Annotated in this window: 50 protein-coding genes and 1 pseudogene (2 of these 51 cut by a window edge); 21 read left to right on the top strand and 30 right to left on the bottom strand. The window is 70.4% G+C overall.

The genetic code is table 11. The features are described from left to right. A protein-coding gene (locus ACT3UF_RS07340; protein ID WP_345076085.1) for an NUDIX hydrolase crosses the window boundary here: on the bottom strand, positions 1-245 show its 5' portion. Its footprint begins 190 nt before the window's first position; 245 of the gene's 435 nt are visible here — the first part of the coding sequence; the start codon lies at positions 243-245; its stop codon lies beyond the left edge, outside the window. Between the two features lie 128 nt (positions 246-373). Here ACT3UF_RS07340 and ACT3UF_RS07335 point away from each other — a divergent pair, with 128 nt between their 5' ends. Further along, positions 374-1,660 (top strand): ISL3 family transposase, encoded by a 1,287-nt coding sequence (locus ACT3UF_RS07335; protein WP_444608143.1) that lies wholly within the window; start codon positions 374-376, stop codon positions 1,658-1,660. Between the two features lie 217 nt (positions 1,661-1,877). Here the strand turns inward: ACT3UF_RS07335 and yicI are convergent, their stop codons facing one another. From yicI to mgtE, 6 genes are all read right to left on the bottom strand, one after another. Further along, the gene (gene yicI, locus ACT3UF_RS07330) at positions 1,878-3,953 is read right to left on the bottom strand and encodes an alpha-xylosidase (RefSeq protein ID WP_444601533.1); all 2,076 of its coding nucleotides are present in this window, start codon (positions 3,951-3,953) and stop codon (positions 1,878-1,880) included. Between the two features lie 42 nt (positions 3,954-3,995). Continuing rightward, entirely contained in the window at positions 3,996-4,934 is a 939-nt protein-coding gene (locus ACT3UF_RS07325; RefSeq protein ID WP_444601532.1) for a carbohydrate ABC transporter permease, read from the bottom strand. A gap of 1 nt (position 4,935) precedes the next feature. Continuing rightward, positions 4,936-5,901 carry a carbohydrate ABC transporter permease gene (locus tag ACT3UF_RS07320; RefSeq protein WP_441444259.1) on the bottom strand — a complete coding sequence of 322 codons (966 nt, stop codon included), beginning with the start codon at positions 5,899-5,901 and terminating at the stop codon, positions 4,936-4,938. Between the two features lie 60 nt (positions 5,902-5,961). Then, the gene (locus ACT3UF_RS07315; protein ID WP_444608217.1) at positions 5,962-7,269 is read right to left on the bottom strand and encodes an ABC transporter substrate-binding protein; all 1,308 of its coding nucleotides are present in this window, start codon (positions 7,267-7,269) and stop codon (positions 5,962-5,964) included. Positions 7,270-7,443: 174 nt separating this feature from the next. Next, entirely contained in the window at positions 7,444-8,469 is a 1,026-nt protein-coding gene (locus ACT3UF_RS07310) for a LacI family DNA-binding transcriptional regulator (RefSeq protein ID WP_444608216.1), read from the bottom strand. A 190-nt stretch (positions 8,470-8,659) separates the two neighbouring features. Beyond that, the gene (mgtE, locus tag ACT3UF_RS07305) at positions 8,660-10,018 is read right to left on the bottom strand and encodes a magnesium transporter (protein ID WP_441444256.1); all 1,359 of its coding nucleotides are present in this window, start codon (positions 10,016-10,018) and stop codon (positions 8,660-8,662) included. A 214-nt stretch (positions 10,019-10,232) separates the two neighbouring features. Between mgtE and ACT3UF_RS07300 the strand changes: the two genes are divergently transcribed. Together ACT3UF_RS07300 and ACT3UF_RS07295 are read left to right on the top strand one after the other, a co-directional pair. Then, positions 10,233-10,886, top strand: a complete 654-nt coding sequence (locus ACT3UF_RS07300; RefSeq protein ID WP_444501936.1) for a bifunctional 4-hydroxy-2-oxoglutarate aldolase/2-dehydro-3-deoxy-phosphogluconate aldolase — start codon at positions 10,233-10,235, stop codon at positions 10,884-10,886. Continuing rightward, the gene (locus tag ACT3UF_RS07295; RefSeq protein WP_444608215.1) at positions 10,883-11,875 is read left to right on the top strand and encodes a sugar kinase; all 993 of its coding nucleotides are present in this window, start codon (positions 10,883-10,885) and stop codon (positions 11,873-11,875) included. Before ACT3UF_RS07300 ends, ACT3UF_RS07295 begins: the two co-directional genes overlap by 4 nt. An 82-nt stretch (positions 11,876-11,957) precedes the next feature. Here ACT3UF_RS07295 and ACT3UF_RS07290 read toward each other — a convergent pair whose 3' ends face one another. After that, entirely contained in the window at positions 11,958-13,040 is a 1,083-nt protein-coding gene (locus ACT3UF_RS07290; protein ID WP_444608214.1) for an alkene reductase, read from the bottom strand. A 261-nt stretch (positions 13,041-13,301) separates the two neighbouring features. Between ACT3UF_RS07290 and ACT3UF_RS07285 the strand changes: the two genes are divergently transcribed. Continuing rightward, on the top strand, positions 13,302-13,748 hold the full coding sequence (locus ACT3UF_RS07285; protein ID WP_444601526.1) for a MarR family winged helix-turn-helix transcriptional regulator: 447 nt from the start codon (positions 13,302-13,304) through the stop codon (positions 13,746-13,748). A gap of 121 nt (positions 13,749-13,869) precedes the next feature. After that, positions 13,870-15,252 carry an MFS transporter gene (locus ACT3UF_RS07280; RefSeq protein WP_444606553.1) on the top strand — a complete coding sequence of 461 codons (1,383 nt, stop codon included), beginning with the start codon at positions 13,870-13,872 and terminating at the stop codon, positions 15,250-15,252. Positions 15,253-15,675: 423 nt separating this feature from the next. Here ACT3UF_RS07280 and manD read toward each other — a convergent pair whose 3' ends face one another. Continuing rightward, a complete protein-coding gene (manD, locus tag ACT3UF_RS07275) occupies positions 15,676-16,923 on the bottom strand; it encodes a D-mannonate dehydratase ManD (RefSeq protein ID WP_444606552.1) in 1,248 nt (415 codons plus the stop codon). A gap of 145 nt (positions 16,924-17,068) precedes the next feature. On the opposite strand from manD, the gene ACT3UF_RS07270 reads away from it, so the two are divergent. Continuing rightward, positions 17,069-17,881 carry an IclR family transcriptional regulator gene (locus ACT3UF_RS07270; RefSeq protein WP_444608213.1) on the top strand — a complete coding sequence of 271 codons (813 nt, stop codon included), beginning with the start codon at positions 17,069-17,071 and terminating at the stop codon, positions 17,879-17,881. A gap of 14 nt (positions 17,882-17,895) precedes the next feature. On the opposite strand, the gene ACT3UF_RS07265 is transcribed toward ACT3UF_RS07270, so the two are convergent. Then, the gene (locus ACT3UF_RS07265) at positions 17,896-18,483 is read right to left on the bottom strand and encodes an SRPBCC domain-containing protein (RefSeq protein ID WP_444608212.1); all 588 of its coding nucleotides are present in this window, start codon (positions 18,481-18,483) and stop codon (positions 17,896-17,898) included. 92 nt (positions 18,484-18,575) lie between these two features. Here ACT3UF_RS07265 and ACT3UF_RS07260 point away from each other — a divergent pair, with 92 nt between their 5' ends. Next, positions 18,576-19,358: a hypothetical protein gene (locus ACT3UF_RS07260; protein WP_442332651.1), complete on the top strand. Its 783-nt coding sequence runs from the start codon at positions 18,576-18,578 to the stop codon at positions 19,356-19,358. A 19-nt stretch (positions 19,359-19,377) separates the two neighbouring features. On the opposite strand, the gene ACT3UF_RS07255 is transcribed toward ACT3UF_RS07260, so the two are convergent. The 9 genes from ACT3UF_RS07255 to ACT3UF_RS07215 all read right to left on the bottom strand — a co-directional run bounded on the left by ACT3UF_RS07255 (position 19,378) and on the right by ACT3UF_RS07215 (position 30,686). Continuing rightward, positions 19,378-20,088, bottom strand: a complete 711-nt coding sequence (locus tag ACT3UF_RS07255; protein WP_442332652.1) for a hypothetical protein — start codon at positions 20,086-20,088, stop codon at positions 19,378-19,380. Positions 20,089-20,208: 120 nt separating this feature from the next. Then, the gene (locus ACT3UF_RS07250) at positions 20,209-21,483 is read right to left on the bottom strand and encodes a Bcr/CflA family efflux MFS transporter (RefSeq protein WP_444608211.1); all 1,275 of its coding nucleotides are present in this window, start codon (positions 21,481-21,483) and stop codon (positions 20,209-20,211) included. Between the two features lie 125 nt (positions 21,484-21,608). After that, positions 21,609-22,439, bottom strand: a complete 831-nt coding sequence (locus tag ACT3UF_RS07245) for a LacI family DNA-binding transcriptional regulator (protein WP_444608210.1) — start codon at positions 22,437-22,439, stop codon at positions 21,609-21,611. 20 nt (positions 22,440-22,459) lie between these two features. After that, positions 22,460-25,090 carry a glycosyl hydrolase 2 galactose-binding domain-containing protein gene (locus tag ACT3UF_RS07240; protein WP_444608209.1) on the bottom strand — a complete coding sequence of 877 codons (2,631 nt, stop codon included), beginning with the start codon at positions 25,088-25,090 and terminating at the stop codon, positions 22,460-22,462. After that, a complete protein-coding gene (locus ACT3UF_RS07235; protein WP_441444243.1) occupies positions 25,087-25,947 on the bottom strand; it encodes an ABC transporter ATP-binding protein in 861 nt (286 codons plus the stop codon). The genes ACT3UF_RS07240 and ACT3UF_RS07235 overlap by 4 nt, the downstream gene beginning before the upstream one ends. Further along, positions 25,944-26,978 (bottom strand): ABC transporter ATP-binding protein, encoded by a 1,035-nt coding sequence (locus tag ACT3UF_RS07230; RefSeq protein ID WP_442332655.1) that lies wholly within the window; start codon positions 26,976-26,978, stop codon positions 25,944-25,946. The genes ACT3UF_RS07235 and ACT3UF_RS07230 overlap by 4 nt, the downstream gene beginning before the upstream one ends. Further along, positions 26,975-27,916, bottom strand: coding sequence for an ABC transporter permease (locus tag ACT3UF_RS07225; RefSeq protein WP_441444241.1), 942 nt, complete (start codon positions 27,914-27,916; stop codon positions 26,975-26,977). The genes ACT3UF_RS07230 and ACT3UF_RS07225 overlap by 4 nt, the downstream gene beginning before the upstream one ends. Positions 27,917-27,925: 9 nt before the next feature. Next, positions 27,926-28,912 carry an ABC transporter permease gene (locus tag ACT3UF_RS07220; RefSeq protein ID WP_441444240.1) on the bottom strand — a complete coding sequence of 329 codons (987 nt, stop codon included), beginning with the start codon at positions 28,910-28,912 and terminating at the stop codon, positions 27,926-27,928. A gap of 82 nt (positions 28,913-28,994) precedes the next feature. Next, the gene (locus ACT3UF_RS07215; protein WP_442332771.1) at positions 28,995-30,686 is read right to left on the bottom strand and encodes an ABC transporter substrate-binding protein; all 1,692 of its coding nucleotides are present in this window, start codon (positions 30,684-30,686) and stop codon (positions 28,995-28,997) included. Between the two features lie 308 nt (positions 30,687-30,994). Between ACT3UF_RS07215 and ACT3UF_RS07210 the strand changes: the two genes are divergently transcribed. After that, on the top strand, positions 30,995-32,197 hold the full coding sequence (locus tag ACT3UF_RS07210; protein WP_441444238.1) for an ROK family protein: 1,203 nt from the start codon (positions 30,995-30,997) through the stop codon (positions 32,195-32,197). A gap of 160 nt (positions 32,198-32,357) precedes the next feature. Here ACT3UF_RS07210 and ACT3UF_RS07205 read toward each other — a convergent pair whose 3' ends face one another. Then, complete coding sequence (locus ACT3UF_RS07205) at positions 32,358-32,975, bottom strand: DinB family protein (protein WP_441444237.1); 618 nt, start codon at positions 32,973-32,975, stop codon at positions 32,358-32,360. A gap of 68 nt (positions 32,976-33,043) precedes the next feature. Further along, a complete protein-coding gene (locus tag ACT3UF_RS07200) occupies positions 33,044-33,619 on the bottom strand; it encodes a mycothiol transferase (RefSeq protein ID WP_441444236.1) in 576 nt (191 codons plus the stop codon). A gap of 148 nt (positions 33,620-33,767) precedes the next feature. Between ACT3UF_RS07200 and ACT3UF_RS07195 the strand changes: the two genes are divergently transcribed. From ACT3UF_RS07195 to ACT3UF_RS07185, 3 genes are all read left to right on the top strand, one after another. Further along, on the top strand, positions 33,768-35,450 hold the full coding sequence (locus tag ACT3UF_RS07195) for an ABC1 kinase family protein (RefSeq protein ID WP_441444235.1): 1,683 nt from the start codon (positions 33,768-33,770) through the stop codon (positions 35,448-35,450). Between the two features lie 48 nt (positions 35,451-35,498). After that, positions 35,499-36,485, top strand: coding sequence for a helix-turn-helix transcriptional regulator (locus ACT3UF_RS07190; protein ID WP_345076056.1), 987 nt, complete (start codon positions 35,499-35,501; stop codon positions 36,483-36,485). Between the two features lie 101 nt (positions 36,486-36,586). Then, positions 36,587-37,372, top strand: a complete 786-nt coding sequence (locus tag ACT3UF_RS07185) for a hypothetical protein (protein WP_444592306.1) — start codon at positions 36,587-36,589, stop codon at positions 37,370-37,372. A gap of 22 nt (positions 37,373-37,394) precedes the next feature. On the opposite strand, the gene ACT3UF_RS07180 is transcribed toward ACT3UF_RS07185, so the two are convergent. The 4 genes from ACT3UF_RS07180 to ACT3UF_RS07165 all read right to left on the bottom strand — a co-directional run bounded on the left by ACT3UF_RS07180 (position 37,395) and on the right by ACT3UF_RS07165 (position 41,315). Next, positions 37,395-38,222, bottom strand: a complete 828-nt coding sequence (locus ACT3UF_RS07180; protein ID WP_444592305.1) for a sulfite exporter TauE/SafE family protein — start codon at positions 38,220-38,222, stop codon at positions 37,395-37,397. Positions 38,223-38,295: 73 nt separating this feature from the next. Then, positions 38,296-39,162, bottom strand: coding sequence for a sugar phosphate isomerase/epimerase family protein (locus tag ACT3UF_RS07175; RefSeq protein ID WP_444592304.1), 867 nt, complete (start codon positions 39,160-39,162; stop codon positions 38,296-38,298). A gap of 129 nt (positions 39,163-39,291) precedes the next feature. Further along, positions 39,292-40,041, bottom strand: coding sequence for a DUF624 domain-containing protein (locus ACT3UF_RS07170; RefSeq protein ID WP_444608208.1), 750 nt, complete (start codon positions 40,039-40,041; stop codon positions 39,292-39,294). Continuing rightward, on the bottom strand, positions 40,038-41,315 hold the full coding sequence (locus ACT3UF_RS07165) for an ROK family transcriptional regulator (RefSeq protein WP_444592302.1): 1,278 nt from the start codon (positions 41,313-41,315) through the stop codon (positions 40,038-40,040). The genes ACT3UF_RS07170 and ACT3UF_RS07165 overlap by 4 nt, the downstream gene beginning before the upstream one ends. Between ACT3UF_RS07165 and ACT3UF_RS07160 the strand changes: the two genes are divergently transcribed. From ACT3UF_RS07160 to ACT3UF_RS07150, 3 genes are all read left to right on the top strand, one after another. Then, a complete protein-coding gene (locus ACT3UF_RS07160) occupies positions 41,290-42,234 on the top strand; it encodes an extracellular solute-binding protein (protein ID WP_444608207.1) in 945 nt (314 codons plus the stop codon). The genes ACT3UF_RS07165 and ACT3UF_RS07160 overlap by 26 nt on opposite strands. Positions 42,235-42,329: 95 nt before the next feature. Further along, the gene (locus ACT3UF_RS07155; RefSeq protein ID WP_444592298.1) at positions 42,330-43,289 is read left to right on the top strand and encodes a Gfo/Idh/MocA family protein; all 960 of its coding nucleotides are present in this window, start codon (positions 42,330-42,332) and stop codon (positions 43,287-43,289) included. A 67-nt stretch (positions 43,290-43,356) separates the two neighbouring features. Continuing rightward, positions 43,357-44,370 carry a Gfo/Idh/MocA family protein gene (locus ACT3UF_RS07150; protein WP_444592297.1) on the top strand — a complete coding sequence of 338 codons (1,014 nt, stop codon included), beginning with the start codon at positions 43,357-43,359 and terminating at the stop codon, positions 44,368-44,370. Positions 44,371-44,539: 169 nt separating this feature from the next. Here the strand turns inward: ACT3UF_RS07150 and ACT3UF_RS07145 are convergent, their stop codons facing one another. After that, positions 44,540-45,232, bottom strand: coding sequence for a DAK2 domain-containing protein (locus ACT3UF_RS07145; protein ID WP_444592296.1), 693 nt, complete (start codon positions 45,230-45,232; stop codon positions 44,540-44,542). 11 nt (positions 45,233-45,243) lie between these two features. After that, complete coding sequence (locus ACT3UF_RS07140) at positions 45,244-46,242, bottom strand: dihydroxyacetone kinase subunit DhaK (protein WP_444601275.1); 999 nt, start codon at positions 46,240-46,242, stop codon at positions 45,244-45,246. A gap of 56 nt (positions 46,243-46,298) precedes the next feature. On the opposite strand from ACT3UF_RS07140, the gene ACT3UF_RS07135 reads away from it, so the two are divergent. Both ACT3UF_RS07135 and ACT3UF_RS07130 read left to right on the top strand, forming a co-directional pair. Beyond that, complete coding sequence (locus ACT3UF_RS07135) at positions 46,299-46,907, top strand: hypothetical protein (RefSeq protein WP_444592294.1); 609 nt, start codon at positions 46,299-46,301, stop codon at positions 46,905-46,907. Positions 46,908-47,080: 173 nt separating this feature from the next. Continuing rightward, a complete protein-coding gene (locus ACT3UF_RS07130) occupies positions 47,081-47,755 on the top strand; it encodes a histidine phosphatase family protein (RefSeq protein ID WP_444601276.1) in 675 nt (224 codons plus the stop codon). A gap of 137 nt (positions 47,756-47,892) precedes the next feature. On the opposite strand, the pseudogene ACT3UF_RS07125 reads toward ACT3UF_RS07130, so the two are convergent. Further along, positions 47,893-48,171: pseudogene (locus ACT3UF_RS07125) on the bottom strand (alcohol dehydrogenase); the annotation flags it as partial. A gap of 12 nt (positions 48,172-48,183) precedes the next feature. Here ACT3UF_RS07125 and ACT3UF_RS07120 point away from each other — a divergent pair. Then, the gene (locus ACT3UF_RS07120; RefSeq protein WP_444608206.1) at positions 48,184-48,609 is read left to right on the top strand and encodes an FCD domain-containing protein; all 426 of its coding nucleotides are present in this window, start codon (positions 48,184-48,186) and stop codon (positions 48,607-48,609) included. Here the strand turns inward: ACT3UF_RS07120 and ACT3UF_RS07115 are convergent. Further along, the gene (locus ACT3UF_RS07115; protein WP_444601278.1) at positions 48,591-50,108 is read right to left on the bottom strand and encodes an MFS transporter; all 1,518 of its coding nucleotides are present in this window, start codon (positions 50,106-50,108) and stop codon (positions 48,591-48,593) included. The two genes, ACT3UF_RS07120 and ACT3UF_RS07115, sit on opposite strands and share 19 nt — an antisense overlap. A gap of 69 nt (positions 50,109-50,177) precedes the next feature. On the opposite strand from ACT3UF_RS07115, the gene ACT3UF_RS07110 reads away from it, so the two are divergent. Further along, positions 50,178-51,107 (top strand): LysR family transcriptional regulator, encoded by a 930-nt coding sequence (locus ACT3UF_RS07110; protein ID WP_444601279.1) that lies wholly within the window; start codon positions 50,178-50,180, stop codon positions 51,105-51,107. A gap of 10 nt (positions 51,108-51,117) precedes the next feature. Here the strand turns inward: ACT3UF_RS07110 and ACT3UF_RS07105 are convergent, their stop codons facing one another. Beyond that, on the bottom strand, positions 51,118-52,128 hold the full coding sequence (locus ACT3UF_RS07105) for an aldo/keto reductase (RefSeq protein ID WP_441444281.1): 1,011 nt from the start codon (positions 52,126-52,128) through the stop codon (positions 51,118-51,120). 384 nt (positions 52,129-52,512) lie between these two features. On the opposite strand from ACT3UF_RS07105, the gene ACT3UF_RS07100 reads away from it, so the two are divergent. The 3 genes from ACT3UF_RS07100 to ACT3UF_RS07090 all read left to right on the top strand — a co-directional run. Further along, the gene (locus ACT3UF_RS07100) at positions 52,513-53,535 is read left to right on the top strand and encodes a LacI family DNA-binding transcriptional regulator (protein WP_441444221.1); all 1,023 of its coding nucleotides are present in this window, start codon (positions 52,513-52,515) and stop codon (positions 53,533-53,535) included. Between the two features lie 110 nt (positions 53,536-53,645). Continuing rightward, on the top strand, positions 53,646-55,196 hold the full coding sequence (locus ACT3UF_RS07095; protein WP_444601280.1) for a sugar ABC transporter ATP-binding protein: 1,551 nt from the start codon (positions 53,646-53,648) through the stop codon (positions 55,194-55,196). A gap of 289 nt (positions 55,197-55,485) precedes the next feature. Beyond that, a protein-coding gene (locus ACT3UF_RS07090; RefSeq protein WP_442332375.1) for an ABC transporter substrate-binding protein crosses the window boundary here: on the top strand, positions 55,486-55,909 show its beginning. The gene runs 593 nt beyond the window's last position; 424 of the gene's 1,017 nt are visible here — the first part of the coding sequence; its start codon is at positions 55,486-55,488; the stop codon falls past the right edge of the window.

Below are 55,909 nucleotides of genomic sequence, written 5' to 3'. Positions count from 1 at the left end.
CGCTCATCACGCATCGGACGGAGGTCATACTCCTGCGACCCGAGAAAGCGAACCCCAGCCGCGTGGAGCCCTGTTTCCTCGGTGAGCTCCCGCCGCACCGCAGCCTCCAACGTCTCGCCACGCTTCACCGAGCCCGCCGGGACCTGCACACCCGTGACTGTCAGAGGCAGCTCATCGTGGGTGAACACGAGGAGCTTCTCCGCTCGGATGACATAACAGACAACCTTCTGTGTAACGCGGCTCATCCGCGCAGATTACAGGCTCTTCGCGGTTGGTGGTGAAGGAGAGCGTCGCGTCGCTGGCGTAGAACGGCCCGTGGTCCTGCTGTGATGGGTGTTGTCTAGACATCCACATTCCAGAGGACCACGAGCCTGTGCACGAGAATACTGGTTCGCAGCGAGATGCTGCGAGCACGATCTTCAACCTGCCCGACTACCACGTCATCGACGCGATCGACCTGCCCGACGGAGGCCGTCGAGTGGTGATCGCCTCGACCGTCCCGCCCGGATGTCCGTCGTGCGGAGTGCTCGCGACCAAGGTCCACTCCCGCCGGTCCCAGCACGTCCGGGACGTCCCCGTGGCCGGGGCGATGGCGGTGGTGTGGGCCAAGCGACGCTGGTTCTGCCTCGAGCCGGCCTGCGCCCGGCGCACGTTCTGGGAAGCCACCGACCAGGTCCCGCACCGCGCGCGCTCAACGACCCGGCTGCGAAACCAGATCGTCTCCGCGGTGATCACCTCTGGCCGGGCAGCCTCGGAAGTCGCCCGGACCCATGGCGTCTCGTGGTGGCTGGTCCAGGCCGCGCTGGCGGCTGCCGCCGTGGTCCTGCCCACCGCCGAGGACGTGTCAGTGACGTGCCTGGGCATCGATGAGCACCGCTACCGGTCGGTGCGCTGGTTCCGCACCGACGACGGTGCCTGGAGACGGTTCGAGCCCTGGATGACGACCCTGGTCGACCTCTCCACCGGGCAGGTCCTCGGTATCGTCGACGGCCGGGACTCCACCGCCGTCGGCGACTGGCTCGCCCAGCGCTCCGAGCTCTGGCGGGAGCGGATCGAGATCGTCGCCATCGATCCCTCGGCCGCGTTCCGCAAAGCACTGCGGACCTACCTGCCCCGCGCTGCGGTCTCGGTCGACAAGTTCCACCTCGTCAAGCTCGGAAACGACATGGTCACCACCGTCCGTCAACGCCTAGCCCGCACCCATCGCGGTCGTCGCGGCCGCAAGGACGACCCGGCCTGGGCCCACCGGATGCTTTTGCTACGCGGCGCTGACACCCTCACTCCACGGGCCTGGGAGCGGTTGGAGACGGTGTTCCGCACCGATGACCCCACCGACGAGCTCTCCGCCGCCTGGGGCATCAAGGAGCAGCTCCGCCGCCTATTGGCGACCGACACCCTGGCTCAGGCCTGGGAGGAACGGATGCGGATGGGCTACTTCGTGCAGATCGCGAATATGCCCGAGGCGACCAAGCTCTACGACACGGTCGTGACCTGGTGGGACGCGATCGAGGTCCTCATCGTCACCGGCGCGACCACCGCTCGAGTCGAGGCCGCGAATACCGGCATCAAGAACATCAAACGCACTGGCCGCGGCTTCCGCAACGCCGAGAACTACCGGATGCGTATCCTGCTGACCAGCGCCGCGAGAACCGTAGCGTGAATACCCGCTACAGCAGGGTCATTCACCATGAACCGCGAAGAGCCAGATTACAGCCGTACCACAGGCAGTCGTTTCCAACTCCGAGCATCGTCTCGGCACTCGTCGTCGGCCTTGATCTTCCGCGAGCGGTCGATTCCGAGCCACAAACTGGGCTGACCTGGCTCGGAATCGACCGGCGTCACCGGCCCGGGCGACGCGGGCGAAGACGTGCCGGGGCTCAGCTGTCGATCGCGGCCACGTCGGCTGCCGCTGCGTCGAGCGCGGCCACGTCGATCTCGACCTCTGCGCCCTCGCGGAGGTACAGCGGCAGGGTCATGAACCCGTGCTGCTGGCGCAGCCAGCGCCCGCCGGTCTCGACGGTGCCGTCGAACACGGAGGTCCAGCGACCCTCGGGCAGGTAGAACTCGACCTCCCCGTCGAGCGAGAACACCGGCGCGACCAGCAGCGAGTCGCCCAGCATGTACTGGGTGTCGATGGCGTGGCAGGTGCGGTCCTCCGGGAATTCGAGCACCATCGGGCGCAGGATCGGGGTGCCCTGCTCATGCGCCTGCAGCGCCATCTGCTGCAGGTAGGGCACCAGCTGCTGCTTCAGCAGTGTGAAGCGCCGGGCCACCTCCACCGCCTCGTCGTCGAAGGCCCACGGCACCCGGTAGGAGCTCGAGCCGTGCAGGCGCGAGTGGGAGGAGAGCAGGCCGAAGGCGAGCCAGCGCTTGAACACCGTCGGATCCGGGGCCCCTTCGAAGCCGCCGATGTCGTGGCTCCAGTAGCCGAAGCCGGACAGCGCCAGGGACAGGCCGCCGCGCAGGGTCTCCCCCATCGAGGGCAGCGAGGAGTCGTTGTCTCCGCCCCAGTGGGCCGGGAACTGCTGGCCACCGGCGGTCGCGGAGCGGGCGAAGACGATCGCCTCGCCCTCGCCCTGGCGCTCCACCAGCAGGTCGAACACGGTGCGGTTGAACAGATGCGTGTAGTAGTTGTGCATCTTCTCCGGGTCGGAGCCGTCGTGCCAGGCGATGTCCCGCACCGGGATCCGCTCCCCGAAGTCGGTCTTGAAGCAGTCCACGCCGATGTCCAGCAGGCCCTCGAGCTTGCTGCGGTACCAGGCGACCGCGTCGGGGTTCGTGAAGTCCACCAGCGCCATCCCGGCCTGCCAGAGGTCCGTCTGCCAGAGGTTCCCGTCGGTGGTGCGCACCAGGTAGCCGTGCTCGAGGCCCTCGTCGAAGAGCACCGACTTCTGGGCGATGTAGGGGTTGATCCACACGCACACCTTCAGCCCCCGCTCGTGAAGCCGACGGATCAGCCCCTCCGGGTCCGGGAAGGTCGCCGGGTCCCACACGAAGTCGGTCCAGGTGAAGCCGCGCATCCAGAAGCAGTCGAAGTGGAACACGGACAGCGGGATGCCTCGCTCCTCCATGCCGTCGATGAACGACATGACCGTGGCCTCGTCGTAGTCGGTGGTGAAGGAGGTGGACAGCCACAGCCCGTAGGACCACTCGGGAACCAGCGGCGGCCGGCCGGTCAGCGCGGTGTAGCGGCGCAGCACGTCCTTGGGGGTGGGCCCGTCGATCACCAGGTAGGTCAGTGACTGGCCCTCGACGGAGAACTGCACCCGGGTGGTCATCTCGGAGGCGACCTCGAAGGAGACCCCGCCGGTGTCCTCGACGAACACGCCATAGCCGCGTGAGGTGAGGTAGAGCGGCACGTTCTTGTACGCCTGCTCGGAGGTGGTGCCGCCGTCCTCGTTCCAGATGTCGACGCTCTGGCCGTTCTTCACGAAGGCGCCGAACCGTTCGCCGAGGCCGTAGACGCTCTCCCCCGGCTCCAGGCTGAGCTGCTCGTGCATGTGGTGCTGTCCGTCGGGCGCGACCACGTGGGCGAGGGAGCGACGCATCGAGCTGGTGAGCGCGCGGCCACCGGAGCTGAAGTCCGCCTGCCACTGATCGCCGACGCCGATGGTCAGGGTGAGGTCGCCCGCGCGGAGCGTGGTCCGCCCGTCGGCCGCGGACTCGACGGTGCCGCGGTAGCTGGGATCCGCAGCGATCTCGAAGCGGGGCAGCGGGGTGGCCACCCCGCGATGGTTCTCCACGCGCACCCGGATCACGCCGTCGGCGACGGCCTCATAGGTGACGGTGAGCTGGGGGTTGTTCAGGGTGTCGCCGCGGCGCCGGACGGGCCGGACGGGAGCGAAGGCGCGGAGGCGTCCGGCCTCGTCGTCGATCTGGAGGTCGTGGACCTGGCTGCCACGCTCGACCGTGTAGCCCTCTCGGTCCATCCAGTATCCGTTGGTGAAGCGCATGGTCAGCGCTCCTTTCTGCTCAGAAATCGGGGTAGTGGGGCGTCATTTGACTGCGCCGGCGGTGACGCCGCGGGTGAGGGTGCGCTGGAAGATGAGGAAGAAGATGAACGTCGGCAGCAGCGACAGCAGCGCACCTGCGTTCAAGGTGGGGACGTCGAGCATGCGGTCACCCTGGAGCGAGGACAGCGCGATCGGGATCGTCTGGTTGTCGTTGCTGGTGAGCATCACCAGCGGGATGAAGAACTCGTTCCAGGTCCAGATGAAGAAGAAGATCATCAGCACGGACATGGTGGGGCGCACCACGGGGTAGACGATCCGCCACAGGATCTGCCAGCGGGTAGCGCCGTCGAGCTGCGCCGCCTCCAGCAGTGCCGGCGGGAAGGTGCCCAGCACGGAGGAGAGCAGATAGGTGCCGAACGCGGATTGGACGACCGTGAAGATGATGATGATCGACCACGGGTTGTCGGTGAGTCCGACCTGCCGCGCCATGTTGAACAGGGGGTAGATCAGCACCTCCTGCGGGAGCATGTTCGCCATCAGGAACAGGGCCACCAGCCAGAGCCGGCCCTTCACCCTGCCCACCCCGATCGCGTAGGCGTTCAGCAGGGACAGCAGCACCGCGAGCACGGCGACCAGGGTCGAGGTCCAGAGCGAGTTCCAGAGCTTGATCGGGAAGTTCACGCGCTCCCAGAACGCGATGATCCCGTCGAGGTAGATCTCCCGCGGCAGCGACAGCGGCCCGCCGGCGGAGTAGTCCGCGGGTGACTTGAAAGCGTTGAGGATCATGAGCACAAAGGGGGCCACCATGAGCAGCCCCACCAGGAGCGCTCCGGCCAGCACCAGCCAGCGGGTCAGGCCCCGCTGGTGGCGGTTGCGCCGACGCCCGACGGACGCGCCACCTGACGAGCCGGGACCCGACGGGGTGGAGTCCGACGGTGTGGAGTCCGACGGGACGGGGCTGCCGGTGATCACTGCGGCCATCTCAGCGGCCCTCCTCTGACTTGCGGGCACTGCGGTTCTGGAGCACCTGGATGCCGCCCGCGACGATGATGATGATGAGCGTCAGCACCGTCGCGATCGCGGCGCCGTAGCCCACCCGCGAAGTGTCGAAGAAGTTCAGGAACGAGTAGTACGAGGGCACCAGCGTGGACCCCTCAGGACCGCCTCGGGTGAGCACGTAGATCGGCGCGAACACCTTCAGGGCGGCGATGGTGCAGGTCAGAACGATCACGAAGGTCTCCGGGGAGATCTGCGGGATGGTGATGGCGCGGAAGCGGGCGAACCAGCCGGCACCGTCGAGCTCGGCCGCCTCGTACAGCTCGGGATCCACCCGCGCCAGGGCGGACATGAAGATCACCGTGGGATAGCCGATCTGGATCCATATCAGCACCAGCATCACGGAGCCGAGGGCGAGGGTGGGACTGCCCAGCCAGTTCGGCGGAGCCTCGATCCCGATCCCCCGCAGCAGCACGTTGACCGCTCCGGTCTGGCTGTTCAGGATCCAGTTCCAGACGATGCCGGCCACCGAGATCGGCAGGATCTGCGGCAGGTAGTAGGTGGCGCGGAGGAACGCGGCGACCCTGCTGTTCCAGTGCTTGGCGACGTAGTCGAACAGCACCGCGGCCAGCAGCAGGCCCAGCAGGGTGGGGACCACCACCATCGCCGCGATCATCGACAGCGAGTTGCGGAACGAGAGCCAGAACGCGTCGTCGGACAGCAGCGCGACGTAGTTGTCCAGACCGATCCAGCGCTTCGGGGACAGCCCGCCCTTCCAGCTGTGCAGGCTGTACCAGATGTTCAGCAGGAACGGCACCAGGATGATGACGCCGAACGAGAGCAGACCGGGGATCAGGTAGGGCCAGTACCCGGCGGCGGCGCTGCGAGGGCGCCGTCTCCGAGGGGGTCGCGCGACGGATGTCGACGACGGTGGGGCGACTGTGGTGGACATGCTTCCTCCCTGGGGAGGGCGGGCCGCTTGCTGCAGCCCGCCCGGGTGACAGTGCTGGTCTCACTCACCGGTGAGGTCGGAGCGACCGGTCGCGTAGACCTCTCCGAGCTCGGCCATCGCCTGCTCCGGAGACTTGGAGCCGTTGATCAGCGACTGCATCGCGCTGACGACCTGGTCGTAGAACCCGGCGACGGGCCAGTCCGGGTAGAACGCGAGGCCATCGGACTCGTTGACGGCCGCGAAGTTCTCGGTCATCTCCCGGGTCTTCTCGTCCTCGATCGCCGAGGTGTCCCCCGCGACCGGCAGGCCGCCCTTCGCCCCGAGCAGGTCCTGGACCTCCTGGGACATGGTGATCTCCATGAACTCGTAGGCGAGGTCCTTGTTCGCGGCATTGGCGGGCACCACCCAGAGGTTCCCCGAGGAGCCGATGGTGAGGTCGGAGCCGGGGAAGAGGAACTGCCCCCACTCGTCGGTCATCTCCGCCACCAGGCGGCCGAACCACCACGAGCCGGAGAACATGATCGGGTAGGTGCCGGAGATGAAGGCGGTGCCCATGTCCTCGGCGGTCAGGCCGGCGGAGTCGCCGGCGAGGTAGCCCTTGGCGACCCAGTCGGCGAAGCGCTGGGCGCCGGCCAGGATCGGATCCGCCGCCCAGTCGACCTCCCCGTCGAAGAGCTGGTAGGCGTCCACGAAGTCACGGTCGGCGTTGGCGAGGGCGAGCTGGTACCAGAGCTGCCCGGCGGGGTACTCCGCGCCGGCGCCGGCCAGCGGGATGATGTCCTTGTCGACGAAGGTCTGCAGGACGTCCTCGAACTCCTCGAGCGTGGTCGGGACGGCGACCCCGGCCTCGTCGAACATCCGCTGGTTGTAGAAGACGTAGACGTACTCGCCGTAGTTGGGCAGGCCGAACCAGTCGCCGGAGCCCATCAGGCCGAACTCGTCGTAGCGGGAGGTGGTCTGCAGGCTCGCGGAGAGCTTCTGATCCCAGCCCTTCTCGGTCGCGATCTCGGTGAACGGCTCGATCAGGCCCTGCGCGGCGAGCTGCCCCGCGGTGGAGTTGCCCTTGTTGAACTCCATCAGATCCGGGACGTCGTCGCCGGTGAGCACGATGGTCGCGTTCTTCTGCAGCTGCTCGAAGGTCTGCTTCTCGACGGTGACGGTGACCTCGGGATGCGCCTCCTCGAAGATCTCCTGGGCCAGCGCCCAGGCCTGCCCCATCGCGGAGTCCTCGTTCTCGTAATGCCAGATCACCAGTGAGGTGCCGTCGCCTGAACCGCCGCCGCTGCCGCCGCAGGCGCTGAGGGCGGGCATGGCGGCGGCGCCGAGTGCGGAGGCGGTGAGGAGGGTGGTGAATTTCCTGCGCTTCATGGTGTCCTACTTCCTTGTGGGAAGGACCCTCGGGTGGGGTCCTGCGGGTGGTGCGGGTGGTGCGAGGTCCTGCGGGTGGTGCGGGTGGTGCGAGGTCCTGTGGGTCCTGCGGGGTCCTGCGGGTGCGGGTCCTGCGGTGATGCCGGTGATGCCGGGTGCTGCGTGGAAGTTCGCTCAGCCGGTGGGCCGTCGGTCCTGGACCGATCCCCCGTCGAACGGCGCACAGGCGACCAGCACCTGCGTGGGCGGGGCGTGGGGTGCCGCGAGCTGGTCGAGCAGGCCGTCGACCGACCGTCGGCCCATCTCCTCTCCCGGTGCCCGCCAGGAGGCCAGGCTCGGGGTGGTCATCGACGCCGTGCGCTTGGAGGAGACGACGGTGACGATGGAGAGGTCTTCGGGCACGTCCAGTCCCATCACCTGCAGCTCGTTGACGAAGCCGACGACGGCGAGATCGTTCATCGCCACCACCGCATCCGGGCGCGGGCCGGCGGTGAACACCTCGCGGGCCAGCTCGCGGCCTGCCTGCGGGCTGGGATCCAGCGCGTACTCGCGGTGTGCGAGGCCCCGCTCCTGGGCGAGGCGGGAGAAGTCCTCATGGGAGCGCACGGCGGGGCCGTAGCCGGAGGCCTCCATCTCGCGGGAGCGGCCGATCAGCATCAGGTCCCGGTGCCCGGAATCGACCAGCGCGTCGAGCGCATGGGCGATGGTGGCCTCGAAGTCGATGTCGATGTAGTGCAGCTGCTCGCTCTCGCGGCTGCGGCCGACGGAGAAGAAGGGGACGTCTGCGTCCTGCAGGCTCTCGATCCGCGGATCGTCGAGCGCCACCTCGACCAGCAGCACCCCGTCGGCGTGCCCCTGACCCACCAGGTCGGAGAGCTCCTGAGGGGCTCGCTGCGAGGCGATCGGCCACACGGTGAGCAGGTAGCCCCGCTCGGCGGCACGGTCGTACGCCCCGCGGACGATCTCGAAGACGGTCTCGCCGGCGGAGACATCGAACTCCGGCAGGTGCAGGGCGAGGATCCGGGTGCGCCGACTGGCGAGGCTGCGGGCGATCGCGTTGGGGCGGTAGCCGAGCTCCCGCATCGCGAGCTCGATGCGCTCACGGGTGGCGGCTGCGACCGGCTTGTCCCCCGAGAGCATGTAGGAGACGGTGCTCAGCGCGACGCCGGCCTCGCGCGCCACATCACTCATCGTCGCCATCTCCGCACCTCCTCGTCCGCTCTTCCGCACCACTAGTCGAAGCGCTTCGACACGATCGAACTCGCCACCTCGTCAGTTCGGGGAGGGGGTCACTCAGGTGCAGTCGAAGCGCTTCGACACCTTCGTGTCAGCCAGTATGCGGTGCCGCGCAGGACGCGTCAAGCGCCCGCTGGCGAGGGGCCCGTCGGCCTCAGAGACCCAGCACGGCCGTCGCGATCGTGAAGTAGATGATCAGGCCGGTGGCATCGCAGAAGGTCGAGATGAAGGGATTGGAGAACACCGCCGGGTCCGCGCCCACCCGCTTCGCGATCAGCGGCATCATCCCGCCCACGATCGCGGCCATGGCGCAGATCGACAGCAGCGTCGTGCCGATCACCGCCCCGATCGCCCAGCCGTAGACGAGGCCCGCGACCAGGAAGCCGAGCGCTCCGAGGACCACGCCGAGCACCGTGCCCACCCGCAGCTCGCGCCACACCACCCGGGGCAGGTCGCGCACGCGCACCTCGCCCACGGCGAGCGCGCGGGTCACCGTGGTCGCGGCCTGGTTTCCGGTGTTGCCGCCGGTGCCGGTCAGCAGTGGGATGAACAGCGCCAGGATCACCACCTGGTCCAGCCGATCCTCGAAGACCTCGAGCACCTGGACGGTGAGGATCGCGGAGATCGCGAGCACCAGCAGCCAGACGATGCGACTGCGCACGACGCGCAGGATCGGCGTGGAGAGGTAGGCGCGCGGCAGCGGTTCGGAGCCGCTGGTGCGGGCGGAATCCTCGGCGTTCTCACGCTCGATGATGTCCACGGCGTCATCGACGGTCACGATCCCGACCAGCCGCCCTTCGCCGTCCACAATGGGCATGGCCAGCAGCTTCGCCGCGAAGAAGCGGCGCGCGGCATCCTCTCGGTCATCGGTCGCGGTCGCGCTGACCGGCACGTGGGCGATATCGCCCACGAGCGCATCGCCGTCGGCCACCAGCAGGCGGCGCAGCCCCACCACGCCCAGCAGCAAGCGGGAATCATCCACCACGGGCAGCAGGTAGATCGTCTCGGCCTGCTCGGCCTGCGCGCGCACATGCTCGAGCGCCTCTCTCACGGTGAGCCCGGGGGCCAGGGTGAGCACCTCGGGCGACATGTATCGACCGATCGCGTGGCGCGGATAGCCGAGGACCGCGGTGGTCATCGCGCGCTCGGCGGCATCCAGGCCGTGCATCAGCCGCTCGGCGACCGAGGCCGGCAGCTCATCGAACAGGGAGGCACGGTCGTCAGGGTCGAGCTCGCCGATGATGTGGGCGACCTGCTGGGTGCGCAGCGCGGAGATCAGCTCGGCCTGGTGATGCGCCGGCAGCGCCTCGAACACCGCCAGGGCGGCGGTCTTGCCGAGCACCCGGAACAGCAGCGCAGCCTCGGTCGCGGGGCGGGTCTCCACGAGGTAGACGAGCTCGCCGATCGGCAGCGTCTGCGCCTCCAGGCCGAGCTGCTCGAGCTGGGCCTCATCCTGCTCCTCGCCGCGCAGCAGGGTCAGGACGGTGTCGATGGTCGCGCTGGCTGGGGTCACAGGGCCATTGTGGCCGACATGGGCGCGAGAGGCGCGCGGGCCGACGGGAAGACGGGCGGGTGGGGCGGCGCAGCGGGACCGCCCGGTCGGTCACCTGTCCGGGCCAGCTACTCTTGCTAGACTGTCACGCATGCCGGAACATACGTTTTGCATTCCAAAACGGTGCACGTCGAGCCATGTCGCCGCGCACCTCGGCACCGCTCAGGAGGCCCCGATGTCCCCCACCCCTCGCCCGCCCCTTCCCGAGCGCACCGCCGCCGCTCGGCTTATCGTCGTGATCCGCGGCGAGCGCGCCGATCAGTACGCCCCCGTGCTGGAGGCCCTCGCCGGCGCCCGGATCCGTTCCGTCGAGCTCACCCTGTCCACCCCCGGCACCCTGGACGAGCTGCCCGCCCTGAGGGAGCGCTTCGGGGACCAGCTCGATATCGGCGTCGGCACCGTCACCGATCCGGCGGATCTGCGCACCGCCGCCGAACGCGGTGCCCACTACATCGTCACCCCGATCACCCGGGCGGACCTGCTCGCAGCGGCTGCGGAGTCCGGGATTCCGATCGTGTCCGGCGGTCTCACTCCGAGCGAGCTGCACGCCGGCTGGTCCGCGGGCGCGGCGGCGGTCAAGGTGTTCCCGGCCTCTGTGGTGGGCCCCGGCTACCTCAAGGACCTGCGCGGACCGTTCCCCGGCATCCGCGTCATCCCCTCCGGCGGAGTGGACCTCGAGGCGGCGGCGGCCTGGCTGCAGGCCGGGGCCGAGGCGGTCTCCGTGGGCGGGCCGCTGCTGGGCGATGCCCTCCGGGGCGGGAGCCTCGAGGAGCTGGCCGAGCGCGCGGCGAGGTTCGTCGGCGTCACCACCCGCGAGGCCGGCGCATGAGTGTCCCGGCCGAGGGCGGTCGTGCGTCGGCCGGGCCCCGCGTGGTGGCCGTCGGCGAGACCATGGCGCTGATGCGCACCTCCACGATCGGCTCGCTCGCCCATCTGCCCTCGGTGGACATCTCGCTGGGCGGTGCGGAATCGAATCTCGCGATCGGGCTGCGCCGGCTGGGCGTGCCCTCCGCGTGGGTGAGCCGGGTGGGCGATGACCCCCTGGGCACGCGCGTGGCCCGAGAGATCCGCGCCGAGGGCGTCGAGGTGCACTGCACGGTCGATCCGGAGCGGCCGACGGGCCTGATGATCAAGTCCCGCCCCAGCGGGACCACCACCCGCGTGGACTACTACCGGGCCGGGTCCGCCGCCTCCGCACTCACCCCGGGCGACCTCCCAGCAGGACTCATCGAGGAGGCCGAGATCCTGCACCTCAGCGGCATCACCCCGCTGCTCTCGGAGACCGCGCACGCCACGAACGTCGCTGCCGTGCAGCGCGCGGTAGCGGCAGGAGTGCAGGTCAGCCTGGACGTGAACTACCGCTCGCGGCTGGGATCGCGGGAGCGCCTCGGCGAGCTGCTGGGCGAGATCCTCGAGCACGTCGATGTCGTGTTCGGCGGGCCGGAGGAGCTCTCGATCCTCGCGCCGGCCGTCATGGAGTCCGACCACCGCGCCCTGCTGCACGCACTGGAGGCCGACGGACGCCAGGTGGTCGTGAAGCTCGGGGCCGACGGTGGCGCCGCCCTCGCGGGCGGCACGATCCACGAGGCGCCCGGACACCGGGTCGACGTGGTCGACACCGTCGGCGCCGGGGACGCCTTCGTGGCCGGCTACCTCAGCGCCCAGCTCGACGGGCTCGACGTGCCCGCGCGGCTGGCCCGCGCGAACGCCTGCGGGGCGCTGGCCTGCACCACTCCTGGGGACTGGGAGGGGGCGCCGCGACTGCGCGACCTCGAGGCCCTGCTCTCCGGCGGCGCGGCGGACCCTGTGAGCCGCTGACCGTATCAGCCGCGGGCAGGGTCAGCTGATGGCAGGGTGAGCCGCTGACCGTTTCAGCCGTCGGCGGGGCGAACTGCTGGCGTCAGACCGTGAGCGCCGCCTCGGCCATCGTGGGGTAGTCGATGTAGCCCACGGAGAGCGCCTCGCCCGTATCGGGATAGAAGGTGGCCTTGTGCTGCGGGTTCAGCGCGGCGCCGGCCGCGATGCGCTCGGCGAGGTCCGGGGTGGCGATGTAGTCGCGGCCGAAGGCGACCGCGTCGGCCGCGCCGGCCTCGAGGAGCCGCTGACCGTCGGCCGCAGTCATTTCGTCATTGGCGATCACGGGACCACCGAAGAGCCCGCGGATCACGCCCACGAGGCTGTCCTCGTCCTCCACCTCGCGGATGAACAGGAAGGCGAGTTTCCTCCTCCCGAGCTCCTCGGCGACGTGGCCGAAGATCGCGCGAGGATCGCTGTCGCCCATGTCGTGCTCCTCGCCGCGGGGGCGCAGATGCACACCCACCCGGCCGGGGCCCCAGACGTCGAGGACCGCGTCGGTGATCTCCAGCAGGAAGCGCGCCCGGTTCCGCACCGAGCCGCCGTACTCGTCGGCGCGCTGGTTGGTGCCGTCCTGGAGGAACTGGTCGATCAGGTAGCCGTTAGCGCCGTGGATCTCCACGCCGTCGAAGCCGGCCCGCTTCGCGTTCTGGGCACCGTGCCGGAAGTCCTCGACGATGCCGGGGATCTCCTCGACGGCCAGCGCGCGCGGCTGCACGTACGGACGCTTGGGCCGCAGTCGTGCCACGCGCCCGGCGGGGGCGACGGCGCTGGGGGCGACGGGCGCCTCCCCGCCGAGCAGCTCGGGATCGGAGATCCGGCCCACGTGCCACAGCTGCAGGACGATCCGCCCGCCCGCGGCATGCACGGCTTCGGTGACCTTCTGCCACCCTGCCACCTGCGCGTCGTTCCAGATACCGGGAGTGCCGTGGTATCCCACGCCCTGAGGGCTGACGGAAGTGGCCTCGCTGATGATCAGCCCGGCGCCTGCCCGCTGGCTGTAGTACTCGGCGTTGAGCTCCGTGGGGACCCGTTCATCGCCGGTGCGGGCGCGGGTGAGCGGAGCCATCACGATCCGGTTGGGGAGCGTGAGCTCCCCGAGCTCGAGCGGTGTCATCAGGTCGGTCATGCGGGATGCTCCTTCACGGCGCGGTGCACAGAGCGGGTGCACAGCGCGGGGCGGCGGGTCTCGTCGTGCTCGTCGGGTCGTGCTCGTCGGGTCGTGCTCGTCGGGGCGTGCTCGTCAGTCTCATCGTGCTCGCCTGCGCCAACGAGCCTCTCCCGGTGTCTATTCCTCAAGGCCGCCGCATTCCGGCCGAACGATCTTCTTGTCACGTCGGCCCGGCCGCCCCGTTGCACTGGTTCGCATTGCTAACTATATTGACGTCTCGTGTCGACCACTTCCCCCACCTCGCTTCCCGGCGAGCTCCCCCAGCACCTCGCCCTCGTCTGCAGCCAGTTCTCCCGGCTCGCGGCGCGACGCTCCGAGGTGGGCGTCGGGACCGTCTCCTGGCGAGTGGTCGCCACGATCGACCGGCACGGCCCGCTGCGCCTGAGCGAGATCGCCGACCGCGAGCGGGTCTCCCGCCCCACGGCGACCACCGTCATCAAGCGCCTCGAGGAGGAAGGGCTCGTACGCCGCGAGCCCGACCCGGCAGATTCCCGCTCCTGGCTGGTCAGCACCACGGAACAGGGCATCCAGCAGCTCGCCGCCTGGCGGTCCCAGCTCGCCGACGGTGTGGGTGCGCTCCTGGAGCCGCTGCCCGACGCCGACCTCGCAACCCTCGAACGTGCCGCCGAGATCCTCGCCGGACTCGTCGACGCCCACGACGGCTGACGCCGAGCCCGACCCTGCGAGGGATCCCGAGCCGGACCCCGAGCCGGATCCGTCGCGGATCCGTCGCCCCGCCTCGTCACCCCCTCGCCGCCGTACTTCCCACCGAAGGAACCCCCAGCGCATGACCGCACATACCCCCGAGCACACCGCCGCTCCCCACGCACCCGCCGTCGCCCCCACTACCGCCCCGGCCACTGCAGCGACTCCCGCCCCGCACGCGGCGCCCACCCAGCCCGCGTTACCAATCCAGACCGCAGTACCCACCCTGCGCGAGGCGTTCCGCCAGCCGAAGTCCGTGTGGGCGATCGCCTTCGCCGCAACCGTGTCGTTCATGGGCATCGGCCTGGTGGACCCGATCCTCCCCGCGATCAGCAGCCAGCTGGACGCGACGCCCTCGCAGGCGATGCTGCTGTTCACCAGCTACCTCTTCATCACCGCGATCGCCATGTTCTTCACCAGCTGGTTCGCCTCGAAGATCGGGGTGAAGCGCACGCTGCTGATCGGACTGGTGCTGGTGGTGCTCTTCGCGGCGCTGGCCGCGGGAGCAGGGAGCGTCTGGGAGATCATCGGCCTGCGTGCCGGCTGGGGCCTCGGGAACGCGCTGTTCATCTCCACGGCGCTGGCCGCGATCGTGGGCGCGACCGCCGGGCCGAGCGCGGGCGCGATCATCCTGTACGAGACGGCGCTCGGCATCGGCATGGCCTTCGGGCCGCTGCTGGGCGGGCTGCTCGGCAACGTCTCCTGGCGCGCCCCCTTCGCGGGCACGGCGGTGCTGATGGGCGTCGGCTTCCTGGCGATCATGGTGCTGCTGCAGAAGGAGGCACGTCCCGCACCGGTCTCGCCGCTGGCCTCCCTCCGGGCACTCTCCCATCCGGCGCTGCGCACCCTCGCGCTCACCGCGATCTTCTACAACTTCGCCTTCTTCACGCTGCTGGCCTACTCCCCGTTCCCGCTCGAGGCGGCGGCTGCCGCGCACGGGATGGAGTTCGGCGCCCTCGGCATCGGCGGGGTGTTCTTCGGCTGGGGGCTGGGCCTGGCGATCACCTCGGTGTTCGTCGCCCCGGTGCTCACCCGGAAGCTGGGACTCATCCCCACGCTGCTGACCACACTCGGCCTGCTCGCGGTGCTGATGCTGGTGATGAGCATCTTCCACACCTCGATGACCGGTCTGATCACGCTGATCGTGATCGGCGGGCTGCTGCTGGGCATCATGAACACGGCGCTCACCGAGACGGTCATGGAGGCCACCGACCTGCCCCGCGGCGTCGCCAGCTCCGCCTACTCGGGCGTGCGCTTCCTCGGCGGTGCGATCGCCCCGGCGATCGCGGGCCCGCTCGCGGCAGCGACCGTGGCCGGCGCCCCCTACCTGCTCGCGGCGGGCGCGCTGGTGATCTCGATGCTCATGCTGGTCCGCGGCCGACGCCACCTGGCCGCAGTCGGCACCCACCACCAGCTCACCGACCTTGAGCAGGCCGAGGCGATCACCGTCGGCGACGAGGGGTGAGACCGAGCCTGCCTCTGTCCCGTGAGGCCGCCCCGACCGTCGATCGACCACTACCGTTGATCCACCCCAGCTGACCGGAACGCCCCAGCTGGCCCGGACACGCCGCGCGTCGACCACCGAGATCACCGTCCCCTGCCAGAAACGACAGCAATCGGTGATCTCGACGCACCCTCACAGCGTGTCGTGGGCGACGGAGCCACGGTTCGAAGCCGACCCCGGACACGCCGTAGCTGACCGGAACACCCCAGCTGATCCTGGACACGCCGCGCGTCGTCCACCGAGATCACCGTTCCCTGCCAGAAACGACAGGAATCGGTGATCTCGACGCATCCTCACAGCGTGTCGTGGGCGACGTAGTCACGGTTCGGACTGGCCAGCGGCCACCGATCACCGTGCACCCCTCACCGGACCGGACCGGACGCCTCACCAGTCGTGGACGGTGCCGTCCCGCAGTCGGTTCACGGGCAGGTAGGCGGGCTGGTAGTCGTGCTTGGCCGCGGCCTCCTCGTCGAGCTCGACGCCGAGGCCCGGGGTGTCGCCCGGGTGGAGCAGGCCATCCTCGAAGCGGTAGCTGGTGCGGAACACCGACAGCGTGCTCTCGGAGTGCGGCATGTACTCCTGGATGCCGAAGTTGTGGATCGCGAGGCCCAGGTGCAGGTTCGCGGCCATCCCCACGGGCGAGACGTCGGTGGGGCCGTGGAAGCCGGAGCGGATGCCGTAGATCGCGGCGAAGCTCATGATCTGGCGCAGTCCGGTGATGCCGCCGGCGTGGGTGGCGGAGGAGCGCACATAGTCGATCAGGCGCTCGGTGATCAGCGTCTGGTAGTCGTAGACGGAGTTGAACACCTCGCCGATCGCGAGCGGGGTCACCGAATGCTGGCGCACCAGGCGCAGCACCGCCTGGTCCTCGCCGGGGGTGCAGTCCTCGAGCCAGAACGGGTCGTAGGGCTCGAGGGACTTCGCGAGCTTCGCCGCCTCGATCGGGGTCATGCGGTGGTGGCCGTCGTGCAGCAGGCGCAGCTCGGGGCCGAACTCGTCGCGCACTCCGGCGAAGACGGTCGGCAGGTGGCGGAGGTAGGCGGCGGTGTCCCAGGACTCCTCCGTCGGCCGCATCGTCGTGCCCCCTGCTCCCGCCGTCGCCCGCCCAGCCGGTTCGTATTCATACTTCCCACCGGGAGCAGCGTCGTGCACGCCGTAGATCTGGTCCAGCCCCGGCACGCCCGCCTGGATCCGCACCGCTCGGAAGCCGTCCTCGACGTAGCCGTGGATCGCCTCGTTGAGCTTCTCGATGGTGGTGCCGGAGGCGTGGGCGTAGGTGAGCAGGCCGCTGCGGGAGGCACCGCCGAGCAGCTTGTACAGCGGCTCCCCCGCCTTCTTCGCGGCGATGTCCCACAGGGCCATGTCGATCGCGGAGACTGCGCTCATCGTCACCGGTCCGCGGCGCCAGTAGGGGCTGCGGTAGAGGTACTGCCAGATCGATTCGATCTGGGATTCGTCGCGGCCGATGAGGGTGGGGGCGACGTGGTCGCGCAGGTAGGAGACCACCGAGAGCTCGCGCCCGTTCAGGGTGCCGTCACCGAGGCCCGTGATGCCGTCGCTGGTGGTGACCTTGACGGTCACGAAGTTCCGGCCAGGGCTGGTGACGTTGACGTCGATGCGATCGATGGCCATGCGGGGCTCCTCCGGGGCGAGGTGGCGACCTGCGAGACCTCGATGCTGTTTTATATGATGGAACGCTTATTCTGTAGTTCGTGACGAGTCTAGGTGTGCCATGCGCACCGAGCAACATCTGCTCAGCCACGGAGAGAGGCACGAGATGACCACTTCTGCATCCGGCGCGGAGCCGACCGAGCCCCACGCTGCCTCCCCCGTCGGCAGCGTGGACAAGGCACTGATCCTGTTGGAGATCCTGGCCGGCGCCGGCCCCGACGGCATGTCGCTGCGCGATATCGCCGAGGCCGGAGGGTTGAACAAGGCTTCGGTGCACCGCCTGCTGCGGGCACTCATGCACCGTGGCTTCGCGGAGCAGTCAGCAAGCGACCAGCGCTACCGGCTGGGCGCCACCCCGCTCGAGCTCGCTCACGCCTACGGTGCCGGCGAGAACCTGCCGACCCTGTTCGCACCGGCGCTCGCGAGCATCTCCCAGCGCTCCCAGGAGCTGGTGCACCTGGGGCAGATGGACGGCACCCGCGTGCTCTACCTCGACAAGGTCGAGCCGGAGCGCACGCTCCGGGTGTGGTCGCGGGTGGGCAGCCGGGCACCGGCGGCTCGCACCGCGATGGGCCGGGCGATGCTCGCGGCCGACGGCGTCCGAGGGGACGCTCTTGCCGCGTACGCCCAGGCCACCGAGGTGGAGGCGGGCGAGACAGGGACCGTGATCAGCCTGCAGCACCTCACCGAGGTGGTGGACCAGACCGCCCGCCGCGGCTGGTCCACCGAGATCGAGGAGAACGAGGTGGGCATCGCCTGCGTGGGCGTGGCTCTGACCCGCACCGGCGGACGCTCGGTCGCGGTGAGCGTCACCGGGCCGCTCGAGCGGATGGGGGCGGCGCGGCGCAATGAGGTCGGCGCGCTGCTGCACGAGGAGCTTTCGCGCCTCGCCCCGGCCGGCTTCGAGCTCGCGCGCTGAGTGACGGACGAACGTCAGCCGGCGAGCGCGGCGTAGTCCTCACCGAGGCTCATGTACTCGCTGTCCCAGACGTCCATGCCAGGGATCGCTCCCCCGGTGACAGCACCGATGAGTCGGTCGAGGTACCACTCCCAGCCGGGCCCCACGTACTGGAGCATCTCGAGCGGCACCTCGTGATGACGCAGCGCGAGGCGGGTGCTGGCGCTGGCGTCATCGACCGCGTCGGCATCGGCGTCGGCGTCGGCGTCGGCGTCGGCATCGGCATCGGCATCGGCATCGGCATCGGCCGAGTCAACCCCAGTGTCCGCGTCGGCGAGCTCGAGGGACAGCCGCCAGGTGCCCTCCATCGAGGCGCTGACCGTCAGCAGTCGGCCCGGCTCGCAGGCGTGGATCGTGTACTCGGAGGCGGACGCCTCCCCGGGCTCGGCGGTCATGGTGACCAGGACGGAGCCGCTCGCCGGGTCGCCGGTGAAGGTCCCGTACCAGGTGGCGAGCAGCTCGGAGCGGTTCAGGTGCTCCCAGATCCGGGCTGCGGGGGCGGCGACGGCGCGGGTGAGCACGAGGTCGGGGCCTGAGGTGTCGAGGGTTCCGGTGATGGGCATCTGCTCTCCTCCGACGGGGACGCGGAGCTGATCCGCGCACTCGCCCAGAGTAATCCGCACGGGGCGGACGCGCCCCGTGGTATTCCTGTGCGATGAGCACTTCCTCGTCCTCGCTGTCCACCCCGGATCGGGCAGTCCGAGCTGCCCTCCGCACCGGACGCCCGCACGAGATCCTCAACCTGCTCGAGCCGCTTCCGGCGACCCTGCGGCGCCGGGCGTGGAATGCAGTGAAGGAATCGGCAGATGCCATCGACGCGGCGCCGATCGGGGAGCGCGATGAGCAGGGGCGCTGGAGCGGGACCCTGCGCACGGGTCACCACGACGCCGCATGCGTCGCCCGGCTGGCGACCCGTACGGCGCAGGCCGCGACGAGGGTGCATCCCGTGGAGCTCCCCATAGCCCGGGACATCATCCCGAGACTGTTCCCCGAGAATCTGCCGGCCTTCGTCGAAGCATGGGCGGAGCGCTTCGAGACGAACCCCAAGGCATGGGACCGGAACCGGGGCATCGAGGCGATGTTCGACTGGGCGCAGAGCGGGCTGATTCCGCCGCTGGTCCAGCGCGGCGCCGTCCTGCTCCTGATCTCCCAGCCGGGCCTCTCGCGCTTCCTCGACGAGCGCCCGCTCCTGATCGACACCACGCTGCCGATGCTGTTCGAGGTGGCGGGGCAGAAGGGCGCCTCGGCCGCGCAGCGGGACGAGACGACGCCCGGGCTCACCCTCGGCGCGCACATCATCCCGCGCCTGATCCGGGAGGGCCGATGGGAGCGGTCGCAGGTGCTGAGCTGGTGCGAGCACGCCCTGGCGATGCCCCGCAGCGAGTACGAGCTGCGGTGGTTCCGTGCGCTGCGGGCTCGCCTCTCCGGCCTCGCCTGAGGTCGTCGTCCCGGGCGACTCAGCCTGCGTCGGAGACGGTCGCCGTCTGCCGCCGCGCCCGCATCATGTCGAGCACGCCACCGACCACGCTGCCGATCACGAGCGCGACCAGCACGGTGATCAGGGTGGCCAGCAGCGGCAGCTGCGGCAGATCGACCCCCGCAAGCTCATACAGCAGCATCCCAAACATCCCGAACACGCTGATCAGCGCGCCGATGATCGCGGCCGCCGCCACCCCGATCTGCAGCGCCCGCACCCTGCCCGCGACGGCGACCAGGAAGCCGACGATCGCCACCAGGGCGACCGCTCCGATCACCACCGAGGAGAGCACCACCAGGGTCGAGGAGCTGATGCCGAGCATCGCGACCACGGTCTCGCCGGGCTCGCCGAGGCCGATCAGCACGCAGGCGACGATCCCGAGGACGATGGCGAGGGTGTTGCCATCCTCATGCACGATGACCAGCACCGCAGCGGCGATCGCGCACAGCAGCCCCAGCGTCAGCCCGATGCCGCTGAGCGTCTGCAACGGCCCCGGCCCGATGAAGAACGCCGCGATGGCGAGCAGCACGCCCAGCAGCAGGCTGACCCCCATCGCGAGCCCCGCCCCGCTCCAGGCCCGACGCGGACCGGCGATGATCCCGGCGGCCAGCGGGAACGCGATCGGGACGGACAGCAGCACGGCCATCAGCGCGGCGGCGACGAGCTCGAGAGGATCCAGGTCGAAGGACATGACCCCATCGTCCCCCTTCAGCGCCGCAATGGAGAAGGAATGCGCGAAACGGGCTCTCAGAGGGAGCCTCAGAGCGAGGCGTCAGCGGGGCGACTCAGCGCGGCGGCCCAGTGCGGCGCCTCAGAGCGGAGCTGCAGCGCGCATGGGTCGGCGTCGACTCTCCGCGAGATGCCAGGCCCACAGGAGCGACCCGACCACCACGTAGCCGAGCGCGACCACTGCCACCACGGTGAGGCTGCCGGTGATCAGCGGGGCGATCACCCCGGAGAGCAGGGCGTTCATGACCAGGGTGAAGAAGGTGCCCAGCGATGCTGCGGCCCCGCGCTGATGCGGGAACAGATCCAGGATCTCCAGCTGGATGGGGGCGAAGAACAGCGAGGCGGTGAAGGACATCAGCATCGGGCCCACCAGCACCGGCAGCAGGCTCACATCGAGCTGCCCGGAAGGATCCGGGAAGACCATCACCAGCACCAGGTTCAGCACGCTGGTCACCACCGTGCCCACGTAGCCGAGGCTGATCAGCCGGGTGCGCTCCATCGCGTCGGCCGCCCTGCCCACCAGGTAGGACCCGGCCATCATGCCGATGATCAGCGGGCCGAACAGCACCCAGAAGTCCTGCTCGCCGAGCCCCAGCAGCCGCACCACGATGATCGGGGCGGCGGCGACGAACACGAAGTGCGCGGCGAACCCGAAGGCGGTCGCGAGCGCGATCCGCACCATCGCTGGGGAACGGCCCACCTCCCACAGGGAGCCGACCACGGAGCCCACCCGCAGCGGGATCCGGGCCTCCTTCGGCAGGGATTCGGGCATCAGCGCGGTCGCCACCATCACCAGCACCCCATAGATGCCCACGCCCACGAACACCCAGCGCCAGTCGCCCAGCAGCAGCAGCCACCCGCCGAGCATCGGGGCGATCACCGGCGAGAGCGCGAAGATCATCATCACCTGCGCCATCAGCCGCTGCGCCTCGGCGCCCGCAAAGAGGTCCCGGATCACCACCCGCGAGACGATCGTGGCGGCGCCGGCGCTCATGCCCTGCAGCACCCGCAGCGCGATGAGCATGCCCATCCCGGAGGCGAAGACCGCGCCGAACATCGCCAGGATGTAGATCGCGAGGCCCACGAGCATCACCTTCTTGCGGCCCAGCGCATCCGAGAGCGGTCCGTGGAAGACGCTCATCACGGCGAAGGAGGCGAGGTAGACGCTGATCAGCTGCTGCAGCACCACGTTGGAGGCGCCGAACTCCTCCCCGATCTGCGTGAACGCGGGGAAGACGGTGTTGATCGTGAAGGGGCCCAGCATGCCCAGGGCGGCGAGGGTGAGGGTGATGCGGGCTCCGGCGGTGCGCCGTCGGGGCGAGATGATCGCGGGGTCGGCCGCCTCGGGGGTGGTCACGTCGAGGAGTCTAGGTGCGAGCGCTTTCGCGAGGGCCGACGGTCCGTGGGCGCGAGGGCCGACGGTCCGCTCTCGCGAGGGCCGACGGTCCGCTCTCGCGAGGGCCGACGGTCCGTGGGCGCGGTCTACGCGCGGGTGCTCACGGTGCCGCGGGGCAGCAGCCGCGGCACCTCGTGCGCCAGGCGCACCGGGGTTCCCGGATCCTCGAGCAGGGTCAGGGCGGCGCGGGCGAGGTCCACGCCGAGCTGGTGCGGGAGGTGTTCGAGCACGGCCAGCGGGGGTTCGTGGGTCTGACAGGCCGGGGAGTCGTCCCAGGCCACGATCGAGAGGTCCTCGGGCACGCGCAGCCCGACCGCGACCGCGCGGTGAGCGCCGGCGATCGCCATCGCGTCGTTGTCGAAGATGATCACGGTGGGTCGCTGCGGGCCGTCCAGCAGCGCCTGGGTCGCGGCGGCGCCGCTGTCAGCCCCGTAGTCCCCTTCGGCGAAGAGCGCGGGCAGTTCCCGGGCCTCCGCGAACTCCCGATAGGCCTCGCGGCGCCAGCGGCTGTGCAGCAGGTGCGACGGGCCGCCGACATGGCCGATGACCCGGTGGCCCCGCCCGTGGAGGTCCTCGAGCAGGCGCTGCATGGTGCCGGCGTTGTCGACGGTCACCGCGGAGACCTCGCCCTGGCGCACATCGCCGATCACCACGAAGGGCAGGCCGAGTGCGCGGGCCTGCTGCGGGCGGTCGTCCCCGTCCAGGAGATCCTTGAGGATCACCAGGTCGACCATGTCGCGCTCGGCCCAGCGCCGCATCGTCTCCAGTTCCTCGGCCGGACTGCCGGTGACGTGGCTGAGGACGGTGTGGCCCTGGGAGACCGCGGTGTCCTCGAGCCCGTGCAGGGCCTGGGTGTAGAACCGTTCCGAGCGTGCGGACCAGACGGACTCGGGGATGGTGATCCCGATGGTGGCCATGGATTCCCTTCCCCGCTTCCTCAGGTGTCGCGGGCACGGGCCCGTGCCACCAGGTCGTTGGCGCTCAGAAGCACATCATCGGCCAGGAAGGCCCTCGGGTCCACCGTGGCGGAGGTGCGCACATGGAAGCGGGTACTCTCCCCGGCCAGCAGGGTCACCAGCTGGCGGTCCACCGTGGCGGCGGGGTCGACCTTGTCCGCCAGCACGCACAGGTCGCGCACGGTCGAAGCGGCCTCCACGAGGATCTCGACCCCGCCCGAGACCGGCTGTGCAGTGGCGGTGACCGCGTCACCGACCAGGGCGGAGTCCCGGTCCTCTGCGAAGGGGTGCACCGTGCGCACGACTTCGCCGTCCCCGTCGGTCCCCGCCAGCTCGACCAGCAGCACCTCGTCGGCAGCGTCCGTGGCGGTCGCGAGCTCTGCAGGCACGGGCAGCGTGGCCGCTGAGCGAGCGGGAACCTGCGCGTCGAGCGTGGCCTCGGCGAGGACAGTGCCGTCGTGGCGCTGTCGGCGCAGGTGCAAGGTTCCGCTCAGGGGCTCGTCGGTGTCGTTGCCGAGGCTGATCGCGGGGCTGGCCTCACGGGGCTGGATGCTCAGCAGCACCGGCTCGTACACCTCGCGCAGCGCGTACCAGAGCAGCTTGCGGCGTCGGTCGCCATCCACCGCGGCCCAGGAGGTCACCGGCCAGCAGTCGTTCAGCTGCCACACGATGGTGCCGGCGCATACCGGCCAGTGGGAGCGGTAGTGGCCGATCCCGCTGATCAGCGCGCGGGCCTGGTTGAGCTGGGTCGCGAAGTGGAAGTCGTCGAAGCCCTCGACCGGTGGCAGGTGCGGGGCCATGCCGCGGCGCAGCTTGTCCTGTCCGCCCACGGCCTTCTGGTGGGAGAGCATCGTCTCGGAATCCTCGTCCAGGGGCCGCTCTGTGATCGCGCGGGCGATCGTCGCGTAGTTCGCCGGGCCCTGGTAGCCGAACTCGGCGGAGAACCGCGGGATGGTGTCCCGGTAGCGGGTGTAGTCGTTGTCCTCCTCGGAGGCCCAGGCCACCCAGTTGTGCACGGTGCCGTGGTCGGGGTTGCGGGGATCTTCGGGCAGTGGCCGCGAATAGGGGCTGGTGGGGGTGTAGCTGCGTGTGGGGTCGAGCTCAGCCAGCAGCGAGGGGAACAGCTCGGTGTAGTAGCCGAGCCCCCAGCCGGCGCCCTCGGGGATGTGCTCCTGCCAGCCCCAGTGGTAGTAGCCCTCGACGTTCTCGTTGCTGCCGTTCCAGTGGACCAGCGCCGGATGCCACGCCAGGCGCACGATGTGCTCGCGGGCTTCGGCCTCGAACTCGCTGCGCAGCGGCTCGAGCTCGGAGTAGGCGGCGCAGGCGGTGGTGAAGTCCTGCCACACCATGATCCCCAGTTCGTCACACAGCTCGTAGAGCAGCTCCGATTCGTAGAGCCCGCCGCCCCAGATCCGCAGGGTGTTCATCCCTGCCTCGAGCGCGTCGGTGACGCTCGCGCGGTAGTCCTGCGCGGTCAGGCGCACCGGGAAGCAGTCGTCGGGGATCCAGTTCGCACCCTTGGCGAGGATCGGGCGGTCGTTGACCACGATCGTGAAGGAGGTGCCGATCTCGTCGGGCTCCTCGAGGACGCCGGCGGTACGGAAGCCGATCCGGTGCTCGCGCGCATCGCGCACCCGGTGCTCGGCGTCCCGCAGCTCGATCGCCACGGTGTACAGGGGCTGGTCGCCGTAACCGCGCGGCCACCACAGCTGCGGGTCCGCGGCCGACAGCCGCAGGTCGAGCTCGTCCTGCGCATCGGAGCGAGAGAGCTCATCGATCTGCTTCCCGGCAGGGTCCAGCAGTCTCGCCGAGACGGTCACCGCGGACTCGTCCAGCAGATCCGCACGCTCGATCAGGACCGTGAGGTCGACGAGCCCGCGCGCGCCAGCACCAGGCTCGACGGTGATCTGCGGGCGCACCTCGGCCAGGCGCGCCCCGGACCATTCCTCGAGGCCGATCGGGCCGGCGATCCCGCTGGTGACCAGCACCGGTCCCCAGTCCCAGCCGAAGTTGCAGGCCATCTTGCGGATCGCGTTGTAGGGCAGGTCGTTGCCGGTCACCGGCATCTTCCCGAGCACCCGCTCGTTCTCGCGGGCGGTGCGCAGCGGGGAGGCGAACCGGATCTCGAGCTGGTTCTCGCCCTCGATCAGCGCGTCGGTGACGTCGAAGCGCCAGGAGCGGTGCTGGTTCTGCACCTCGGCGATGCGCGTGCCGTTCAGGACGACCGTGGCGGCGGTGTCGAGGGAGGCGGCGACCAGGTCCACCCGCTCGGCGCCGGTGGGTGCCCAGTCGAAGCGGGTCGCGTAGGTGACATCGCATTCGCCGGTCCACTGCAGGTCGTGCTCGTGGCGGTCCAGGTACGGATCCTCGATCAGCCCGGCGGCGTGGAGGTCGGTGATCAGGGTGCCGGGCACGGTCGCCGGGACCTGCTGCACGGTGAATGGCGCCGGTCCGTCGGTGATCGTGAGGTTCCAGCCCTCGTGGAGAGGCCGACGACGGGCGGTGCGGGTCTCCCCCAGGCGGGTCTCACCGGTGCGGGTCTCCCCCGGGCTGGTCTCGCCCAGGCGGGTCTCCCCCAAGCTGGTCCCACCGGGGGCAGCAGTGCTGGTCACGGGGTCTCCTTCGCGAGGGCCAGATGGTCGGGCATGGGGACGCCGCGGCGCTGGGCCTCGGCGAGGAAGCGCGGGTTGTTCCCCGGTTCAGGGGCGGCGAGCAGCAGCTGCCGGGTGAACTCCGCTTGAGGGTTCAGGATGACATCGTCGGCCGGGCCGCGCTCGACGACCTCGCCGCGGTACATCACCAGGATCTCGTCGGAGAAGTGCCGGGCGGTGGCCAGGTCATGGGTGATGTAGAGCATCGCGAGGTTCTCCTCGCGCTGCAGCCGCGCCAGCAGGTTCAGCACTCCGAGGCGGATGGACACGTCGAGCATCGAGACCGGCTCGTCGGCGATCAGCACCGTCGGCTCCGGGGCGAGCGCGCGGGCGATCGCCACCCGCTGGCGCTGCCCGCCGGAGAGCTCGTGGGGGCTGCGGTCGATGAAGCTCTCGGCGGGGCTGAGGTTGACCCGCTCGAGCAGCTCGCACACCTTCTGCCGCACGTTCGCGCGGGTGGCCTTGCCGTGCAGCAGCAGGGGTCGCTCGATGTGGTGGCCGATGGTGTGGAAGGGGTTCAGCGAGGCGAAGGGATCCTGGAACACCATCTGCACGTGGTCGCGGTAGTGGGCCAGGCCCTTGCCGCGGGTGCCGATCGGCTGCCCGTCCAGGGTGATGGTGCCCGAGGTGGGCTTCTCGAGCTGGACGAGGATCTTCGCGATGGTGGACTTGCCGGAGCCGGACTGGCCCACCAGCGCCACGGTGCGGCCGGGCTGCAGCTCGAGGTCCACCCCCTTGACGGCCTGGAGGGTGGTGAAGCGGGCCCCGCTGCGCAGCCGGTAGGACTTGTGCAGGTCGGTGACGGTCAGCGTGGTCATGCGGTGGCCTCCTGGTCGGCGTGCTGCTCTCCGCCGAAGCCGGCGCGCACGAAGTCCCCGGCCTCGCCGGTCAGGGAGGGGAAGGAGCCCAGCAGGCGCCGGGTGTAGGGATCCCTGGGCTCGAAGTAGAGGTTCTCGGCGGTGTCGATCTCGACGATCCGTCCCGCCTTCATCACCGCGATCCGGTCGGAGATCTCCAGCAGCATCGGCAGGTCGTGGGTGATGAACACGACCGCGAAGCCGAGCTCCTTGCGCAGCCGCAGCACCTCCTGGAGGATCTCGCGCTGGACCACCACATCCAGTGCGGTGGTGGGCTCGTCCATGATCATCAGCTGCGGGTCCAGCGCGAGCGCCATCGCGATCATCACGCGCTGGCGCATGCCTCCGGAGAGCTCGTGGGGGTAGGCATCGATGCGGCCGCGGTCCACCCCCACCAGCTCCAGCAGCTCCTCGCCGCGGTGGCGGCGCTCGGCCCGTTCCATCTGGGGCCGGTGCGTGATGAGCACATCGGCGAGCTGGGTGCGGATGCTGAGCACGGGGTTCAGGGAGTTCATCGCCCCCTGGAACACCATCGCGACCTTCGACCAGCGGAAGGCGCGCAGCGCGGGCCCCTTCAAGGCCAGCACGTCCACGTCGGAGCCGTTCACGCGGTCATGGAAGGTGACCGAGCCGCTGGTGATGCGGGCGGGCGGGCGATGGAGCTGGTTCAGTCCGTAGGCGAGGGTGGTCTTGCCGCAGCCGGACTCCCCCGCCAGGCCCAGGATCTCTCCGCGGCGCAGGATGAATGAGGCGTCCTTGACAGCATGGACCCCCTCGCCGACCTCGTAGACGATGTTGAGGTCGCGCACGCTCAGCACGGGCTCCTCGAGCACCGGGGAGACGTCGCCGCCGGTGCGCCCCTCCTCGAGCGAGCTGTCCAGGACGGGGTCGCCGATCTCGCCGCGCGCGATCGCGGAGGCGGTCTCGACATTCGGATCCGGTTCGTGGGCGGGGTGGTCCGGGGGGACGGGCCCGGTCATCGGGGTGCTCATACGAGGACCTCCTTCGTCGTGGCCTCGGAGTCGTCGGCGTTCTCGGCCTTGCGGACGCTGCGCGCGGCCTTGGGGGCGGTGCGCAGGCGCGGGTTGATGATGCCGTCGATGGAGAAGTTGATCAGGGACAGCCCGCAGCCCAGCAGCGCGATCATCAGACCCGGCGGGACGAACCACCACCAGCCGCCCAGGGTGAGGGCCTGGCCGTTCTGGGCGTAGAACAGCATCGAGCCCCAGGTCTGGGTGCCCACCACGCCGAGACCGATGAAGCTCAGGCCCGCTTCGCCGAGGATCGCGGTGATCAGGGCGAACACGAAGCCGCTGGACATCACCGGCAGCAGGTTCGGCAGGATCTCCACGGCGATGATGCGGAGGGGCTTCTCCCCGGCGATCTTCGCGGCCTGCACATAGTCACGGGTGCGGATCGAGAGGGTCTGCGAGCGCAGCACTCGGGCCGCGGCGGCCCAGGAGGTGATCGCGAGGATCACGGCGATCAGCAGCAGGCCTCGCTGCTGGACGTAGGAGCCGATCACGATCATCAGCGGCAGGCCCGGCAGGATCAGCACGACATTGGTGAACAGGGAGAACCCCTCGTCGATCCAGCCGCCGAGATAGCCGCCGAGGATCCCGAAGAAGGCGGAGAGGAACAGCGCCAGGACCGCGACGATGATGCCCACCAGCAGGGAGCCGCGGGTGGCCCAGGCGAGCTGTGCCAGCACGTCCTGCCCGGTCTGGGTGGTGCCCAGCAGGTGCTCGGCCGACGGCGGAGACATGCCCACGCTGGAGATGGCCAGCGGATCGGCGACGACGAGCGGGGCGATCAGCCCGAACAGGGTGATCGCGACGACCAGTCCTGCCCCGATCACGAGTGAGGGGGTGGCGTTGCGGCGCAGGGAGGCGCGGAAGCGGGCGCCACGGGAAGCGGGGGTGTCGATCATGGGAGCTCCTCAGCCTCGCGCTCGGGTGCGGGGGTCGATGACGCCGTACAGCAGGTCCACCACGAGGTTCGCCGCGAGCACGGCCACCGTGATGATCAGGAACATTCCCTGCATGAGCGCGTAGTCGTTGTTCTGCACGGCCTGCAGCATGGTGAAGCCGACCCCTGGATAGGAGAAGACGGTCTCGACCACGATCGAGCCGGAGACCACGAAGCCCAGCGAGATCGCGAAGCCGGAGACGCTGGGGAGCATCGCGTTGCGGGCGGCGTACATGAGCATCACGCGGCGCGGAGAGAGTCCCTTCGCCTCGGCGGTGAGGATGTAGTCCTCGCTGAGGGTGGAGACCATCATGTTGCGCATCCCCAGCAGCCAGCCGCCCAGCGAGGACAGCACGATCGTCAGCGCCGGCAGGAACCCGTAGTAGAGGGCGTTGGAGATGAAGGGGTAGTCGAAGGCCGGGCGCACCAGGGTGTAGTCGTAGCCGCCGGAGATCGGGAACATCCCCAGGTTCACCGACAGCACGTAGATGAACAGCAGCGCGAGCCAGAAGTAGGGCACGGCCTGCAGGATCGTGGTGGCGGGGATCAGTGAGTCGAGCCAGGTCCCGCGCTTCCATCCCGCCAGGGTGCCCAGCGCCATCCCCAGGATGAAGGTGAAGGTGGTCGCCAGGCCCACCAGCACCAGGGTCCACGGCAGGGACTGGCCCACCACCTGGGAGACGGGGGTCGGGAAGTAGGTCACCGAGACCCCGAGATCTCCGGAGAGCAGACCGCCGAGGTAGGCGAAGTACTCCTCGAACAGCGATCGGTCCGTATCCGCTCCGAGCATCACCTCGATCGCTCTGCGGGTCTCAGGGGATACCGGTCCGCGCAGCGCGAGCTTCGCGAGGACGGCGTCCACCGGGCTCCCCGGCAGGGCGCGGGGGATGAAGAAGTTGAGGGTCACTGCGGCCCAGAGAGCCACCAGGTAGAACCCGATCTTGCGCAGGAGGTGCACTGCCTCGAGATCCTTTCGTCGCCCGGGCCGCGCCGCCTGGACCGCCGGTGTCCGGGCGGGGTGGGCGGCGCGGGCCGGTGGGTCAGCTGGCGGGGGTGATGGCCTTGAGGACCATGGAGTTGTCCGGCGCCGCCCAGGCCATCGGGTAGGCGAAGAGGTTCTCCTGGGTGGGCCAGCCGGTGACCCTCGAGGAGTTGTACTCCGTCAGGCTCGAGCCGATCATCACCGGGATCGCCGGCATCACTTCGGCCAGCCGCTGCTGGATCAGGAAGTAGTGCCCCTTCTTGACCTCGGGATCGTCGGTCGCCGCAGCGGCATCGAGTGCGGCGTCGACCTCGGGATCCGAGAAGCGGGTGACGTTGTGGTACGGGTTGCCGTTCTCGCCGACGGGGACCGTGTTGTCGGTGGAGAAGTGGTTGCGGTACGGGTAGTACGGGTCCGGGGCGGGACCCTGGCCGACGGAGTCGATGACCAGCTGATAGGTGCCGCGCGCCTTGGCGTCGTTCCACTCGTTGACCGAGACCTGCTGGGGGATCAGCTCGATGCCGATCTCCTTGTACTGCGCGGCGAGCGTGTCCAGCGCGGTGACGAAGTCGGACCAGCCGGTGGGGCAGGAGACCGTCATCGAGACCCGAACGTCGCCCTTGGCGTACACCCCGTCGGAGCCGAGCGCGTAGCCGGCGTCCTCGAGGATCTTCTTGGCCTCGTCGGGCTGGGCGTTCCAGGGAGCGTTCTCGATCGAGGGATCGATGAAGTCGGCGTCGCGCTCAGGCAGGCCGAAGGAGGGCGAGATGTCCGCGCCGAGGTCGAAGAAGGCCAGCTTGGAGAGCTGCTCGCGGTCCATCCCGTAGTAGAGGGCCTTGCGCACGGCGACGTCGGTCTGAGGTCCCTCGCAGCCCAGCTCCGGGTTGGAGGCGGCCATGAGCGCCATCTGGGAGATGCCGGTGTTGGTGAACGAGAGGTCGGGGTTGGCGGCCACGTGCTCTTCGAGGTTCGGGATCGCGGAGGACATGTAGTCGATCTCGCCGGCCAGCCACATGTCGGTCGCGGACTGGTTGCCCGAGATGGCGATCGCGCGGATCCCGCCGATGGCGGGCTTGCCCTCGTCCCAGTGCTTGTCGTTGGCCAGCAGCAGGTAGGACTCGGGGGTGAAGTCATCCAGAGCGAAGGGGCCGGTGCCCACCGGTTCCGGGTTCGCGTAGGTCGCCAGATCATCGACGTCCGCGAAGAGGTGCTCGGGGATGATCCAGGTGCGGGCCAGGGCGTTGGGACCCTCGGTGAAGGACGGCTCGGCGTATGTGATCTCGACAGTGGTGTCGTCGATCGCCTCGGCCGACGGGGCGGTGCCCGCGGCGTTGAGCGCTTCAGTGTCGAGGATCTTGGTGAAGGTGAAGGCGACATCCTTCGCGGTGAAGGGGGTGTCGTCGGCCCAGACCGCGCCGGCGCGGGTGGTCACGGTCAGGACGGTGCCGTCCTCGTTCCAGGCGTAGCTCTCGCCCAGCAGCGGGACGGGCTCCTGATCGATGGGCTCGAGGGGGTTGAAGTAGAACAGCGTCTCGTAGATCAGGCCCTGGATCAGGGAGATCACCGAGGGTGAATGCGGGTTGAAGTTCTCGGCCAGGCCGGTGTTGGCGGTGGTGGTGATGATCGGTCGCTCCTCCGCCCCACCGCCTCCGCCGTTCTCGAGGTTGGAGCTCGTGCTGCACGCCGCGAGTGCGACGGGGGCCGCGCCGAGCGCGGTGAGCTTGTACAGGTCTCGACGACTGAGGTGCATCGTTGCTCTCCTTGTCACGCATCAGTGCGTGCCGGGTCGATCGCTCCGAGGAGATTTCTTCATTACGTTAATGAAGTATCGGTATTGTGGAGACCTCGGTCACGATCCGTCAAGTGGCGGGGGCATCCGGAGCAGGCAACGGAATGATCACGATGCGGTGCGACCCGCCGTCGCCGCCCGGGTGCGAGACTGACGCGAGATTGACGCAAGACCATCTCGAGACCATCTCGAGAACAGCTCGAGAGCAGCACAGGACGAGCTCGGGAGCAGCTCGAGACCATCCCAGGACCGGAAGACAGGAGGCGGTGATGAGCGTGATCGGAGAGCGCAGAGCCTCCACCACCGACGCCGCGATCCTCGAGCTGGTGCGCCGCCGCTCGGAGACCAGCCGGGTGGAGATCTCACGGGAGCTCGGGGTGACCCCGGCGACCGTCACCTATGCCGTCAAGCGTCTGCTCGCGGCGGAGCTGCTGGTGGAGAGCGGTTTCGCTCGGTCCAACGGCGGCAAGCGCGCTTCCCTGCTGCGGCTGAACGACCAGGCGCGATGGGCGATCGGCTGCACCATCGATGCCGACCGCCTCTCCCTGGCGGGGGTGGATCTCGCCGGTGGGCTGCGCGCCCGGATCGCGGTTCCGCTGGGCTCCGCCTCCGATGCGGAGGAGGTGGGCACTGCGCTGCGCCGGGCGCTGTCCATGATCCGGCCCGAGGCCGAGGCGCACTCCGCCACCGGGATCGGTTTCGCGATCCCCTATGGGCTCGACGGGCGTGGTCCGGCCCTGGTGCGCACGATCTCGGAGGGCCTGGACATCCCTTCGATCAGTGCGAACGCACCGACCTGCGCCGCGCTCGGCAGCTTCTGGAGCGGAGAGCAGCCCGAGAGCGGGCTGTGCGCGACGGTGCACATGGATGCGGGGCTGGGGCTGTCGATCCTGCTGGATGGCCGGCCGCTGCAGCCCGGCTCGGGCAGCTCCGCCACCCTCGATCATGTGGGCATCGATCCCGACGGGGCGCCCTGCGAGTGCGGCGGCCGCGGCTGCCTCCATCAGTACGCCTCGGCCCGCGCGATCATCGAGTGCGCCGTGCGCACCGGCAGCCTGGCGCAGGACCTCGAGCTGCGGCTGACTCCGGCCTCCCTGAGCAGCGACGTGGTGCTGATCGCCCTGGCCGCCGCTCGCGGGGAGCCTCGAGCGCGTGAGGTGTTCGTGGCAGCGATCTCCGCGCTCGCCCAGGCGGTCTGGTCCGCGACCAGCGCCCTGGGGATCCGCGCGGTGGTGCTCTCCGGACCAGGGGTGCAGGTCGCCCCGGTGCTGGTCGAAGAGGTGATGGACGAGCTGCTCACTGCCCGGGCCCGCAACCTCGGCGGGGAGATGACCGTGGCGGTCTCCCAGGTCCAGCCCCATCCCTGCGCTGTCGGCGCAGCGGTGCTCGCACTGCAGACGTTCATGACCCCGGGACGGGCCTCCCGCAGCGGCCCGGCCCGCGAGCTCTCCCACGCCGGGCCGGGCGCCTGAGCGCACCGCTCCTGCCCGCACCGCTCCTGCCCGCTCGGCGAAAGAGAGCTCGACGCCTGCGCTCCTGTGGGGTGGCGCCGGCGCTCCTGCGGGGTGGCGCCTGCGCTACTGCGGGGTGGCGCCTGCGCTCCTGCGGGGTGGCGCCTGCGCTCCTGCGGGGTCACCCCCGATGCGCCCACAGGTCGCGCAGCAGGGCGATCTCGGCGAGGTGGTGGATGAGCTCTCGGCTGATGTGGGCGACGAGGGTGGCGCGGGAGTATTCGGCCCACGGCCCCTCCGCCTCGCCCACGGCGACCTGGAGGTCCTCCGCGTCCCAGGCCCGCACGCCGGCGATCCAGCGCTCGTACTCCGCGTCGAACTGGGCCAGAGCCTCCGTCGCTGTCGCGGCATAGTCCCAGCTCATGTAGTCCGCGGACGGGCCACCGTGGTGGTCGTGGCTGCGCATCGCGAGCAGGGCGACGATGATGTGCCCCAGCCGCCAGGCGATCGTGGTCAACGGCGCGGGGTCAGGCTCTGGGAACTCGAAGTCGATGACCATCGCCCCGGAGCCGCCCTGCATCGAGGTGGGCGGGAGCTCTCCGTCGGCTGCGCGCGGGTGCACGGTCCAGGCCCGGCCGGCGCCGGAGGGGTCGTAGAAGTACTCCTCGTCCGAGAGGCCCTCGAGGCGAGGACGCAGGTGCTCGCGGGCGTGGAGCTCGATCTGGTCGAGCAGGACGGTGGGCAGGTCGCCGCCGATGCCGCGGGGCTGGTCGGTCTGAGTGATGTCGGGGCTGGTCATGAGGGTTCTCCTGTGAGGGTTGGAGCAGGGAGGCGGCGCCGGCGGGCGACGCGAGGGAGCGGGAGGGGTCACCAGCCGGCGGGCGGCCAGCCCTCCCCTGCGGCGAGCGCGTTGAGCTCGTAGGCGGTCTTGCCGTCGATGCTCTCCCGCAGGATGTCCGCATGGCCGGCGTGGCGGGCGTTCTCCTCGATCAGGTGCAGGGCGTACCACCGCAGGCTCCACGTCGTGCGCCCCTCGAACCAGGGTTGGTCGGGGACGGGACCCCTGGTCTCCAGATCGACCTCACGGATCGCGGCGGCGAGCCCCGCACCGGCCTGTTGGAGCTGCTCGATCAGCGAGTCGGCGGTGTCCTTCTCGCGCAGCGCCTCGGAGGAGATGGTGCCCTCGGCCATGAGCTGATCCAGGGTGCTGGCGGGCGCCGGGGGCGCGTCCGGCGCGGCGTGGAAGGACTCTGCCGCACGCTCGGAGATCAGCAGCACGTGCCGTGCCAGGGCGCCCAAGCTCATCTCGGAGGCGCTGGGGATCTGGGCGAGCTGTTCCCGGTCGAGCCTGTGGAGGGCCGTGGCGATCTGGTCGATCTGCTGCTGGGCGAAGGTGGCGAGGCTGTCGCGCTCGTCGGTGGTCTCTGCGGTGAGGAAAGGCATCGTGCTCTCATCTCTCGTCTGCTTGGGGCCGGGACACGGTGTTCTGCGACCCTCCGGTGGTTCGAGACCCACTCTTCGCCCCCGTGCGGACAAGTGCTGTCCGCGAAGTCACCCGGCTGCCTCGATAGCACCCACTAGGATGCTGGTCATGGCCTCCGTCACAGCACGCTACCGACAGATCGTCGAGGTGCTGGCGCGCAACGGCCTCTCTGCCCTCGCTGCCCAGATCGGTCTGCGCGATCACCTTCCGCAGGCGCTGCGCCACCATCACGCGGAGGAGCGTCTGCCCATGGGGCCGGAGCGCCTGCGCACCGCTCTGGAAGAGCTCGGCCCCACCTTCGTCAAGCTCGGCCAGATGCTGTCGACCCGCAGCGATCTGCTGCCAGCGGACTACATCGCCGAGCTGACCAAGCTCCAGGACTCCGCCACCCCGGTTCCCTACGAGGCCATCGCTGCCTCGATCCGTCGCGAGCTGGGCGCCGACCCGCATGAGCTGTACCCGAGCTTCGAGGAGACACCCCTGGCCACCGCCTCCATCGGCCAGGCCCACCGGGCCCGCCTGCATGACGGCACCGAGGTGATCGTCAAGGTGCGCAAGCCCGGGGTCACCGCCGAGGTCAGGGCAGATCTGGACGTCATGAAGCAGCTGGCCTCCCTGGCCGCCCGCGAATGGGAACTGGCGCGCGATGTGGACATCGAGGCCCTGGTCGAGGCCTTCGACCGGATGATGCTCGGGGAGCTCGATTACCGCACCGAGTCCGCGAACGCCGAGCAGTTCCGCCAGAACCTGGCCGACAACCCCGCCGTACGGATCCCACTCGTGGTCGAGGAGCTGACGACCTCCGAGGTGCTCACCGAGGAACTCGTGACCGGTCGGAACATCACCGATTCCGCGGGACTGGAGGCCGCCGGAGTGGACCGCCGGGCGCTCGCGCACACCGCCACCGACGCCCTGATCCGGATGGTGCTCGTCGACGGGTTCTTCCACGCTGACCCGCACCCGGGCAACCTCTTCGTCGCCGCGGACTCCACGATCTGGCTCATCGACTTCGGGATGGTCGGCCGGCTCAACCCCGCGGCCCGTGAGGATCTGCTGTGGCTGCTGCTGGCGATGTCTCGTCATGATGAGGAGGCCATAGTCGCCTCGCTGCTGAGGCTGGCGCCCCCGCGCCGAGGGATCGACCGTCGGCGCCTCACCCGGGACGTGGGGGCCCTGGTCGAGTCGATCTCCGGGCATCCGCTGGCCGAGGTGTCGGTCTCACGGGTCGTCGAACAGATCTATGCGCTGTTGCGCCACCACCGATTGCAGCTGCCCGCCGAGGTGTCCTCCATGCTGCGGATGCTGGTGCTCACCGAGTCCACCGCCGTGGTGCTGGACCCCGACTTCCACCTGGGAACGGTGCTCCAGAGCGTGATGCCGGTGGCGCTCGTCGAGCTGCTCAGCCCGGAGGCGCTCCTGCGACGGGCCAGCTCCGCCGGGATGCAGGCGCTCCGCGTCGGGCACGAGCTGCCGGGCCGCGCGGCACGGCTGCTGGACGACTACGAGGCCCACGGCATCGACATCGGCATCCATGCCGAGGACCTCGACCGGGCCATCTCCCGCCTGGAGGGCACCGCCGACAGGCTGATCGTGGGAATGACCCTCAGCGCCCTGCTGGTGGGCATCGGCAGCTTCATCTCCGCCGCCCCTGGACGACCCTCGCAGCTGCGCGGCCCCGCGCTGCTCGGCGTCGGCGGAGCAGCCGCACTGCTGGGCACGTACCTCGCCGCGAGCGGCGGCCCCGCGCGACGGGCTGGCCGCTTCGTGCACCGCACCTTCACCCGGCGCTGATCACCCCTGCGGACAGGTCCTGTCCGCGAAGTCAGTCATGCTGTGTGCATGAGCGATGTGACCACGAGGGCGCTGCGACTGCTGGCCCTGCTGCAGTCGAGATCGGTGTGGACCGGGCCGGAGCTCGCCGCGGAGATGGCCGTGACCACGCGGACGGTGCGGCGCGATGTGGATCGGCTGCGGGAGCTGGGCTATCCGGTGCTCACCTCGGCCGGGCACGGCGGCGGCTACCAGCTCGGCGCGGGCCGAGCGCTGCCGCCCCTGCTGCTGAGCTCGAGCGAAGCGGTCGCGGTGGCGGTGGGACTGCGACTGGCGGCGTCCTCCGGGGTGGACGGCCTGGACGAGGAAGCACTCCGGGCCCTCGCCGCCCTGGACCGGATCCTCCCGGCGCCGGTGCGGGCGGAGGTGGGCGCGATCAGCGAGGCGATGGGGGTGATCACCCGGCCAGCCGCCGGTATCCGCTCCGAGGTGCTGATGACCCTGGCCACCGCGGTGCGGGACGGGGTGCGGGTGCGGGTGGACTACGAGCGGGCCGACGGCGAGCGCGCCGAGCGCCGGCTCGAACCGCACCGGGTGCTGTCCATGGAAGGGCGGTGGTACCTCTTCGCCTGGGACCTGGACCGCGAGGACTGGCGCACCTTCCGGCTGGACCGCATGCACGCGGTGCACACCTCGACCTTCGCCATCACCCCGCGAGCGACCCCGGATATCGAGGCGGTGGTGCGGGAGTCGATCACCGTGGGCGGGTATCCGAGGTCGACGACGGTGCGGATCCTGGCCCCGTACGAGCAGGTCGCGCCGCACGTCCCGGCGAGGTCCGGAACGGTCACGGCCGACGGGCCGGATGCCTGCATCCTCCGCGCGGGCGCCGATGAGCTGCACTGGGTGGCGATGTACCTGGCGTGGATCGGCGCCCCGATCGAGGTGATCGACCCGCCCGAGCTGCTCGAGGTGATCGCCTCCCTGCGCGACTGGACGGGCACGGTCCGGAAGGCGCCAGAGGAGGGGCGGGGCGTGTCGGATCCGGGGCGATGAGCCGTTCCCTCCGGGGTACCGTCGGCCTATGCTGAGCGGCAGAGCTCCGGGGCGGGCGGAATGGGCCGTCGTCCCCCTGCTGGAACGGACACTCACTCTCCATGGCTGCTCACCGCCGACCACTCGCCCTGCTCAGCGCGCTCCTGCTCGCCCTGGTGCTGGCGGCGTGCAGCGGCGCCGCTCCCCCGCCGGAGCCCGAACCTCCCGAGCCCCCGAGCGCCGGCAGCGACCTCCCGGGTCACCAGGTGCCCTCGGTCGATGCCGATGCCCCGGTCCCCTCCGAGGGCGAGCCCGGGGCGCACGTCGATGGCAGCGGGGAGGGGGCGCCGCTCACGGCCACCACGATCACCGGGGTCTGGCCTGATCAGAGCTGGCAGATCGAGGAGCTCGAGGGGGATGCCTGCGCCGACCGGGCCCCGCAGATCTCCCGCTGGGTGCTGGGCGAGAACTACTTCGGCTGCGGCGCAGAGGAGGATCTGCTGGTCGCCTGCAAGCAGGTGGCCGGCGATGAGGCGCTGTGCGTGCGGGACCCGCCGGAGAAGACGGCCGTGCGCATCCACTCCCCCGCGATCGACGGGTTCACGGCGCCGTCCCCCGAGGCCCCGCTGCCGCTGATGGTGATCCTGGCCGACGGCACCACCTGCACCCCCGTCGCACGCGACGGCATCGAGCATCATGCTGGGCGTCAGAGCTGGCTGTACTGCGGTGAGAACTCCGCCCTGCTGCTGGACATCACGACCGCGAGCTACTACTTCGATCCCGATGGAGCGGTATGGACGGCCGACCTCGGAGTGGGCGGCGCCGAGCCGACCACGGTCGAGGTCCGGGAGATCATCTACGCCGGCACGCCCGAGGACGTCGAGGCACAGGGCTTCCAGGCCGGCTGAGCCTTTCGGCGGCGGGCCACCGTCAGAGCAGCAGCAGGCCCAGCGCGGCGGCGACGGTGAGCACCAGGATCAGGTTCTCGAACACCTTCTGCGGGATCCGTCGGGCGACCTTCGAGCCGGCGTACGCGCCGATCAGCACGACCGGGATCAGCATCGCGTCCATCACCAGGGTGTCGCGGGTGATCAGTCCCAGCCCTGCGGAGAACGGCACCTTGAAGAGGTTCACGATCGCGAAGTACCAGGCGGACGTGCCGAGGAAGGTCAGCACCGGCATCCGCATCGCGTAGAAGTACAGCGACATCACGGGCCCGGCGGCGTTGGCGACCATGGTGGTGAAGCCGCCGAGCAGCCCATAGCCCATGCCCTGCATGGTCGCGGCAGCGCCGGGCTGCGAGCCGCGAGCCTCCGCCCGGGTGGCGGGCAGGCCCTTCCCCTCGGCGGTGCCGGCTGCTTCGCGGCGTTGGGCGAGCTGCCGCCGGGTCACGGTGACGATCACCAGGGTCAGCAGGATGATGCCGATGGTCAGGCGCACCGCGTCACCGTCGACGCGGGCGAAATAGAACGCGCCGATCACCACCCCGATCATGGCGCTGGGCAGCAGGCGCACCAGGGTGCGCACGTCGGGTTCGCGCCGGTACACCCACAGCGCGGTCATATCGCCCACGATCAGCAGGAGCAGCAGCGCAGCGGTGGACTCCTTCGCGGGCATCGCAAAGGCGAAGATGCCCACGGCGATGGTGCCGGCACCGGGCAGGGCGGTCTTGGAGAAGCCGACGATCAGGGCGCCGAGGGCCACCAGCAGCCAGGCAACGGGGCTCATGGTGGGGATCAGCGCAGCAAGGTCAGGCACGGTGAGTGAACCTATCAGCGCACGGTGCGGGCGGGTGCGGCGGTCCGCGCGGGTGGTTCGCCCGTGCTCATGCTCAGCGTTCCCCGTCGGCGTCGGCTCCGACGGAGAGTGCGCGGTCCAGGAGACCGGAAACCTGGGTGAGCACCTCGTCGACGGGCCGCTCGGCGAGGGAGCTCATGAACGGTTCGATCTTGACGGGGCCGGTGTAGCCCGCGTGCGTGATTGCCCGCAGGAAGCTGTCGAGGTCGATGACGCCGGTATCGAAGGGCAGACGGCGATCGAGGTCCTGTTGCTGGTCGCGTTCGCGGTCGGCGCGGGCATCGTTGAGGTCCACGGAGATGATGTCGGCGTCGGAGAGACCCTCCAGCTGCGCGGCACCCTCCCCGGCGGTGTACCAGTGGTAGGTGTCGAGGATGAGGCCCACGTTGCCGGCGCCGGTCTCGGCGATCAGCTCGCGGAGCTCGCGCAGGGAGTGGATGAAGGGGAAGCGCTCGGCGGACCAGAAGGTCTTCGGGCCGATGTACTCCAGACCCAGCCGGATCCCCGCATCCTCGAGCAGCGCGGCCACGAGCGAGATGCGCCCCAGATGCAGGCGCCAGTTCTGGCGATGGTCGAGCTCCTGGTGCATCGGACGGATCCACGTGCCCATGCGGGTGACGCCGGCGGCCTTCAGCAGCTCGAGATCGGCCGGCAGGTCCACGAGTGCCTGGCGGAAGTCCGCGGCGGGGGCGTCGAGGGCGACGGGCAGGCCCGCCATCCCCCACTGCAGGCCCTGCTCGCGGACCGCGTCGGCATGCTCGGCGGTGCCGGAGGGCCCCAGGGTGCGGAAGTGGGCGAGGTCGGGGTCGACGCCGCCGAAGCCGTGGGCGGCCGCGAGGTCGACGGCGCGGGGATGGCTCAGGTCGAGTCCAAGGGCGCCGGGTGAGAGAGTCGAGAACATGGGTGCTCCTCCGTGAGAGGGGTGACGGTGCCGGTCGGGGTCGGAGGATCGGGGCCGGACCTTCGGGGTCAGTGCTGGGCGGGTCGGTCGATCGGGATCAGTGCAGGGCGGGGTCAATGCGGGGCGGGTTCAGTGCAGGGCGGGGTCGTGGCCGCCGAGGTCTTCGAGCAGCAGGCCGATCCGGGTGGCGAGCAGGGCGACCGCGGCATCGACCGCTAGGCCGGCCCCGAGCAGCAGCGCGAGCGGCCACACCGTCGTGCTCACCAGTGCCCAGGCGGCCACCAGCAGCACCAGGGCGAGGCCTCGGAACGGGACGGCGCCGGGCATCAGGAGGGCGAGCCGCCAGGTGACCAGCACGTCCTGGCGACGCACTCGCGGGGCGACGGCGATCGCGGCGAGGGAGACGGTCGCCCAGCCGGCGGCGATCGCACCGAGGGTTCCGAGCACGGCCATCACCGCGGGGTTGCTGCTGAGCCCGGCGGCGGCTTGCCAGAGCATCGCGAGCGCCAGCATCTGCACCGCCATCAGAGGCAGCATCCGCACACCGGCGGGGACCAGCTCGCGCCGGTAGGACTCCCACATCAGCGGCAGCACCCGCGTCAGCTCGCCGCGCCGCTGAGCGCGCAGCGCATCGGCCGCGGCGCAGGTGGCCGGGGCGATGCCGACCACGATCAGGCCCAGGAGCGTCAGTGCCAGCCACACCAGCTGGACGCGCACGACGGCGTGCAGGTGTTCGACGCCCTCCACGAGCCAGGTGGTGTGACGCCGGGGTCGCACGGCGAAGGCAGTGGCGTTGCTCGTGTCGGTGCTGCTGTCGCTGATGTCAGTGCTGCTGTCGCTGATGCCGGTGCTGCTGTCGCTGATGCCGGTGCTGTTCATGTCCTGCTCCTTGCCTCGACGCCGAGCTTTCGGCGGGGGGACAGCTCTTCCTCGAGGAACAGGCAGGCCGCGCCGATCGCGCCGGCGGCGTTGCCGAGCTCCGAGAAGTGCAGCGTGCACTCCGAGCCCTCGAGCCAGTCCGCGGTGCCCGCACGGATCCGGGGTGCGGCCAGCGGCAGCAGCGCGGTCAGCGCCGGCCCGCCGACGATGATCCGCTGCGGATCGTGGATGCGGGAGAGGATGTCCAGCGCCGCGACCACGGCGGCGAGATGGCGCTCCACGGCCTCGAGGGCTCCGCTCTCCCCGCGCTGCGCGGCAGCGGCGATCTCGTCCACCGCAGCGGGGATGTCGTCCGGGCAGACATCCGCGCCCGCGGAGGTGGCACGCTCGATCATGCGACGTGCGTCGGTGAACAGGTTCAGGCAGCCGTAGCGGCCGCAGCGGCAGATCTCGTCGGTGACGCCGGTGGGCAGGTGCCCGATCTCGCCGGCGTGGGTGGTGGCGCCGCGGTGGACGCGGCCATCCGCGCTCACCGCCGAGCCGGCCCCGTGGCTGAGGTAGAGATAGAGCACGATCTCCTCGGCCGGGAGGTGCCCGGCCCAGATCTCACCGGTCAGCGCCGCATTGGTGTCCTTGTCCAGGAGGGCGGGCAGGCCCGTGGCCGCCTCGAGCTCGGCGGCAATGGGGACACCGTGCCAGCCCGGCAGCCAGGGCGGTTCCATGATCGCGCCGGCGACGACGTCCAGCGGGGCGGGGGCGGCGACCCCGATCCCGAGCACCACCCGCCGCGGCGGGTCCTGCAGGGAGGTCTCCCCGTCAGCGTCCCCGACCGGGGCACGGCCCGGGAGCTCGTGGATCTTGACCGCGCCGTGAAGCGCGCAGAGTCGCTCGATCTCGGCGACGATACGGGCGAGGTCCGCGGCGGCATCCTCGGAGGGGGCCGCGAGGGTGGTGGTGTCCACGGCGTTGCCCTGCAGATCGCAGATGACGACGGTCAGGTGCGCGGGATCCACGTGCAGGCCGATGGTCCAGCGGGAGTCGGACACGGCCCGCAGCATCGTGGTGGGCTTGCCGGGCCCGGAGATGCGCTGACCTGCGGTCTCGATGAGCCCCTCGCGAAGGAGCCGGCGAGCGATCAGCGAGACCGTCTGCCGCGACAGCCCGCTGCCGCGCACCACCTGGGACTGAGAGATCCCCTCGGACGCCGAGCAGATCATCTGCAGCACCAGTTTCTCGTTGTAGGAGCCGATGTCCACCATCGATGTCCCGCGCATGCCGCTCCTCCCTGATCAGGCGTTCTTCCCCGGCCGGTCCGGGCGAGAACTCCCTCGCTCCGGCGCACGATACGCCGGGCTCGTCGGTGCCACGAGAAAACTCGTCAGTGCCGACCCGTTGATTATGTCAATCAGTGTGAGTAACCTACCTCACCAACGGCGGAGGGATCTTCCGATCCCCTCGACCCGCCGTGGCGGGAGCACTCCGTCCCGCCCCGTGCACGCACCGACAACGACGCGGTGCCACCGGAAGGAGCATCATGAGCGCGAGCGACTCGATCGCCGCAGCCAGGCCCACCCACTCCAGGGGAGCCCCACCGCGCAGCGTTGCGGCCGGCCCACCCCAGGAGAAGGCCCGCGGCGGCCGCGGCCGCCGGAGGATGAGCGCCAGCTGTTCCAGATCACGGGGCCCTGGGGCGTGCGGGGCCAAGCGGACTACAAGCCCGACATGAACTACACCGTCACCCATCTGCCCGTGCAGAACGAGGGCGATGACCCGTTCACCTGGGCCGGCGGCTTCGCGCTGACGATGCCGAAGGGGTCGAGCATGTCCGAAGCGGCGTGGAGGTTCATGACCTTCTACGCCGGACATGAGGGTCAGAAGACCCTCATGAACGGCATCAGCCGCATCCCCACCAACCTCGAGGCGATCGCCGACCCCGAGGGATGGAACCAGGACATCCGCTTCTTCGCCGAGCTGCTGGACGTCGCGCAGTCGCGGCCGCCGCTGCCCGTCGGCACGAAGCTGTGGGACTCGATGATGACGATGCAGGAGAGCCTGAACCAGCGCTCCGACACCCCGGAGAACCTGGTGAAGGAGGCCCAGGCCTACGTCGACCCGACCATGCAGCAGTTCTGCCCGTTCCGTCTCCCCGAGGGCTTCGGGGAACCGGATCCGAATCTTCGCCTGCCCGACTGAGCCGCGCAGGCGCTGCGGGGCCCCGGCCCCGACCCGACGTGCGGTGGTAAGTCCTGCGGGCATGCCGCATCCCGCCCGAAAGAACGTGAGGAAGAATGTCCGCACCACTACGTATCGCCGCCCTCTCAGCCTGGCACGTCCATGCCGAGGAGTACGCCCGGGAGGCGCAGCAGCAACCCGGCACCGAGCTGATCGCCGTCTGGGATGAGGACGCCGAGCGCGGCCGCGCCCTGGCCGAGACGCTCGGGGTCGAGTTCGCCCCGGACCTCGAGAGGCTGCTGGCCCGGGAGGATCTGGACGGCGTCACCGTCACCACCGCCACCCGCGCGCACCGCGACGTGATCGGGCGTGCGATCGCGGCCGGCAAGCACGTGTTCACCGAGAAGCTGCTGGCCCCCACCGTCGCCGAGGGCGAGGAACTGATCGCCGCGGCACGTGAAGCGGGGGTGCGGCTGACCGTCTCCCTGCCCCGCCTCGCCCACGGCTACGCGCTCGCGCTGCGCCGCGTGCTCGAGGAGGGGCGGCTCGGGCGCCTGACCTATTCGCGGGTGCGGCTGGCCCACAACGGGTCCATCGGCGACTGGCTGCCAGCACGCTTCTACGATCCGGCCACCGCGATCGGCGGGGCGTTCAGCGACCTCGCCGCCCACCCCGTCTACCTGACCCAGCTGGTCCTGGGCACCGACGCGCAGGTGCGCTCGGCGGTCTACACCGACATGACCGGCCGCGGCGTGGAGGACAACGCCGTGGTCACCGTGACCGGCTCCGACGGCGCGATCGGAGTGATCGAGACCGGGTTCGTGACCCCCACGAGCCCCTTCTCGATCGAGGTGCAGGGCACGAAGGGCTCGTTCCAGCACGGGCTCGGGGCCGACGGCGGCACCACCGTCGACACCGGCGAGGGCCCCGTCCCCCTCGACCTCCCGGAGGACGCCGAGAACCCCTTCGCGCAGTGGGTCGAGGCGATCCGCACCGGTGAGGACACCGTCGAGAACCTCGAGCGGGCTCAGGCCCTCACCGCCCTCGTGGTCGCCGCGAACGCCGCGGCCGCCTGAGGCACACCTGCACGCGCCCGAACCAAGCACGTCCAGCACGACCCCCACGACTTCTGAGGAGCTTCCCATGAGCACGACTGTCCCCTCCCCCGTCCGCATCGGAATCCTGGGCGGCGGCGGCATCGCCACCGCTCACCTGAACGCCTACGCGACCGTCTCCGACCGTGCGAAGGTCACCGCCATCGCCGACGTCGACCCCGAGGCGCTCGCCCGGCGCGAGGCTGAGACCGGCGCGAAGGGCTACACCGACTTCCTGGAGCTGGTGAAGGACGAGAACGTCGACGCGATCGACATCTGCCTGCCCCACCACCTCCACACCCCGGCGATCCTCGCGGCCGCCGCGGCGGGCAAGCACATCCTGTGCGAGAAGCCGCTGTGCCTCACCCCCGAGGAGGCGAAAGAGGTCAGCGACGCGGTGCAGAAGGCGGGCGTGACGCTGATGTGCGCGCACAACCAGCTGTTCATGCCGGCCGTCGCGAAGGCCAAGGAGATCCTCGACGCCGGCACGCTGGGCGAGGTGTACGAGGTGCGCACCACCGACTCGTTCTACAACGACTTCGATCCCGACTCGATGGGCTGGCGCGCGAACGCTGCGACCTCCGGCGGCGGCGAGCTGATCGACACCGGCTACCACCCCACCTACCTGATGCTGCACCTCGCGGGCGCAGTGCCCACCAGCGCCTTCGCGATGCTGTCCACCCACCGCCTGAAGTTCATGGAGGGTGAGGACTCGGCGCAGGTGCTGGTGCGCTTCGAGAACGGGGCCGTGGGCCAGATGGTCACCTCCTGGGCGTATCAGGCGGCGCCGGGCACGGACCGCTTCTCGGTGGTGGGCGAGAAGGGCTCGCTCAGCTCCGACGGCTCGACCCTGCGGGTGCAGGTGCGCGGTGAGGAGGAGCAGGTCTTCGAGCACGAGGAGGTGGAGACCTTCGCCGCTGAGATCGCGCACTTCGTGGACTGCCTGCTCACCGGCGAGCGCCCGATCAACACCGAGGTCGAGGGGGTCAGCGTGCTCGGCGTGATCCTCGCGGCGTACGAGTCCTCCCGCACCGGGAAGATGGCCGACGTCATCAGCCTCTGAGGCTGCGCCACAGCTCGCCGGTTCTGCGCGCTGAGGGCTGGTGCTTCATCGACCGTCGGTCCTCAGCGCGCTATCTGTGATTCGGAGCCGACAACTTCACCCAGTGGTGATGACGCTGGCGCTTCACGTCCTCGTGGCCCGCTGGTCACGGGAGCGGCTCAGGTTCCCCTCAGGCGATCCAGCCGATGTTGGCGACGCCGGAACCGTCGGCCCCGGCGCGGGCGGAGCTGATCACCAGGGCCATGGCTGCGGAGCCGGGGTCGATGACGCCCTGGGAGGCTTCGCCGACGTAGCTGGCACGGCCGCGACGCGCGATGGTCTGCGCCGTGGCGGTGGCCCCGGCGACCGCGGCATCCTCCGCCGCGAACAGGGCCTCGACGGCGGACGTCTCCGCATCGGCCTCGAGGGCCGCGCGCAGGGCGGTGACGGCCGGGTCGAGTGAGTCGATCATCGTCTTGTCGCCCACCTTCGCCTCGCCGTAGCGCTGCACGGTGGCCTGGCCGGCGGCGAGCGCGTCGGCGAACTCGGCGATGGTGGGCACGGCGCCGCCTCCCTCCTCCCCTGCCTTGGCGAGGTCGCGGAAGAACATGCCGAAGAGGGGCCCGCTGGTGCCGCCCACCCCGAGCCACGCCATGTACAGCGCCGTCAGCCACTCGCGGTAGCTGCTGGGTTCGTCGGCCTCGAGGTTCCGGTCGAGGTGCTTCATCGCCGTGCGGACGTTGGTGCCGAAGTCGCCGTCGCCGGCGCGGCGGTCGAGGTCGCCGAGCTCGTCCGCGGAGCCCACGAGGGCCTCGCGCAGGGTGAGGACGAAGGCGCGCCCGAAGCTCGCGGGGAGGGTCCTGTGGGGGGTCTGATCGTTCATGGGGTAGTTCCTTACCAGGTCAGGGCGGGGGTGCGCACGGGAGCATCCCACAGTCGGCTCTGCTCGTCGTCCAACGGCATCAGAGTGATCGAGATGCCGTGCATGCCCAGGCTGGTCACGTAGGAGCCGACCAGGGAACGTTCGATCGACACCCCCGCATCGGCCAGCTGGTGGTGCAGCGAGCGGGCTGCGAGCTGCAGCTCGAGCGGGTAGGTGCCGCCGAGGCCGTTGACGATCGCGAGCACCTCCTCGCCGCGGTGGAGGTCCAGCTCCTCGCGCAGCGGCTGGACCAGCAGCTCGACCAGTCCGTCGGCGTCACGGAAGGGGACCCGGCCACGGCCGCGTTCGCCGTGGATGCCCACGCCGAGTTCGACCTCGTCATCGTCGAGGGTGAACTGCGGCTCGGCGTCCCCGGGATGGGTGCCGGCGGAGAGGGCGAGGCTCATGGTGCGGGCGCGGGAGGCGGCGCGGCGACCGATCTCGGCGACCTCCGCGAGGCTCGCCCCGGCCTCGGCGGCGGCGCCGCACAGCTTCTCGACGATCACGGTGGCGGCGGTGCCGCGGCGACCGGGGCCGTCGTCCTCCCCGGTGTCGGTGGCGAGGTCGTCGTCCACCAGCACGATCTCGGTCTCCACGGCGTCATCGCCGCTGATCTCGCCGGCGATGCGGAAGTTCAGGACGTCGCCGGTGTAGTTCTTGACGATCTGGACCACGCCGCGGCCTGCGTCGGCCGCCTTGGTGGCCGCGAGGACCTGCAGTGCGGTGGGGCTGGCGAAGACGGCGCCGGCGACCGCGACGTCGAGCATCCCGGTGCCCACGAAGCCGGCGTGCAGCGGCTCGTGGCCGGAGCCGCCGCCGGAGACCAGGCCCACCTTGTCGGTGGCGCGCTGGCGACGGGTGACGAAGTGATGGTGTGCATCCAGGTCCAGCAGGAGGGGGTGGCTGAGCACGAGACCTTCGAGGGCCTCGGGGACCAGGTCCTCGGGAACGTTGACGATGCTGCGGCGCATGGTGCGCTCCTTCCACAAAGCAGGTGCCGGCGACAGCTCGACACTATCCTGGCGTGATGCACACCACCGCAACTCGTCGCAGCTCGCGGCTGCTCGTGATGCTCGCCGGCCTGCTGATGCTGGTCCTGGTGGGCGCACCCTCGGCGTATGCCTGCGACTGCATGGAGCTGACCTTCGAGGAAGCCGCTGCGAATGCCGATCTGATCGCGGACATCACGATCGAGAGCGAGATCGAGGACGTCGAGGGCGAGGTCACCTACTTCGCGGTGGTCGACACGGTGTGGAAGGGCGAGGAGTCCCGCACCATCGAGTTCACCACCCATGAGTGGGTCGCCTCCTGCGGACTGGGCAGGATCGAGGCGGGCACGAGCCTGCTGGTCTGGGCTTCCGGGGAGGACGGCTCGTACAGCAGCACCTGGTGCGCCCTGCCGTCGGACGGCGGCCCCGATAGCCCGGAGCGCCTCACCGAACTGCTGGGCGCGCCGGCCGACCTCACCGATCAGCCCGTTCCGGCACCGGGCGAGCCGGGCGGTCCGCCGGAACAGGCCACGCCGGAGTGGGTAGTTCCCACGCTGGTCGCGGCCGGCCTCGGGATCGGCGTGCTGGTGACACGAGTGGCCGGGCTCGCGATCGCGCGGGTGCTGGTCGGACGCCGGAGGGGCTGACGGGCTGGCGCGGCTGACGCCACCGGACGGGCCGACGGCCTGACGCATCCGGCCGGGCCGATGGGCCCGCGGCCCGATCCTCGCGTGGGATCGCTCCCACAGCTGTGACCTGCGCACCGGTTGTTCACCTGGCGTCCATGGAACCCGTCGGGTGATCGCGTACGGTGCGAGACATGCGACTTCTCCTGATCCGTCATGGCCAGACTCCGAGCAACGTCGAGGGGATCCTCGATGCGGGCTATCCCGGGCCCGGGCTGACCACCCTGGGCCGTGCACAGGCGCAGGCCGTGCCCCATGCCCTGCAACACGAGACGATCCAGGGTCTGCACGTCTCCCGTCTGCTGCGCACCCATGAGACGGCCGCGCCGCTCGCCGCCGCGCTGGGCATGAGTCCGCGACTCACCGAGGGGCTCGAGGAGATCGTCGCGGGCGACTTCGAGATGCGGCGTGACGAGCAGGCCGTCGAGGCGTACCAGGACAATCAGGCGCGATGGAGCGGGGGCGAGCTCGACGGCTCCCTCCCCGGCGGGGAGACGGGACACGCCTTCCTGGACCGCTACACCCGCGCACTGCGCCATATCGCCGGGCTCTACGCCGAGGATGCGACCGTCGCGGTGGTCAGCCATGGCGCGGCGATCCGGGTGTTCGCCTCGCTGGCCGGGCAGCTGGGCGCCTCCACCCGCCACGACCGCCCGCTGTACAACACCGGCATGGTCACCCTCACCGGTCACCCCGAGGAGGGCTGGGTGCTGAACGACTGGGTGAGCACCCCGATCGGCGGCACCCATCTGCTGGGCGAGACCGAGCATGACGTCACCGCAGACCAGCACGCCGAGGCGGCCGTCTGACACTCGCTCCCGCCCGCAGTCAGGAGCCCGGCCCTCGCGCAGCGAGCACGGCCAGGCTCCGGAGCGAGCTGCACCCCGGGCGCACGACCCCGAGGAGCAGCGCTCGGGAGTCAGCTGCCAGGTGCCAGCTGCGTGGATCAGTCCTCGAAGATGATCACCTGGCGCACTGCCTTGCCGTCGGCGAGCTTGTCGAGGGACTCGTTGATGTCGGCGAGCTTGATGCGGTCCGAGATCAGCTCCTCGATGGGCAGCTTCCCCTGTCGCCAGAGGTCGAGGTAGACGGGGATGTCGCGGGAGGGGACCGCCGAGCCGAGGTAGGAGCCGACGATGGTGCGAGCCTCGGCGGTGAGCCCCAGCGGGGCGATCGTCGAGCGGGCATCGGGTGAGGGCAGCCCGATGGTGACCGTGGTCCCGCCGACGCCTTCCTGGTGCACGCGGACGTCTCCGGGGAGCTCGCCTCCCGCGCGGTCGCGATCATCACCGATGAGCATGTCAGAGCGCTGAGCAGCCTGCACTACGAGATGATGGCCGCGTCCCTGCGCGATGATCTGACCACGCTCGAGTCGCTCAACAACTCCTTCCACCGTTCGCTGAACCTGGTGGTGGATGCGCCGCTGCTGGACCGGATCGTCGGCCTGTGCTCGAAGTACGTGCCCCGCGGCTTCTATGACGGGATCGAGGGCTGGCCGGAGGCCACCCGTTCCGAGCACGATGCGATCATCGAGGCGCTCCAGGCCCGTGACGCGGAGGCCGCCCGCGCGGCGGTGCGCTCGCACATCCTGCATTCGGGCGAGCTGCTGGCCGAGCATCTGCGTGCGGCGCTCGAGGCCCAGCTTCAGGAGGAGACGGGCTGACGCTCCGCGGAGTGGTTCTGCGGGGTGTGGCCAGCCTGCGCTGAGGCTGCATGCGCTGACGCTGTCTGTGCGGAGGCCGCCAGCGCAAGAGCTCCCTGGTCTCCGTCGGCCCGCACGCCCTCCATTTCCGCGCGGAGGAATTCCGGGCGAGGCACCTTGGTGGTCAGCGCGCTGATCCCGGCCAGCAGGATGATCAGCAGCATCACGCCGATCAGCACCGCCCAGCCGGAGAGGTCGTAGGCGATGGCGACCAGGCCGCCGACCACGCCGCTGCCCAGGTAGAAGAACAGCGTGTACAGCGCGCTGGCCTGGCTGCGCGCCTGGGGCGAGCTGGTCGCGCCCACGGTCGTGACCGCCGCGGAGTGCGCCATGAAGAATCCGGCGGTGAAGATCACGACCCCGGCGACGACCGCCGCCAGGTGCGGGACCAGGGTGAGGGCGAGGCCCAGGGCGGTCAGGGCGAGGGCCACCAGGTCGGTGCGCACGAAGCCGAACCGGGGCAGCCACGTGCCGGCCAGGCGGGAGCTGACCGTTCCCGCGAAGTAGGCGAGGAACACGAACGCGGTCCAGGTGGGCGAGAGGTGGAACGGCTCGGCGGCGAGCCGGAACCCGATGAGGCTGTAGAAGCTCACCATGACACCGGTGATCAGGAGCCCCTGCAGGTTCAGCCGGCGCAGGTGCGGCTGGGCGAGCGCGGCCCGGATCCGGGACCACTGGCTGGCGCGTGCAGCGGGACTGCTGGTGCGCGCCGATGAGCTGGCCGCGGATGGCCTGGCAGCGGGGACCAGGGCCGAGCCGGCGGCGGGCACCGGGGCGAGCAGGGCGAACAGGATCGCGCACAGCAGGCTCAGGCCGCTGATCACCATCAGCGCGCTCTCCCAGCCCAGCCATTCCCCGAGCGGCCCGGCCAGGAGCCGGCCGCCGGCGCCGCCGATGGTGGTGCCGGAGATGTAGGTGGCCAGGGCCACGGCGGCGCGGCGGCCGCTGAGCAGGTCGTACACATAGGGCACTGCGAGCACTGGCACGCCGCCCAGGAAGACTCCCGCGAGGAGGCGGCCGATCAGCATCACCTCGAGCGTCGGCGCGAGGGTGGCCACGAGCATGAGCAGCACACCCACGATGGTGGCCAGGCGCAACGCCTTAAGCCGGCCGATGCGTCCCGCCGCCCAGGCCCAGGGGAACACGCCGATCGCCACGCCGATCGTGCCGGCAGAGACGACCCAGGCCGAGTCTGCGGCGCTGATGCCGTAGTCGGCGGAGAGGCTGGGGAGCAGCCCCTGGACGGCGTAGAGCTCTGCGAAGCTGGCGAAGCCCGCGAGCAGCAGCACCAGGGCGAGCCGACGAGTGGAGACCTCGGGCCGTGCCGAGCCGCGCGGCGCCACCGATGCGGAGGGAAGCGGGGCTCCACCGACCTGCGAGGCGCCCTGCGCGGCGCCTCGCGCCGTGCCCTGCGTGGCGGTAGCGCCGGATGCGGGGCTCGGCGCGGGCGAGGAAGACATCTCGCCATGGTATGCAAACCCCGGGCGCATGACTAATACTGATTCGCCGACGTCACATACACTGCGAGTATGAATCAGTCGGATGCGCGTCGTCTCCTGCCCGACCTCCCCGTCCTGGTCGAGCTCGCTCGCACCGGAACGATCTCCGAGGCCGCTCTCGTGCTGGGGATGCAGCAGCCCTCTGCCAGCCGGGCCGTGGCCCGGTTGGCACAGCACGCCGGCGTGCGGCTGACCGCGCGACAAGGGCGGTCCGTCGTCCTCACCGACGCCGGGCGCCATCTCGCGGAGGCAGGCACCGAGGCGCTCGCACTGCTCGAGAACGGACTCATCGCCGCGCGCCGCCAGGCAGGGACGGAGAACGCCCTGATCAGTATCAGCTATCAGGCGGCGTTGGGCGAGAGCTACCTTCCCCGCGCGATCGCGCACTTCCGCACCTTCCGGCGCACCACCCGGTTCCAGCTGAGCCATGGGTCGCGGCGCGGGACCCTCGATGCGGTGCGGGACGGCTCCGCGGATCTCGCCCTGGTCGCGGAGCCGGAGAACGTCCCCGGTGGCCAGGTGGCGGTGCTCTTCGATGAGCCGTTGGTGGCTCTGGCCTCCACCCAGCATCCGATCGCGAGGCTCCATCGCCCGCTCCTGCCCGAGGACCTCCGCGCCCACGAGCTGGTGATCCTCAGCGCCGGGTATGGGCTGCACGATTCGATCGTCCGCCTGCTCGCCGACGTCGGCGGCCTGCCCGAGAGCGTCTTCGAGGTCGACGACTACCGGGTCGCCCAGGGCCTCGCCGCCGCAGGGGTGGGTGTGACCGTCCTGCCGCCGAGCGCCGTCACGCACGCCGCGGATGTCGTCGAGCTCCCGATCGCCCACCCCGAGGCCCGGCGCACCATCGGTGTGGTGACCGGGCCCGATCCCTCACCGATCGTCGAGGACTTCGTGGACGTGCTGCACATCGCGACCCGCGGCCACCGACGAGCGCCGGGGACCGCGACGACGGCATGACCCGCCGTGCTCACCAGCGCGGGTGGATGCTCTCGCGCAGCAGCTGGTCGTAGGTCTCGCGCACGGCGGCGTCGAAGCGGCCGAGCACCTCGGCCTGCTCGGCGGTGGGGGCGCTGCCGGCGGCGGCGTTGCGGCGGGCCTGCTCGCCGCTGCTGGCGCCGGGGATCGCGGCGGTGACGCCAGGCTGCGCGAGGATCCAGCGCAGGCTGGCCTCGGCGAGCGGCATCGCGCCGTCGAGGGCCTGCTCGAGGCGGGCCACGGTGGTGAGGCCGGTCTCGTAGTCCACGCCGGAGAAGGTCTCGCCCTGATCGAAGGCTTCGCCGTGGCGGTTGAAGCTGCGGTGGTCGTTCGCGGCGAAGCTGCTGCTGGGCGAGAACTTGCCGGTCAGCAGGCCGGAGGCGAGGGGGACGCGGGCGATGATCGCCACGCCCTTCTGGCCCGCGAGCGGGACCACCTCGTCCAGGGGCTTCAGGCGGAAGGGGTTCAGGATGATCTGGATCGAGGCGAGGTGCTCGCGCTCGAGGCTGATCAGCGCCTCCTCACAGGTCTCCACGCTCACGCCCCAGGCGGCGATCTTCTTCTCCGCCGCAAGCGCGTCGAGCACGTCGAACACGCGGTCCTCGCGGTAGATCGCCGGCGGCGGGCAGTGCAGCTGCACCAGGTCCAGGGTGTCCATGGCGAGGTTCTGCCGCGAGCGCTCGACCCAGGCGCGCAGGTTCTCCTCGGTGAAGGTCTCCGGGGCGAAGGGGTCGGCGCGGCGGGAGGCCTTGGTGGCGACGAACGGAGCCTCCGCTCCCCCGTCGACGGCGGCGGCGCGCATCGCGCCCACCAGCTGCTCGCTGCGGCCGTCGCCGTAGACGTCGGCGGTGTCGAAGAAGGTCACGCCCGCATCGAGCGCGGCGCCGAGCACGGCCTGGGCGGAGTCGTCGGTGACGTCTCCCCAGTCGGCGCCGATCTGCCAGCAGCCCTGACCGATCACGGAGAGCGGGCGGCCCAGACGGGCGGGGGTGCGGTACTGCATGGACATCGTCGACCTCGCATATGTTCGGCAAGCCGCCGGGGGCGGCACTCGACAAGCAGTGTCCCAGGCCATGGAGCTTCTGCGGGAATATGGTTCACCGAAGGCGGCTCCGAGCGCCAACGCTCAGCGTTTCGGCTCCCCCGGATCCTTCGCCTCCCAGGCATGAACGTGGCAGGACGGGGCCGATCCGGCATGATGAACCGTGCGGGTCCGCCCGATCTCGGTGCGAGCCGACATCTCCCGGTCCGCGAGCGCCGCTCCCGGGGAACGATTCCCGCACAATCGACGCGCGCTCCGCACGACGCGTTACGCACCACGCAGCACGCAGCACGCAGCACGCAGCACGCACCACGACAGCGATTCCATGAAAGAGACGGAGGCCCGGTGACCACACGATCCGCCTCCGAACGCCCCAGCATCCGCCAGGTCGCGGAGAACGCCGGGGTCTCCCACATGACGGTCTCCCGGGTGCTCAACGGCCACACGAGCATCAAGGAGAGCACCCGCGAGAAGGTGCTCGCCGCTGTGGAGGAGCTGGGGTACCGCCCCAACATCGCCGCCCGGGCCCTGGCCACCCAGAAGACGCTGCGGATCGGCGCGATCGTGGAGACGGAGGCGGAGTTCGGCCCGGCGAGCGCCCTGCGGGCGATCCATCGCGCGGCTCGGCAGCGCGGCTATTCGGTGAGCTCGATCGCGCTGGACGAGGATGATTCGGCCGACGCCGCCCAGGCATTGCGGCAGCTGACCGGTCTCGGCATCGATGCGCTGTGCCTGGTCACCCCGCGCTCCTCCTCGCTCGCCGCCCTGCGCGCGCTGGCCGCGGAGATCCCGGTGCTGGTGGTCAAGCCCGAACGCGAGGAGGAGCTGCTGCGGGTGTGCGTGGACCAGCAGCTGGGGGTCACGATGGCGGTGGATCACCTCGCGGCGCTGGGCCACCGCGACATCCTGCACGTCTCCGGCCCGATGGACTGGCTCGACGCCCGCGCCCGGGAGCGGGCCTTCCGGGCACGCACCCGCTCCTGGGGGATGCCGGAGCGGCCCATCGTGGCCGGGGACTGGTCCGCAGATTTCGGCTACGACTTCGCCGTCGGCCTGCAGCGCCGCCCGGACTACACGGCGATCTTCGCGGCGAACGACCAGGTGGCACTCGGGATCGTGCACGGTCTGCACGACCGTGGGATCAGCGTCCCGGGGGAGCTCAGCATCGTCGGCTTCGACGACGCTCCCTTCTCGCGGCATTCCATCCCGCCCCTGACCACGGTGCGCCAGCCCTTCGAGATGCTCGGTGCCGCGGTGGTGGACGTGCTGCTGGCTGCGATCGAGGGCCGCCCCCTCCCGCAGCGCACGAAGATCCCGCCCGAGCTGATCGTGCGCCTGTCCACCGCGAAGGCACGGGAGACGCCGTGAGCACGGAACGGGCGTCGGAGCGGGCGGCGAAACCGGTAGCCGAACGGGCAGCGAAAACGGCAGCGGGGCGGTCAGCAAGACCGACAGCGGGACGGGCGGCGGATGCTGCTGTGGCGGTCGAGATGCGGGGCATCACCGTGGACTTCGGCCCGGTGCGCACGCTCCACGGGGTGGATCTTGTGCTCCGCCCCGGCGAGATCCATGCACTGATGGGCGAGAACGGCGCCGGGAAGTCGACCCTGATCAACGTGCTGGCCGGGGTGGTCCATCCCAGCTCGGGCAGCATCCGCCTCGAGGGCCAGGAGGTGCGCTTCTCCTCAGCGGCCGACGCCCAGGCCGCCGGCATCGCCGCAGTGCTGCAGGACGTGCCGCTGTCCCAGCACCTCAGCATCGGCGAGAACGTGATGCTCGGCCATGAGCCCTACGGCCGCCTCGGCATCCGCTGGGCAGAGCTGCATGACCGCGCCCATCAGATGCTCAGCGAGCTGGGCCTGGCAGAGCTGGACACCCGCCAGCCGCTGCGGTCGCTGTCCCCCGCGCTGCGGCTGCTGGTATCGATAGCGCGCGCCATGGCGACCGGGCCCCGGGTGCTGCTGCTGGACGAGCCGACCTCGAGCCTGGACTCGGCGGAGGTCCAGCAGCTGTTCAGCGTGCTGCGCCGGCTGCGGGACCAGGGGGTCGCGATGGTGTTCGCCTCCCACTTCCTCGAACAGGTCCTCGCCCTCAGCGACCAGCTGACGGTCCTGCGCGCGGGCACCCGGATCGCACAGTTCCCCGCCCATCAGGTCGAGCGGGCGGAGCTGATCGCACTGATGATCGGGCGGGATCTGCAGGAGCTGCGACGGATCGGCTCGCTGCGCCAGGAGCATCGCACACATCCCGAGGGCCGGCCGTTCTACAGCGTGCGGGGCCTGGGCCAGCAGGACGTCCTGTCCCCCACGGATCTGGACCTCCACCGGGGCGAGGTGGTGGGGATCGCGGGGCTGCGCGGCTCCGGGCGTACGGAGCTCGCGCGGCTGCTGGCCGGGGGTGAGCGACCGGACTCCGGCCGCGCGGAGGTGGACGGGGCCGAGGTCTCCTTCGCCTCCCCCGCCGCGGCGCTGCGCCACCACATCGCGATGGCCAGCGAGGACCGGCTCGGCGAGGGGGTGATCGCGGGGCTGAGCATCCGCGAGAACATCACGCTCGCGCTGCAGTCGATGCGCGGCTGGGCGCGGCCGATGTCCCGCGCCGAACGGGATGAGCTGGTGGCAGCCTATATCGACGAGCTCGGGATCACTCCGGCCGATCCAGCCACCCCGGTCGAGCTGCTCTCCGGCGGGAACCAGCAGAAGGTGCTGCTGGCCCGCTGGCTGGCCACCCGGCCCCGGATCGTGGTGCTGGACGAGCCCACCAAGGGGATCGACATCCGTTCCCGGGTGGAGATCCAGTCCCTGATCGCGCGCCTGGCCGCGAGCCACGTGGGGGTCGTCATCATCTCCTCGGACCTCGATGAGCTGATCCGGCTCAGCGACCGGATCGTGGTGATGAAGGACCGGGTGAAGATCGGCGAGGTCAGCAACGGCCCGGGGCTGAGCGTGGACACGATCGTGGAGATGATCGCGGCCCCCGCCGAGGAGGACGACGACCTTCCGCCGATCGGCGAGGTCGCGCCCGGCTGAGCCGTGCCCGCGCTGCCGCTCCGCCCGACCGCCGGCCGTCCACACGGCCGCTCCGCACGTCCCGCAGCTGTTCGCGGCGTCGCTCCCCCGCCCCGCGACCGTGTCCGTTTCGTCCGTCCCGCGGCCGTGTCCGTTTCGTGATGTGACCTACCTTGCACTCCGCCATGTTCCCGGTAACATTTGTGGAACATGGCGCGGCAGTCCGCCGTCCCCCTCTCGCCCCCGCCCCCGCGCCCGGTCTCGATACCGGGCAGGCGCCCACGGCGCCCTCGATCTCAAGGAGGAGATCATGACTACCACTCGTCGTACCCTTCTCGGCCTCGGTGCCGCCGGCCTCGTCGGCACCGTCCTGGCCGCCTGCTCCTCTGATGACTCCGGCAGCGCCGGCGGCGGCTCCGGGGGCGGCTCCGGCGGCGACTCCGGTGAGCTGATCACGATCGGCTTCGTCGCCGTGGGCCCCGAGGGCGCCTGGCGCCAGGCCAACGAGGAGAACGTCCAGGACACGTTCACCCAGGAGGCGGGCTTCGAGCTGAAGTACGCCCCCGCCACCAACCTCGACCAGAAGTCCCAGATCGACGCCTTCACCTCCTTCGTGGATGAGGGGGTGGACGTGATCCTGCTGTCCGCCACCGAGGGCTCCGGCTGGGAGGAGTCCCTCAGCCGCGCGCAGGAAGCGGAGATCCCGGTGCTGCTGATCGACCGCGGCATCGAGC

The sequence above is a fragment of the Brachybacterium sp. AOP24-D1-21 genome, assembly GCF_052378665.1.
GTDB lineage: Bacteria > Actinomycetota > Actinomycetes > Actinomycetales > Dermabacteraceae > Brachybacterium.
This window is presented reverse-complemented; position numbering and strand designations above follow the sequence as displayed.

Excerpts from the sequence above, each read along its gene's own strand:
- ACT3UF_RS07325 (WP_444601532.1), bottom strand. The coding sequence starts at position 4,934 with ATGGCCGCAGTGATCACCGGCAGCCCCGTCCCGTCGGACTCCACACCG.
- ACT3UF_RS07175 (WP_444592304.1), bottom strand. The coding sequence starts at position 39,162 with ATGTTCTCGACTCTCTCACCCGGCGCCCTTGGACTCGACCTGAGCCAT.
- ACT3UF_RS07165 (WP_444592302.1), bottom strand. The coding sequence starts at position 41,315 with ATGCGCGGGACATCGATGGTGGACATCGGCTCCTACAACGAGAAACTG.
- ACT3UF_RS07140 (WP_444601275.1), bottom strand. The coding sequence starts at position 46,242 with ATGCGCCGCAGCATCGTCAACGTTCCCGAGGACCTGGTCCCCGAGGCC.
- yicI (WP_444601533.1), bottom strand. The coding sequence starts at position 3,953 with ATGCGCTTCACCAACGGATACTGGATGGACCGAGAGGGCTACACGGTC.
- ACT3UF_RS07205 (WP_441444237.1), bottom strand. The coding sequence starts at position 32,975 with ATGACCAGCCCCGACATCACTCAGACCGACCAGCCCCGCGGCATCGGC.
- ACT3UF_RS07155 (WP_444592298.1), top strand. The coding sequence starts at position 42,330 with ATGTCCGCACCACTACGTATCGCCGCCCTCTCAGCCTGGCACGTCCAT.
- ACT3UF_RS07200 (WP_441444236.1), bottom strand. The coding sequence starts at position 33,619 with ATGCCTTTCCTCACCGCAGAGACCACCGACGAGCGCGACAGCCTCGCC.
- ACT3UF_RS07265 (WP_444608212.1), bottom strand. The coding sequence starts at position 18,483 with ATGCCCATCACCGGAACCCTCGACACCTCAGGCCCCGACCTCGTGCTC.
- ACT3UF_RS07195 (WP_441444235.1), top strand. The coding sequence starts at position 33,768 with ATGGCCTCCGTCACAGCACGCTACCGACAGATCGTCGAGGTGCTGGCG.
- ACT3UF_RS07105 (WP_441444281.1), bottom strand. The coding sequence starts at position 52,128 with ATGCAGTACCGCACCCCCGCCCGTCTGGGCCGCCCGCTCTCCGTGATC.
- ACT3UF_RS07280 (WP_444606553.1), top strand. The coding sequence starts at position 13,870 with ATGACCGCACATACCCCCGAGCACACCGCCGCTCCCCACGCACCCGCC.
- ACT3UF_RS07300 (WP_444501936.1), top strand. The coding sequence starts at position 10,233 with ATGTCCCCCACCCCTCGCCCGCCCCTTCCCGAGCGCACCGCCGCCGCT.
- ACT3UF_RS07130 (WP_444601276.1), top strand. The coding sequence starts at position 47,081 with ATGCGACTTCTCCTGATCCGTCATGGCCAGACTCCGAGCAACGTCGAG.
- ACT3UF_RS07315 (WP_444608217.1), bottom strand. The coding sequence starts at position 7,269 with ATGAAGCGCAGGAAATTCACCACCCTCCTCACCGCCTCCGCACTCGGC.
- ACT3UF_RS07255 (WP_442332652.1), bottom strand. The coding sequence starts at position 20,088 with ATGTCCTTCGACCTGGATCCTCTCGAGCTCGTCGCCGCCGCGCTGATG.
- ACT3UF_RS07110 (WP_444601279.1), top strand. The coding sequence starts at position 50,178 with ATGAATCAGTCGGATGCGCGTCGTCTCCTGCCCGACCTCCCCGTCCTG.
- ACT3UF_RS07215 (WP_442332771.1), bottom strand. The coding sequence starts at position 30,686 with ATGCACCTCAGTCGTCGAGACCTGTACAAGCTCACCGCGCTCGGCGCG.
- ACT3UF_RS07190 (WP_345076056.1), top strand. The coding sequence starts at position 35,499 with ATGAGCGATGTGACCACGAGGGCGCTGCGACTGCTGGCCCTGCTGCAG.
- ACT3UF_RS07225 (WP_441444241.1), bottom strand. The coding sequence starts at position 27,916 with ATGATCGACACCCCCGCTTCCCGTGGCGCCCGCTTCCGCGCCTCCCTG.
- ACT3UF_RS07245 (WP_444608210.1), bottom strand. The coding sequence starts at position 22,439 with ATGGCCACCATCGGGATCACCATCCCCGAGTCCGTCTGGTCCGCACGC.
- manD (WP_444606552.1), bottom strand. The coding sequence starts at position 16,923 with ATGGCCATCGATCGCATCGACGTCAACGTCACCAGCCCTGGCCGGAAC.
- ACT3UF_RS07210 (WP_441444238.1), top strand. The coding sequence starts at position 30,995 with ATGAGCGTGATCGGAGAGCGCAGAGCCTCCACCACCGACGCCGCGATC.
- ACT3UF_RS07135 (WP_444592294.1), top strand. The coding sequence starts at position 46,299 with ATGCACACCACCGCAACTCGTCGCAGCTCGCGGCTGCTCGTGATGCTC.
- ACT3UF_RS07145 (WP_444592296.1), bottom strand. The coding sequence starts at position 45,232 with ATGAACGATCAGACCCCCCACAGGACCCTCCCCGCGAGCTTCGGGCGC.
- ACT3UF_RS07115 (WP_444601278.1), bottom strand. The coding sequence starts at position 50,108 with ATGTCTTCCTCGCCCGCGCCGAGCCCCGCATCCGGCGCTACCGCCACG.
- ACT3UF_RS07185 (WP_444592306.1), top strand. The coding sequence starts at position 36,587 with ATGGCTGCTCACCGCCGACCACTCGCCCTGCTCAGCGCGCTCCTGCTC.
- ACT3UF_RS07295 (WP_444608215.1), top strand. The coding sequence starts at position 10,883 with ATGAGTGTCCCGGCCGAGGGCGGTCGTGCGTCGGCCGGGCCCCGCGTG.
- ACT3UF_RS07270 (WP_444608213.1), top strand. The coding sequence starts at position 17,069 with ATGACCACTTCTGCATCCGGCGCGGAGCCGACCGAGCCCCACGCTGCC.
- ACT3UF_RS07230 (WP_442332655.1), bottom strand. The coding sequence starts at position 26,978 with ATGAGCACCCCGATGACCGGGCCCGTCCCCCCGGACCACCCCGCCCAC.
- ACT3UF_RS07320 (WP_441444259.1), bottom strand. The coding sequence starts at position 5,901 with ATGTCCACCACAGTCGCCCCACCGTCGTCGACATCCGTCGCGCGACCC.
- ACT3UF_RS07310 (WP_444608216.1), bottom strand. The coding sequence starts at position 8,469 with ATGGCGACGATGAGTGATGTGGCGCGCGAGGCCGGCGTCGCGCTGAGC.
- ACT3UF_RS07160 (WP_444608207.1), top strand. The coding sequence starts at position 41,290 with ATGTCCACCATCGATGTCCCGCGCATGCCGCTCCTCCCTGATCAGGCG.
- ACT3UF_RS07235 (WP_441444243.1), bottom strand. The coding sequence starts at position 25,947 with ATGACCACGCTGACCGTCACCGACCTGCACAAGTCCTACCGGCTGCGC.
- ACT3UF_RS07290 (WP_444608214.1), bottom strand. The coding sequence starts at position 13,040 with ATGACCGACCTGATGACACCGCTCGAGCTCGGGGAGCTCACGCTCCCC.
- ACT3UF_RS07260 (WP_442332651.1), top strand. The coding sequence starts at position 18,576 with ATGAGCACTTCCTCGTCCTCGCTGTCCACCCCGGATCGGGCAGTCCGA.
- ACT3UF_RS07170 (WP_444608208.1), bottom strand. The coding sequence starts at position 40,041 with ATGAACAGCACCGGCATCAGCGACAGCAGCACCGGCATCAGCGACAGC.
- ACT3UF_RS07150 (WP_444592297.1), top strand. The coding sequence starts at position 43,357 with ATGAGCACGACTGTCCCCTCCCCCGTCCGCATCGGAATCCTGGGCGGC.